This window comes from Fischerella muscicola PCC 7414 (assembly GCF_000317205.1).
GTDB lineage: Bacteria > Cyanobacteriota > Cyanobacteriia > Cyanobacteriales > Nostocaceae > Fischerella > Fischerella muscicola.
In genome coordinates this window covers 1-57,671 of the sequence record NZ_AJLK01000116.1, presented here as the reverse complement: position 1 = coordinate 57,671, position 57,671 = coordinate 1, and the positions used below count along the sequence as shown (strand labels likewise).

The window sequence follows — 57,671 nt, the reverse complement described above, 5'->3', positions numbered from 1 at the left end:
GCACAACAGCCAGAAACTAAAAATCAGCAACCGCGTACTGTGGCAGAGTTAGTGGAAGATATTCAAGCTCTCACCACTGAAATACAAGAGTTATACTGTTTAGATGAGATACCTTGGTGTATTGGATATAGTGGTGGTAAAGACTCGACCGCAATTTTGCAGCTGATTTGGAATGCGATCGCAGCACTCCCACCCGAAAAGCGGACTAAAACTATTTATGTTATTACAACAGATACTTTAGTAGAAAACCCTGTTGTTTCTGCTTGGGTACGCAACTCTTTAGAACAGATGAAGGTAGCAGCAAAAGAACAACAAATGCTGATTGAACCTCATCTGCTTTATCCAGCAGTCAAAGATACTTTTTGGGTAAACTTAATTGGAAAAGGCTATCCAGCACCGCGTAATAGATTTAGATGGTGTACTGAACGTTTGAAGATTCAACCGGCTGATAGTTTTATCCGTTCAGTAATACGTTCTAGTGGTGAAGTGATTCTTGTGCTGGGTACGCGCAAAACTGAAAGCGCGAAACGTGCTAGTACAATGGCTAAACATCGAGAGTGGCGGGTACGCGATCGCCTGAATACAAATCCTAATCGACCTAACTCGCTAATTTATCTACCTATCGAAGACTGGAGTACTGAAGAAGTTTGGATTTATTTGAATCAGTGGAAGAACCCTTGGGGATACAGCAATAAGGACTTATTCACTATGTATCGAGGTGCAACAGCAGATAGTGAATGCCCTCTTGTTGTCGATTCCTCTACACCCAGTTGTGGTGATTCTCGTTTTGGGTGTTGGGTATGCACAATGGTTAATAAAGATAAATCTATGGAGGCGATGATCCAAAATGACGAAGAAAAAGAATGGATGCAGCCTCTATTAGACATTCGTAATGAATTAGATGTTGATAATGACCACGATAAAAGAGACTTCCGACGCATTTGGGGTGAAGTCACACTCTTTGAACGCAATGTAGACGGAGAAACTTCAGTGGAACCAATACCTGGTCCCTATACCAAATATTGGCGAGAACATTGGCTAAGACGAGTATTAGAAGCGCAAACACAAATCCGGCGTACAGCACCAGAAAATATGTGCGACATCACTTTAATTACTCCAGAAGAACTGAGTGAGATTCGCCGGATTTGGCTAGAAGATAAACACGAATTTGATGATAGTTTACCCCGCATATATAAAGAAGTGACAGGAGAAGAATTTCAAGATCCGCGCCCTGGTGCTGATTATAGTCTCTTGGGTAGTGATGAATGGGCAACTTTAGAAGAAATCTGTGAAGGTGACGCCATGCACTTAGAATTAATGGCGAAGTTATTAGATACGGAACGTCAGTTTCGTAAAAAAGCCCGCCGCACAGGAATATACGATGCACTAGAGAAATGTTTTGAAACTAGTTCTCGCTCACTCGAGGAAGCAGTTAAAAATGCTTACTTGAAAAGAGATCTAAAAACAGCAGTGACTCAAGGCGATGTGGCGAAGGTGAAGCAGCTGACTTTGGGTGATGTTGTAGCTGAGGATACAAAAGATGCATCTTCTGCTGCTAAACCTAAGACTTGGGCAAGTATGAAGTTTCAAAATAAGGAAACAACGTCTTGAGAATTTAAGTACAGCTTTGTATAAATCAAAACGTACCAGGTAGCAAAGGAAAGCGCAAAGGGCAGGCAGCGCGCCCTTGGGGGTCTCCCCCCAACCCCACTACCGTGGGGACCCCAAAGCCCCCCGTTGTAGCGACTGCCGTCGCGCAGAGTTTATGCAATTTTGTACTAAGGCTGTTTCTCGTCATCAGTAGAGTTTCCCAAGTACAGTCTGATAAATTCTTGTGCTGCTGCTGGATTAATTTGTTTAAGCGCATCACGAATTTCTAGCACCGTTTCAGCAACAGGATCTCTAATCTCGTACACCCAACGGTGAACATTTGGTCGTCCTGTTCCCATTGTCACTGCTAACTGATTTTGGCTAATGCCATAGGTTTCTAATACCTGTTTGAGTGCTTTTCCTGCTTTTCCCATGCCTTTGATTGTGTCAAAGGCTCATGACTGAGTAAATGTTACCCATAGGTAACAAAGGGTGTAAGATAGTTTTGTTACCTATAGGTAACAAAACTTTTTAGCCACAAACAGGTAAATTCCTATGACTAAAAGCTTTTTAACAGATTCCTTTCACACTTCTACGCCTGCTGTTGACTCCAGCACTTCCCTAGAAAAAATTCCAAGTAGAGAATCTGTGAAGGTGGTAATATATGGTTCTAAAAAAGGAGTCAATAGCACGATTGTTAGTCTTTATAAGCTTGGTTTTGCCCAAATGAATGAGTGGAGTCCACTAGTACCTACTTCTAAGCCAGGTGAAGTGATGAGTATTTTAGTCGGAATATAATTACAAACTGAGCTTATAAAACAGGTAGCTAATATCTGTCTTAAAAATAGGGGGTGTGGGGGTGTAAGGGTGTAGGGGTGTAAGAGGAATTACTTAAGCAAAAATTACCGCCCAGATCCCCGACTTTTTGAAAAAGTCGGGGATCTAAATCCGGTGTGACTTTGTATGAGAATTAAATATAAAATATCGCTATGATTTTTCTTGAACTTGTTCTGCAAAATTTTGGCCCCTACAATGGGCGTCAAGTAATAAATCTTGACCCAAAATTTAACGATTGTACTCGTCCAATTCTTCTTTTAGGTGGGATGAATGGAGGTGGTAAAACTACGCTCATGGACGCTATTCGCCTGGCACTTTATGGACATCGTGCTGAATGTTCTACTCGTGGAAATTTAAGTTATACTGATTTTTTGACTCAGTGCGTTAATAGTAAGGCTTCACCTTATGAACAAACTCGTGTGGAATTAGTTTTTGAACATATTGAAAATGACAAACCAGTCAAATACAAGATAGTCAGAGCTTGGGAAAAAAATCCTAAAGAGGGCAAAGATTCTTTAGGCATTTTTGGGGATGATGATACATGGTCTATTGAGGCGTTAGTTAATACTTGGGATGATTATATTGAAAATATTTTGCCTTTAGGAATTTCTAATTTGTTTCTCTTTGATGGAGAACAAGTTAAAGAGTTGGCAGAGCAAGAAGTACCACCACCAATTGTAGTAGATGCAATTCGCGCCCTTTTAGGATTAGAACTGGCTGAACGTTTAGCAGTTGATATAGAAATTTTAGTCAATCGTAAACGTAAGGAAATAGCTGATAAAGAAGATTTGGCAAATTTAGAAGATATTGAAAATGAGCTAAAGCAAATACAAGAAGAGTTTGAAGTTAATAAATTAAGTTATGCAAATTTACAAGAAGAATTAAAATTATTTGAACAGCAATATCAAGAAGCTGAGAATAAATTTATTTCTGAAGGTGGGAAAATTGCGGCAGAAAGAAGCTTTTTAGATCAACAAAAGAAAGAAAAAACGGCAGAAACTGAGCAAATTCGTCAAGAAATGGGTCAATTGGCTGCTGATGTTTTACCATTAATGTTAATTCAACCGTTACTTACGCAGGTACAAACACAAGGAGAAAAAGAATTTCGCGCACGCCAAGCACAAATAGTACAAGATATTTTGTTAGAGCGAGATCAACGTTTATTGGATTTAATTGGGAAGTTAGACATTGCTAAAGAAAGTTTAGATAAAATCAAAGTATTTTTAGAAGAAGATGAATACAGGCGAAATTCATCTTCTCTCAAAGAACAACCTTGGTTATTAGCTGATGATGAAGCTTTGAGTCAATTGGGTAATGTGATTTATTACTTACACAATGCCGAAATTTCTGCTAAACAACTACTAGCTTCTCTGAAAAATAAAGAAGAAGAAATTCTCAGTATTGAAAGACAAATGCAGACAGCAGCATCACCTGAAGCATACGATCGCTTGCGTGATGCCATGCAAAAAGCCCAAAAGCAAGTGACTGAAGCTAAAGCTAATTGCGAAACAGCGCGTCGTCGTTTGGTTGAATTAGAAGCAGCTATTGAAAAGGCTAAAAAGAACTTAAAAGAATATACAGAACAAACTATTGATCGCAAGAATAGAGAGCATATTATTACGGCTTCTGCCAGAGTTCAAGAAACCCTAAAGCTATTCCGGGAACGCTTGACTTTGAGAAAATTGAATAAATTAGAAAATGAAGTGACTGAATGTTTTCGCTATCTGCTGCACAAATCAGATTTAGTGCATCGCATCGCCATTGATACCAATACTTTTAGCTTATCTTTGTATGATTTACAAGGTAAACCAGTTCCCAAGCATCGGCTTTCCGCAGGGGAAAAACAACTTTTGGCGATCGCTTTTCTGTGGGGACTAGCACGAGTCTCTGGTCGTCGTTTACCAGTAGCGATTGATACACCACTGGGAAGACTAGATTCTTCGCATCGCAGTAACTTAGTTGAACGTTACTTTCCCTCTGCTTCTCATCAAGTAATTTTACTTTCCACAGATACAGAAATTGGCGAGAAAGAAGTAGAAACACTGAGAAAAAACGAAGCGATCGCGCGTGAGTATCTTCTTAAATACGACTCATCTACGCGTCAGACGACTGTACAACCGGGTTATTTTTGGTAATGAAAGCGATCGGGGATTGGGGAGGTGTGGGGAGTGTGGGGAGTAGGGGAATAATTACTAACTACTAACCACTAACCACTAACCACTGTACAGACGTGCCATGGCACGTCTGGTACAACAACCAACAACCACTAACCACCAACAACCCTACCCTGACGGGAAGCCACTTCGTGTCTACGGGTTCGCCAGTCCCCCTACCCTTACCTTAAGCCACTTCGTGTCTACGTGACGGAGACCGCCTTTTTGGGGGGCTGGTCTCACCAACAACCAACAACCAACCCCTACACCACATCAACATAAATTTCTTTACCAAGCTGTCTGAATTCATCATCAAGGTAATATAACGAATTGCGGATGGCTTGGCGTAGTCTGCAAGCAGGTTCCAGACAATCACGTTGGTAGTCCATTAATGTTAGTTCTAAATGTGGGTAGAGAAGTTTGAGAAAACCTGATGCGGATTTGAGAATAGCATTTTGATCTCGTACTGTGACATTTTTATCAAAATGGGTGTGTTGCTGTGCATAGAACATAAAGCGATTGTCTCGGCGTAGAGATAATAATACCTCACCAAAAAAATCCATTTTTAAACCAATTTGAGTAGCAATCATTTCTCTTTTAAATTTGGGTATTTCCCAACCGGGAATGATGCCACAAAAACGATCTAGTAATGCTGTTTCATGAAAAAATTTGGGCAGATTCGCCACTAAATTATCTTCGTTGCGTGGTCGTAATTGCTCATCTAGTTCAATATTTGCTAACATTACTAACCCACAATCACTGGCAATATCAGCGAATCCAGAACGATTATAGCGACCATTAGCCAGATAATTTTTGAGTGTTCCTATGACTTCATCAGGATTATCAAACGTTAGACTTTGAACTTCATCTAAAACGACAACTTCATGACGCCCAAGTAAACCAATTTCTTTGGTTCTACCATTGACAAAAAGTTGAGCAGGGGTAATTTTACCACCACTAATTAGAGTAACTTTACTACTAATATTTTCAAATAAAAAACTTTTACCAGTACCTTTTGGTGCTAGTTCCATAATGTGGTAATTAGATTCAACCAAGGGCAGCAATCTTGCCAGTATCCAGGTTTTTACTTCCTCGTGATAACTGGGATGTTGGGGGTTAAAACCCATCGAACAAAATAGCAAATCTCGCCACTGTTGGGAATTGAATTTTGCTCGACATTCAGCGTATGTTTGTAAGTCAACTTGAGAACATTGAAAGGGTTCAAAGTCTATGACTTCGACTCGACCGTCGGGAAGCATAGAGAGGCTAATTTTTCCCCAAATTCCTTGACGCAGCAACATTTTATGACGTTCGACAATTTCTGTAGCAATGCTGCAATCAGTTAAATTCAGGGCTGGTATTTGTGCTAATGGTTCGAGAATTACTTTACCAGTATTATCTAATTTATTACGTACCTGCATCAAGGCAATAATTTTTCGCACTTCTCCCTGTGTCAAATCAAAAATGATTTCATTGCGGTCATCTTTGCGGGGAAATGCTTTTTTGATAAAGTTATTTATTTTTTCCAATTCTGTTAGCGTCATTGCTCCCACGCCAGGAACAATTTTATCTATAATCCACTCGGCAACAAAGCTAGGGATACCAGCATCACTTAGTCTACTTGATGGTAATCTAATTTTAGAGATACTCAAATTACCAAAAACGTTGCGAACTAAATCATTGTTATAGCTCACACTTTCATAAGAATTCATCTATATTAAATCCACTACTGAATAATTGGTTAATTTTAAGTTGCGAGTCAGAAGCTAGGGTTGTGCTTCCTGGTTCAAGATTGGCAAATCGAAAAGTTAATTCCCCGGAGAGAGATAAATAATTTCTCTCATGGCTTGGTGGTAATTCTGGTACTTCAGGAATTGTAATTGGGAAGTGAATTCGTTGATTGGCTGGAATTTGCTGTTCTAAGGATTTTCCAGAATTGAAAGCAGGTAATTCTGGTATATATAAACAAAGGTTTGTGAGTGGGACTGAGTTAGGGTTATCAATAGTAATTTCTAGTTCTCCAGGTTGTCTGGATTTGCCTTCACTACGACAAGAGATATATACTTTGGCACGTTGAATCGATTTTCGGAGTACGGATACGCCAACTACGACTTCTTCGGGGAAAAGCCCTCCGTGAGAACCGATGATTTGTTTGTTATTTGTGTAACTGAAAGCACCCAAGCTGGCAGCGCTGCGGACAATACTGATATCGTGGGGAAGATGGTAGCGATCGCACTCTAACACGACAAACCGGGGGTCATCAGTTTTACCAATAGCCATTCTCCCCTTGGGTTCAAGTTCAGGGGGACAATGGGAGATTTTGTCTTGTGTACCCATGACTTGGCCGTGATCGCTAGCAATGACAATTCTCAATTCTTCCGGCTTGGGGTATTGCTGCACACAGTAATTAATTTTTTTGGCAATGCCTTCCAAGGTGTGAGGGCGATCAAGGGTGTAAAGACTCTGCCAGTCTGTTTGGCTGTGATAAAGATTATCAAATGTATCCGTATCCCAACAGTACAGCTTGTGTGTCTTTTTTCGCAAAGCATTGTAAAGCTGATCTATTCTTCGATCTGTATAACGTTTGCCCATCCCCATTTTCGCAAAAGCTTTCCCAGCATCCGCAGCCCAAGCAGCGTCACTTGGTAAAAGTTGGGCGTACAAACTCCACTTGGCGTACTCTGTTTTTGTAGGTAAAATGCTAAACCGAGGTTGCGGGTCAGTTTCTAATGCCAGTTGATGATTTTGGGTGAGGTAAGACAAAAGTTCGAGATGATCTAACCACCCCAACCCATCCACTACCACCCATAACACCGGACTTTCGCGACACAAATTTTGCACTTTGGCGGCAACGCTGTAGTTGAGGTAAGAATTTTCAACTGAATCCACCGTCATTTGGGGATAGTGTTCCAACATCCAATTTACAAAACTATCTGCTAAGCGATCGCTGATTCTTTGATCTAAGGCAGGTTGGTTAACGATAATTTCCCAACGGCGGAAGGGGAGATACTTTTGTGTCACCCACTCCAGCGCTTCTGTTGGACTAGCATCAATAGGTAGAGATTGAGGTGGCGATAGGTTGCCTAATTCTAGCTGTTGCTGCTGGCCCAGATAAGGAGTAACTTTCGTTTCTCTGACTTTGTTGATCCAGTGTGGTCGATTTTGCAGGACTTTGTGGGCAATTTTCGCGATTCGTTCCATACCCACAACTTGAGTAGGTATGATATCTTCCAGGATTTTGCCTTCTGTGTTGTAGAGTAGTTCTTCCCAGTAAGCATCAAACTCTGTGCAGAGAAAATCAGGAATCGGCAGAGGATATTTGCCGAGATCGGGTATCACTGGTGTGGCGATACCTAACCAACGGCGTAGGAGTGATAATTTATCATCAGTTTGGTAATAGGTTGCCAACTCATGTTTTTGAAACTGCTGTTGCCAAACTAGTTCTAAAATTCTGTACTCCTGGGGTACTTGCATTGCCAACCAAGCAGCAAGATGGGAAATTGCAGGCTGAGCAAACCATATTTGTTCGTCACCTGTAATCTCTGCTAACAAATGGGCAACTGGATTTTGAGGATAGGAGTCTAATTTTGCTAATAAAATCAGTAGTTGGGCATCAGTCCATTCATCAGGTACAGGTATGGTGTCAAACAAAGCTGCAATACAACGGCGGGGGTGTAGCTTAATTTCCATGATTGCATCAGTTTTGTTCCATGCCCGCAACCATGCTTCTGCCCATTCACACAGGCGCTTTCCTCTTACCCAGTATCGAGAGTTAGTCACACCAAAAGATTTTATCCACTCTACTTCTGTGGTAATTGGGATGTAGTCGGGAGGAATATCGTATAGTTCAGTTGGGTCTAGGACGATATTCATCATTCCGCCTCATTTGCAAGATATTTCCCTAATCTTGCGTATACTTGTTGTTGTTGCGATCGCGCCAATTCTCTAAACAATACAAAAATCTGATTTGCGATATCTTTTTGCTGTTGGGCAATACATTGTCTCTCTATATTTTCTAGAGTCTGTATTTCTTCTGTTGTCAGTAAATCAATATACTGGTTTTTCTCGGCGCGAATTTCTGCCAACAGATTGTTTGCGGCTGTCAGCTTGGCTGTATCTTCGACTAATTGAGATAATTGAGTGCATTGAATTCTTAAATCTTGCAACCATTGCTGGGCGGCGGCTTGTGCTTGTGCCAGCAGCCGTGTTTTTTGTTCCTCTAGGTTTGTACACACAGAAGTGATGCGATCGCCTAATTTATCTGTTAGACTTTCTTGAGAATTTTGCCACTCTTGGATTCGTTCTATTTGGGCTTGGCAAGATGTCCATGTTTGTAAGTTTGCGGATTCAGCTATTTGTAATAGTTCAATTAGTAGTTTTAATTCCCAGAGAATTTTGTTATATTGTTCTTCCGCATCGGAGTTAGCATACCGTGCCGATTTTTTCAGTAAATTTTCGTGCTGTCTTTGCGCTTCTTTGGCTGTAGTTAAACGCTCTAAATTTTCCTCAACTTGTCGTAATTCTGTGGTGTAATCTTGGATTCTTTGTCGCAAATTCGCTTCTAAATCAGAGATTCTCTCTTGGAAGCGATCGGCATCATGCAGATGATTCCGATTATTTGCAATCATCTGTAAGGCATCGTGACATTTGGCAATATTATCAGTTTGCGTCAGGCGATTTTCTATCTCTTGTAATCTTTCTAGATCCTCAGTTACTAAATTAATCTTTGCTTTGATATTTTGGTAACTTTGGTAATCAGCAGTATCTTTAAAGACAACATCCAATTCCGCACACTCAGTCATAATTTGATTCGCATCTCTAAGATGATTAACTGTAGAAACGCGATTTTGAATATTTGCTAATCTCTGCCGATATTCAGTAACTTTATTTCTTACCGCTTGCACAATTTGGTCAATTTCTCCAGCAAATTTTTCTGGTTCATGCAATCTATTTCTGTAATTTTCTACATCATGAATTGCCTGTTCACATAAAGAAATCGTATGGAGTTTTGTTGCAGATTGATATTGCCGGATAATCTGCATAATTTCCATATCTTCAGCCTGCCTTTGTTGTGCCTCAGCTTGCTGCCTAATTTCTGTAAGCTTCGATTCTGTAGCCTGAATAGCGTTTTGCAAACTTGCAACTAAATGAGGAGGTAAACTTGTGACTGTGGTAATCTGATTCAGCAGCGCCTGAATTTGTAACTTATAGGCATCACAAGCTTCTATTGTTGACAAAGACTGAAAACCCTGAATTGTAGCTGTCACAAGTTCTTGAATTTTTTCGTTGACGATCTGTAGTGCTTGAGTTTGACGCTGTAATTGTTGTGAAGTTGGTTGAACTAAAGATGCTGGTGGATTTTGGAGTAATTGTGGGTAAAGTTGCAGCCAAGTTTCCAAGTTTGTATTCTCAGATAGTGCCTCCACATCTACCACAGGTTGAAACCATTTATTAATTGATTCCACACCCGCACTCACCTGTTTTTTATGCTTATTTAATTCACCCACTTCTACATCTGCTGCATTCAACTCCAGAAATGCTGCAACTTCCGCTAGATATTGCTGTGCCTGTTCGTAATCTATTGGCGATGCTGGCAAAGTAGGTATTTCTGCTTGTTGGCGACGAATTAGTTTACCCTTGCGTTGCACAATCCAATCGCTGACAAACGTTGTGGGGTTTTCTAAGATATTACTATTTGCCCAATCTTTTAAAGATTGAGTTTTCGGTGGCGAAGAAAGAGTTTTTTTCTTCGCAGTTGAAATTTCTGCTACTCCTCTGAGAGAAACTTCTTTGCGGTGATATGCTAACCATGCTGCCAATAAAATCGTAAAGTTATACTCACTGTAACCGTAGGGTGGTGCGGATAAAGCTTGCCAAATTTTCTCTAACTCAACAGTCTTTTCTGATTCTTCTCCTAAATCAGTAATCTGGGAAATTACCTCCCAAGCAGCACGAATTTTTTCATGCTGAGGTTCTTGCACAAAATATTTCTGGGGAGTTTTCTTGAGTAAACCCCACAAACTAACAAAAATTTGGTCTATGACTGTTTTGTAAGATTCATTCAATAAAGCTTGAGGAGTTAAACTATCGGCGAAAAGCTGTTTTGCAGTCCATCCCACAATTTGTTTACCTGTCGCATGGTTGCTTCGCATTTTGTCCATGCCATTCACAGGAGGAACACAGTGATAAAGTTCTTGCAACAAGGCACTAATCACCCGTTGTTTATTATCTTTTCCTAGAGGCGAAATTTTTTCTGATTCTACACAGTGATAAGTACAAGATTTTAACAAGCTACTTAGTTGTGTATTCAGCTGTTCTTCCCAGCGCTGAAGAAGTTGTTTGTAAGCGGCACCAAGTAAACGTTGTCCAGCCGGATCTGTTTCTTCCAAAGTTTTAATCATTAGTAAAATCCGCGCTAAATCTCCTGTTTCCTGATAGGGAATAGCAACAGCAATCTTATTTTTTATTGCAGACTTAGACAAGTAATTATCTACATTGTTGCGAAACTCTTGTAACTCATCTTGAGTTTCTGCTAGCACAAATGCCAATATTCCCTTTTCTTTGATGTCTTTCTGAATGCGGTTACTCTCTAACCCTTGAATTAATTCATCAATGCGGTAAATCTTATACTCAAATCGCCAATCTTCACTCACTAATTTGTTATCTTGAACAAACCTAGTAGCGATAATCTTATCATCGCCTAGATATTCAGAAATTCTCTCCCGACAATATCTCACAACATCTTGAATTGATGTCGGCTTACCTTTGATTTTTTCCTCTATATCTTCTTGAATACATGTCGGGCTGACACCTTCCCAAAAGCGATAAGTTTTAGTTTCTGGTCGATAATAGATAATATCTCGTGTCTTTTCTAGTTTATCTAAAGCTAACTGGAGTCTAGATTTGGGTAAACCTGTCAAAGTAGCAAGAATTTCTTGATGGTTTTCTCTTTCTGATTTAGTCAGTTTTTCGCCGCAAGCATGAAACAGGAATAAAGCTTTCAGAACTATGATTTCATCTTCAGAATCAGCATAACCAGTAACCGTAGCCAGAGCTTGTTTATAAAATGCGTATATGGGATAATTGGAAAAGTTTTCAATAAAGCTATCTACTAAAGCAATTGGATATATATAGTTAAGTTTACTAAATTTTTCTGCTGGCTCAGTTTGGATAAATTTTTTCACATAATTTTTGATAAATTGAATCGCTGTCCGGTCTTGAGTAAAGTCAAGATTACACAGTAAATATGCAGTCAAAGGATGAAGTGGAAAACAACCTTTGCCAAGATACTGATAGAACTTTTCTAAAGTCCAACCTTGTTCTCGATAGATTTTAATTCTGCGCTCAAAGGCATCCCTAGCTTCAGCAAGTAGGGTATTATGCCAACGTTGAAAAAATTCTTGTCCAGCTAATTCTTTTTCTTTCTGAATTAATAAATTATTGAGTACTAATTCTAAACTAGAAGCTGGATTATCATAGATTTTATCATGCAGTCGGGAAGAAATTTTATTATAGCTTGGTAAAGCATTAGCAGAGATACCTACAGCCTTGTTGGGATGAAACTGAGCAAAACTAAGTAGGGCAATTTTACCTTTATAGTTGCTGCAAATATTGGTAATATTTTGTAGAGCAGTTCCACCTGCACCAATTTGATCAGCCGACCAAGATTGTAGATAATAATTTAATTCATCAAATAAAATGAGAATCCCTTGAAAGTGGGCATTTTCACCTGTGCAGTAATTCCTAATTATATCTTGCAGAATAGCTTCAATATCTACATCAGCAGCAAAATCAGGGGTAAATCCTGTGATTTCACGCGCAAGATTTTTAACTGTCGTGATTACCGCCGGATTATTTTCTCTCAATAGCCGGATGAGGGAATTTAAATCTCCATCAGAGTTACCAAGATTTTGCAGATATTGTTCTGCCTCTTGTCTATCTGCTGCATCCAAACTTTCCAAATAACGCAAAGGTTCACTACAGATATTTTGCGCTAAAGAATTGTGGATATTTTCATTTTCCAAAATCTTGACGAGTTGTTGCAGAAATTGCTTTTTAATATTGCCGACACTGTCACCACTCAAGCAAATTACCAAATGTCTTTTTTGTCTTTGCTTATAAAGCTTTAATCCTTCAGTAATCCCCTGATGATTTTTACCCGCAGTTGCTAATTCTATTTGATGTAAGATTCCTTGTACTTCTGGACTGTCAAAGGGTTTGTTAAAAAAGTTAGCGATCGCAACTGCAAAATGTGATTTACCTTTGCCATAATCCTGGATCAATAAATGAATATTTACCTCATTCCGACTATGGTAACTGCGTCTAACTGCATCTAAAATACCAACTGTCGATAACTCCGGTTTATTAGGGTCGTAATTAAAAATAAATCCCTCACACAGACGCAAATTTATCTCAGGAATATCCATCATGCCAAAGTTGACAGAGGGAGCAACACTACCCTTTTCATTAATTTCGACGAGTTGGTGGAGAAGCATAATCAATAAAAAATTAACAATTACATATCACATGAATTCAACTTGCAAACTAGTATACAATTTAGCAAAAAACTACTTATTTTCGTAATTATCCATCTGTGTTCGATTTTCAGGAAATTTTTGTGGCTGCAAGTTTCTGACTCGTCCAATATTTTTTTGGGAAGGCGAACACCGATACACACCGATGCACACCGATGATTTATCTGTGTCCCATGAGTGTCCATCTGTGTTCGATTTTCCCAACATATATTGTGTCCACTTTCAATTCAATCAAACATTGATTTCATTCGCATCGCCGGCCAACTTTTAGGTACTAACTGCTGAGGTAATATCACCCATAAAATTCGTTCTAACTTGCGAGTTTTTTCTAAATTGTTCCAAAACAAGGTAAGATGCTTGGGAGAGTAGACTTGCAAATAAGTAATTAGGCAGTCTAAACCCTCAAGTAAAACCATCTGTTCCTTAATTCCAGAACACATAAACTTGATCGCTGTCAATTCTCGCTCTAAATCATGATGAAGAGTCAGAAAGCGATCGCTTTGATTAATCCGTTGTAGCAAATTTTCTCGGTAGTTGACTCGTAAGGCATTGTTATACAAGACAATACGTACCAAATCATTTTCATTAGGTGTATCCCAAAGTAGCAGATGCACCTGGTTATCTGGTCTAACACCTTGCAAACAAATATTAGGATTCGCTGTCATACGCCTTCTCCAACAATGCCAAGGGTTCATCCCAACGCCGTATAACTTGGAAAGGAGGCACTGTCCTGCGCTGTTCGATGATACCGTATGCTTCCAAAGCATTTAGCTGTTCTTGTAGCGTTGTCGCTTTTACACCCAATACAGCAGCAAGTCCCATTTTTTGGTTCAAAATAGACTCAGTTAGAACAGATCCTTCCTCCTGAAAATCCCGTTGCCAAAGTTGTGCCAGAAAATACCCCACTAAATACGGGTTAGGCAAACGCGCATATCCAGTAACATATTTTTTATTTTCCTGAGTGAGAAACTTGCAAGATGCTAAAGCTTGAGAATCTGTATATGTCCGAAAGATAAATTTAATTCTGTCAGCAATAACTTTGCTTTCCTCTTCAAAAACAGTAGTGCAGTTATCTAAAAATTCTTCACTAGTAAATTTGCTATTCTCAGGCAAAAAAGAATAAACAAAATAACACCATCCTCCCCAATCTTCTGGCGATTTTGGTGTTGGCTGAATTCCTTGACCACCAAAACTTAAATAAAAGTGCATTAACCACTCTGTAACACTTGATTCCAAATAAGGATCGTGTCGCCAAACAATTTCTCCTTCGGGACTAAGCCGATGATTTTGAATTAACCCAGCCCGAATTGCCCAACTTTTTATCCGTCCAACTTTAGCGTTACCTAAACTTGTTTTTTGCATCAAATTAGGCAGAGTATCATTTAAACCATTTTCTTCACTCGCCGCCTGTAAAATTCTGCTGATTTCCTCTTTTTTAAAAGCAAAGGAACCATTAAAATATAATTGCAATTTAGCCATAAAATTATAAATACTGAAAATAAAATTCAACTAGTAAGTAGAAAGCTGTAAGTAATTAAAGGTTTGCCAAAAGGGCTAAAGCCCTTACTACAAACTTATTTCAAATCTCTAACTTTAATATATTGTACTTACCCATCGGTATGAAAACAAACCTTACTCCCGGACTAGTACTCTACCACACAAGTTTTGACAGCTTGCAAGACGTTAGATCCCCGACTTTTTTAAAAAGTCGGGGATCTGACCCCTCACAACTTCTCATAACTTTTGCGATAGACCACTAGTGGTCTATGTCATTAATTTTGATGGTTACATAACTTAATGAATTACCCTTTTCTCCTCTTCTGTTGGCGCACTTGGCGTCTACCCTGCCTTAAGCCGCTGCGCGTCTATGGTGGTTCGTTTTATACCCTCAAATGACATGAACCACTAGCCGACAATATACAATCTTGTAGACGAATATAATTCGCTACAACACAAGCAAAGTCGCCCTGTGTAGACTAATCAAAATATTATGGAAACCCCTATCGAACGCATCAAATTATCTCAAACAGCCAAAGACCAACTTACCAAACTCAAACGCCTGACAAAAATCGACCAATGGAACATCCTATGTCGCTGGGCGTTTTGTCGTTCCCTCGCCGAACCAACTGCACCTTCTCCAGTACCAATTCCCCAAGATAGTAACCTCGAAATGAGTTGGCGCGTCTTTGGTGGCGAAATATCCGATATTTTGCTGCTGGCACTCAAACAACGCTGCTACAACGACGGTTTAGGTACTGACAAAGAAACTTTGGTTACACAGTTCCGCCTGCATTTGCATCGTGGCATTGGATATTTAGCTGGTGATCCAAATATCAAGAAAATTGAAGATTTGATTGAATTAGCGACGAAGAATTGAAATTATAAATTTAGTTCTTTGTTAATGGTTGTTTGTTGGTTGGAAAACCCAAACAACCAGCAACCAACAACTAACAACACAAAGGTTGTTTGTTGGTTGGAAAACCCAAACAACCAGCAACCAACAACTAACAACACAAAAGTTGTTTGTTGGTTGGAAAACCCAAACAACCAGCAACCAACAACTAACAACACAAAAGTTGTTTGTTGGTTGGAAAACCCAAACAACCAACAACTAACAACAATCAACAAATTCAATTGCTCTTATGTCCGAGAGCTACGTAGAAATTGAACGTCACAGAGCGGCAATTTTCCGTATTGACTTGTCTCGCCCTGTGCGATTGGCAATAGAGTGGTCAATCCTCAACAAAGATACCACGTTTTTTGACTATGGCTGTGGCTACGGTGGTGATGTTGATCGCGTGGCAAATCTAGGCTACACCAGTGCAGGCTGGGATCCTTACTATTTTCCTGATCGCGATCGCATTCCTGCTGATATTGTCAATTTAGGCTATATCCTCAATGTGATTGAAGACACCGAGGAACGTCGGCAAGCCCTCTTAGAAGCTTGGTCACTTGCCCGGAAAGTATTAATTGTTGCAGCCCAAGTCTTAATTAATGCTCCTAGTCGCAATCTTATACCCTACGGTGACGGCGTTGTCACTCGCCACAACACATTCCAGAAATATTACCAGCAAGAAGAGTTAAAAAAATACATTGATGAAACACTGAATGTTGATGCTGTGCCTGTAGCACTGGGCATTTACTTTGTGTTTCAAGATGAAGCTGAAAAAGAAGCATACAAAGCCCTACGCTTCTTTTCTAAAACCTCCACACCCAGAGTCCGCATCCCCACCAAGCGGTTTGAAGACTACCAAGATATGCTTCAGCCCTTGATGGATTTTTATACCAAACGCGGGAGACTGCCAGTCAAAGGTGAATTGGAAAACGAACAGGAATTACTCAAAGAATTTGGTAACTTCCGCCGGGCTTTTGCTGTAGTTTTACAAGCTACCGACGAGGAAGAATGGGATGCGATCGCTTACCGTCGTTCTCTTGACATTCAAGTTTACCTGGCTTTGACTCATTTTGAAAGTCGTCCCTCATGGCACAAGCTAGCCCCAGAAATGCGTCACGACATCAAAGCCTTTTTTGGTTCCTACGAAGAAGCTTGCGAAGTTGCTGACGCCAAGCTGTTTAGCTTAGGAAAACCAGGGGTAGTAAAAGCTGCTTGTGAAAAAAGTAAAATTGGTAAACGTACTCGTGGCGCTTTATACGTTCATGTCTCTGCTTTGTGTGAAATGGATGCTTTGCTGCGAATTTATGAAGGTTGTGCTAGTCGTACAATCGGACGTGTTGATGATGCAACGCTGATCAAATTTGATACTGAGAAATCCCAAATTTCTTATTTGCTTTACCCAGAATTTGATACTGACCCTCATCCAGCATTAAAAGCAAGTGTTGTGATTGATTTAAAAACTTTATACATCACTCACAGAGACTATGCCAACAGAGCCAATCCACCTATACTCCACCGCAAAGAAACATTTGTGACTCCTAATTATTATCTATATGAAGAATTCTCTCAACTAACTAAAAAAGAAGTTGAATTAGGATTGCTCAAAGACAAAAGCAATATTGGTACTCGCGATGGTTGGGCAAAATGTTTAGCTGAACATGGGGTAGAAATTAGAGGACATCGGGTTTATCAATTGGGGATAGGGGAAGTGTGAGGAGTGTGGGGAGTGTGTAGACGAGGCAGTGCGGTGGACGGGTTTCCCGGCATAAAGCAGCTGCCGTGCGCTCAAGCGGCTTCGGTGCAGGGTGGAGGTGGGGAGATAGGGAGATGGGGTGGTGGGGAGAATAACCAATGTCCAATGCCCACCAACCAACAACTAACCACTAAACGATGTACAGATGCGATGTTCCTCGCGTCTGTACTACTAACTATTACCTATTCAAAATCCAACATTTAACAATGGTACAAGCCAAATTGGCACGAAATTACACACGAGTTATGGCAATATATTTTAATGCCTGATCAGGATAAACACAGACACACGCAAGTCATAGCTAAGAATAAAGAAATACAAAACTTCATCTTTAAATTCTCATTCTTAAAAGTAAATTAAATTCACGCCTAATGTGAATTAAAACTATGGTAAGAATCCTGTTTTTAAAATCGAACACAGATGGACACAGATACACACCGATAATCTATCTGTGTTCATCGGTGTACCCTGCCTTAAGCCTATGAGCGCACGGCAGCTGCTTTATGCCGGGAAACCCGTCCACCGCACTGCCTCGTCTACATCTGTGTTCGCTAATCAAAATCAACTTGGCAATTGCCAAAAAACCTTATGTTGCTTCTTCAATTCACACTTAGATGTAATTTTGATTCCTGATTAAGTTATACAAGGAACTTAAAATACTGTGCGACAAATCCAATCTGTACTCAAGGTATTTGAAAGCCGCAAAATGGCGGCTTTGTTATTGCTAGGTTTTGCCTCAGGTTTGCCCTTATTATTAATCGGAAATAACCTCAAAGCCTGGATGACTCAAGAACAGGTTGATTTGGCGGCGATCGGCTGGTTTAGCCTCGCTAGTCTTCCCTACTCATTAAAGTTTCTTTGGTCTCCGTTTTTAGACCGGTTTACACCTCCATTTTTGGGACGGCGGCGGGGTTGGTTGATTGTGACGCAGATCGCTTTAATAGTAGCGATCGCCTTTATGGCTTTTCAACAACCTAAACAAGCCTTACAGCTTTTAGCCATCAACGCTATAGTCATTGCTTTTTTGAGTGCGACTCAAGATATTGCTGCTGATGCCTACCGCACTGATGTTTTGACAGAATTAGAGATGGGGGCTGGGGCGGCAGTTTTTATTTTAGGTTATCGGATTGCGCTATTAGTTGCTGGTTCTTTAGGATTAATACTGGCTGACCGAATGCCCTGGTCTGCGGTGTATTTGTTTATGTCAGGAATAATGGTGATTGGGATTTTTGGTGTCTTAATTGCGCCAGAACCACGACAAATTAGCCCGCCAGCTTCTTTGGCTGAAGCTGTCGTTTTACCATTTGGGGAATTCTTTCAGCGCCAAGGAGTAATCCAAGGCTTATTGATTTTGGTGTTTATCACCTTATATAAACTTGGTGATGCCTTACTGAGTAATATGGCGACACCCTTTTTACTCACCATCGGCTTCACTAAAACCGATATTGGAGCAATACAGGTAGGAATGGGATTAATTGCTACTATTGTTGGCGCCCTTGTCGGCGGTGCAGTTTTAAGCAGAATAGGTATCAATCGTTCACTATGGGTATTTGGTGCGTTGCAGGCTTTAAGTAACATTGCTTACTTTATACTGGCTCAACCGCAATTTTCTCAAAATTACCAATTATTAGTATTGACTATTAACATCGAAAACTTTTGTGGTGGACTGGGAACCGCTGCCTTTGTTGCCTTTTTAATGAGTCTTTGCAACCAGCGATTTTCCGCTACTCAGTATGCATTGCTCTCCAGCTTAATGGCTGTCAGCCGCGATATTTTGGCTGCCCCAGCTGGCTCGATCGCCAAAAGCACAGGTTGGCCTACATTTTTCTTAATTACTATAATTGCCGCCGTGCCAGGGTTACTTTTGTTGCCTGTTTTCGCTCCTTGGAACCCTCAACCCATAGCAATGCCTAGACCAGGACTAGATGATGAGGAAGAAGATGTATGGGGCCAAAACTAATCATTATTATTGCTACAACAATCCTGTTATTTACAGGACTCCTACTTGGCTATGTGCTTTCCCAGTTAGTTTTAGGATTTCTTGGACTTAATCTCCTGACTTTTTTGGGGACATTCAGTTTAATTGTAATTTTTGGTACGCTTTATTACGTTTTATTTTGGGAATTGCGTAGGCAGTCTAACCAAATCAAAGGCAATAGACCACAGCCTGCAACCCAACCTGCAACTGAGTCAACAACCCAACCCACACTCAAACCAACGACTCCACGTGGTGCTGACAGCCGTCTGCAAAACAAGCTAATTTCAATGTTAGATGGCGACATAGCCGCAGCAGAACGCCTTGTCGCACAAGCAAGACAGAATTATCCCGGATTTCCAGAAAGTTGGTACTGGGAAAGAGCGATCGCTGACTTAGAACGCGATCGTAGATGAAATCAGTGAACAGTTATCAGTGAACAGTTATCAGGAACATCGCTAGAATAAATCATGTTAACTTCATAAATCTTCAGTCAAACTTCATATCTAATAAAATGGCTATATTTCGTCAATACATTGCCCCCCTACTCGTAGTATTGCTATTTTTAATTGCGCTAGTTGCTGTCAGCGCCCGTATATTTTTGCCTGCGGACATGGCAGCACCCGCACCCGTTGAGGAGAATGGGGAACTCGGGGCCCCCACTCCCTTAGGGGAGTGGGGATTAGGGGCAATGGGGAGATGGGGTGATGGGGAGACGTTTGCCAACAGAGAGAATAATTTCTTCGTGTCTTTCTCTACTCCTCCAATTTCTCCTACCTCAATATAAAATCTAAAATCCAAAATCCAAAATCCAAAATCCAAAATCGAATGACTTGTGGAACTGCTACCAGGTTACTGTATTCGGCATGGCTCCAGTCTAGATCGGTCATTGCTTGTTAAGTTTATGCAATTGACTTACCAAGAAATGTTTCCTGATGGAGATTTTTCCCATCTCGCACAAACAGTAGAACAATACTTCTCTAGCCAAACTCCTTTGTGGTGGGTAGAAGAACATGGGGAACTCGGGGTCCCCACTCCCTGTCGGTCGTGGGGATTAGGGGCAATGGGGAGAACCGGAGATGGGGAGAAAAATGATGGGGGGCTAGGGGTCCCCACTTTGTGGGGTTGGGGGGCAATGGGGAGAACCGGAGATGGGGAGAAAGATTTCATCCCACCACCCCACCACCCCACCACCCCACCACATCATCCAATAGCCTGTCTCTGGATAGGAAACGCTATTGACCAAGTTACAGGCGATCGCCATGCTCACATCTTTCTACTGTATGTTGTACCAGAACATCGGCGACGGGGTATTGCTACAGCTTTGATGCGATATGCAGAAGATTGGGCGAAAAACAGAGGCGATCAGCAAATGGGGTTGCAGGTGTTTCAATCTAACCAAGCTGCATTAAATCTTTACAGTCACTTAGGTTACAAAACTCAGTCTTTGTGGTTGAAAAAACTTTTATAACTCTAATTTGTTTGAACTTTCAATTTTAAATTTTGAATAAATTTGTAACTGGTAGTAGGGAATGGTACTTTTGATGTATGTATGACGAAGATGACCTCAGCCTACTTGATGCTGAAGTAGAGCTAGAAAGCCCTCTAGATAAAATGGAGCCGCTGACCGCAGAGTCAGAAGTGCCAAAACCCGATCCAGAGGAAATGCTACCACTACTAGAGCATCCCCAGCCGCAGCAAAGAATGCTGGCAGCACGTGCTTTCTGTGACATCGAAGATGCACGTGCAACTCCCCATTTAATTCGCTTGCTTACTGATACTTGTCCTCTGGTACGGGTCAGCGCTGCCTATGGACTCGGACGTAACCCTGGCCCCGACGCTGTAGAACCATTGATTAACCAATTAGGGCGAGATTGGAATGGATATGTACGCAAAGGCGTGGTTTGGGCCTTGGGTAACTGCCGCGATCGCCGTTGTTTAGCACCCCTAGCAAATGCCCTAAGAACTGATATTTCCGCAGTTAGATTATGGGCTGCTAGTTCTTTGGCCCAGATGGCACAAATTGGTTATGAAGCTGTGGTTGGGGCAATACCACCATTAATAGAAGCTTTAGTACAAGACCCTGTAGCACCAGTACGGAGTAATAGTGCTTGGGCGATCGGACAGTTATGTCGCGAACTGCCTTCTAATATTGTCTATGCCACTGCCATTGATGCCCTAATTCAAGCTTTCGCTGAAGATAAAGATTTGGGAGTCCGGGAAGATTCCAAAGCAGCGCTTTTGGGAGTTGGCGATCCACGAGGTTTACAGTTAATTGAAACCCTCGAACAAGAGGGATGGTTTTAAAAAGGGGCTTGCGCCCTACGATTTTTGGTCAATTAGAGTCCCTATTTCCTCAATTTATCCTGGATAGCTTGTCCCTTTCTTTATCCCGAACTCAGGTTTAGTAGTTAGTGGGATCACAAACAACCACCAATCAACAACCCTTCGGGTTCGCCAGTCCCCCATTGTGACGGAGACCGCCTTTTTGGGGGGCTGGTCTCACCAACAACCAACAACCACCAATCAACAATCAACATCCAACAACCAACTACTTCAAAATTGTTTCTAGAGCTGGTTGTAAATCAGGATATTGAAATTCAAATCCACTTTCAAGGGTGCGTTTAGGAAGAACTTGTTGCCCTTCTAAAACTACTACAGCTCCGTCTCCCAAAAGAGCTTCTATGGCAAAGTCAGGAACAGGCAACCAGGAAGGACGATGCATGACTTTGCCCATAGTCGTAGATAGTTCTGACATGCGGACGGGATGAGGTGCAGTAGCATTATATACACCTGACATTTCTGGTTTAGTTAAAGCTTGGATAATCAAGTTAACTAAATCATCTATATGAATCCAAGAAAACCATTGTTTGCCGCTACCAATAGGTCCACCAGCAAAGAGCTTGAATGGTGTAATCATTTTACCCAAGGCTCCACCCAAACCCAAAACAATACCGAATCGTAGAATTACTAATCTAACACCAGCTTCTGTCACTTTTGTTGCTTCTGCTTCCCAAGCTTGACAAACTTGGGCAAGAAAATCATTACCAGATGGACTTGTTTCGTCGAAAGTAGCAGTTTCACTAGTGCCGTAGTAACCAATAGCAGAGGTGTTAACTAGAACACTAGGTTTAGGATTAGCCTTAGCTATTGCCTCCACTATTTTTTGAGTAGTCAGTTTACGGCTATTGAGAATTTCTTGTTTTCGTTCTGGTGTCCACCGTCCCTCACCTATGGGTTCGCCAGTCAAATTAACAACACCATCGCATGTAGCGATCGCCTCTTGCCAAGTACCAGATACTGTCGGCGTATAAGCAACAATTTCTATATTAGAGAAAGCTTTGTTGGGGAAAACCTTTTGAGCATGGGTGATGTTACGAGTTAATACCAGTACCCTATGTCCAGCTTTGTGGAGCTGTTCTACCAAGCGACTACCGACAAATCCTGTTGCACCACTTACTGCTACTTTCATAATTTAACCTCTATCAAACCCTATATTAAAGTTTTTTATCGCACCTGAGAACAGAAGTTGGGGGCTGTGGTCTGTCCGATTAATTTTGCTAGGCTACCAGATCCCCGACTTTTTTAAAAAGTCGGGGATCTGGTAGCCTAGCAACCCCTTAGAACTCATGACCCAGACCACTAGTATCAAGCGCTTCCTTAATGAATCTATAATTACTTGCGTTTAAGATGGTTCGATATTATAGGATGGACTGAGTGTTACAAGCCTTGGGTCTATTATGGCTCGCTATACCTGTTCGTTTATTCTTTCTATTCCCATTAACCATCTCCAGCCGCTACTTGTAGAACTGCTACAAGACTGCAACTTGGATGTGCAGTATTCTACATTGGATTACATCATGGCGCGTGAGATTGTCGGTACTGTTTCCTACTCAAAAATGGTGACAGTAGAAATATTGATTGATAAAAGCACAGCCACCGAAACAGAAACTCGAATGAGCATTGTGATTAAAAACCAGGAACTGCCACTCCAGCTAGATAATCACTGTCGGCAGGTGTTTGAATATATCAAGCAGGCAATTGAAGAAAGCCGTCATTGGCATCTGATTGAAAGCCTAGCAGGATAGATACAAATGCTTACAGCAAGGGCGTCTGCTACAGCTAGCTTCGTGCCAATCTAGCTTAGAGCAAAACGCCAGAGAAAATATTGCCAACAAACTTTTTAGTCTTCTAAATCGTCTGTCATACCGGGGTTGATAAGCGTGATGTCATATTCACTAACATCAGCCTGGCCAGGGGGCATTGTATCACGTTTTAACAGGTAATAAATGGCACGTACCTGCGGACCAAAAACAACTTCATCTTCATTTTTAAGATCATGGGCTGGGAGTTTGCGCCCATTAATCATCAGACCATTAGAACTGGGCTTGCCTTTAGCATCGCCATCAACAATTCGATAATAATGACTGTTGCTGTTATCATCTCTGGGCAACCTTACTAAGGTAGCGTGACGACGCGAGACAAATTGTGAGACTAAACGGATATCACATTCTCGGTCTCGACCGATGGAATAAATAGGACGCTCTAGAATAAACTCCTTACGTCCTTGATCGTCTTCCACGATCAGTATATGGCTTTCATGGTTTTCTGCTGCCATTGACAAATCGTTACTAAAATCGGTTGAAGTCTTATCAATTAAGAATTGTTTAGAATTGTTTTCTGCCATTTTCTAAACCAAAGCCTTTAGTACTGCATAGTTATAACTAAGAGTAAAACAGTAGAGTATAGTTTTACTCTTAGTATCTACAGTGGCATCTACTGGCGCTCTGGGAAAAGAGTCAATGACTTTGTGAGATTTTTTAAACAGTGGCTTATCGATTTAGTTTAACCTGAGACAGGCAGAACGGATATTCACTCTTTTGAAATATTAGGAGCAAATATTCTACTAGTTCACCAAATTGATTTTGATAGGTTGGCTAGATTCGCAACTTTTTAAAAAAGTCGGGGATCTGACGCCTCGCGAAGAGTCAAAACTTATGTGGTCGAGTACTACTAGTGTAGTATTGCAAAAATAACTACACAGTGAAAATAAGCTAGAAAGCTTGATTTCCAAGCTTCATAGCTTTCTGCCTTCTTGTATTAACTATGAGAAAACCGCCGTAGTAGTAGGGAATTGGTAACAACACTAACCGAGCTAAAAGCCATTAGAGCCGCAGCGCCAGCAGGACTTAGAACAAAATGTAGACTGGGCAATAATATACCAGCGGCTAAAGGAATTCCTAGCGTATTATAGGCAAAAGCCCAAAATAAATTTTGGCGAATTTTGTTGAAAGTGGCACGGCTGAGTTGAATTGATGCGACTACATCGCTTAAACAGTTTCGCATCAAAACAATATCAGCTGTTTCAATCGCCACATCTGTACCAGTGTGTAAGGCAATACCAATATCTGCTTGAGACAAAGCCGGAGCATCGTTGATGCCATCTCCTATCATTGCGACTACGGATTTTGGATTGGTAATTCTGTCCATTTCTCCGTTTTGAAGAGATTGTATGACTTCTGCTTTCTTGGCTGGAGGTACACCCGCCATCACATCGGCAGTATCTAATCCTAGTTGGTTAGCAATAGCGAAAGCTGCTGTTGGTGTATCACCACTGAGGAGCATAACTCGCAGTCCCATCTGACGCAACTTGTCTACAGCGGTTTTCGCGTCTGGTCTGAGGGTATCTTGAATAGCAATGAGTCCAGCAACTATTCCTGCAATTGCTACTCCCACAACAGTTTTACCATCCTCTGCTAACTTCTGTGCCTGCTTGTGTAAATTTTCATCAATGACGATTCCGTGCCAACTCAACCAATCCCAATTTCCCAAAAGCACTAAATTGCCTTCAACTACAGCAGAAACACCAAGCCCCGGTTCTGTGTGAAAGTCAGTAGCTGATGGAATCGTTAACTGTTGCTGCTGTGCTTGGTTCCGAATTGCTGTAGCCAGAGGATGACAAGTACCGCTTTCTACGGCGGCGGCGAGTTGTAATAAGTATTGGGGATTAGGGATTGGGGATTGAGGATTAGTTGTTTTTCCCTTCCCTTGTCCTCCCTGTCCTTGTTGTCCCTCCAGTACCAAACAATCCGTTACGGTCGGATTACCACTAGTCAGCGTGCCTGTTTTATCAAAAACGATGGTATCCAACTGATGGACTTTTTCTAAAACATCACCGCCTTTGATTAATAGACCCCGTTCAGCAGCGATTGCAGTTCCTACGAGAATCGCTGTAGGTGTGGCTAGTCCTAAAGCACAGGGACAAGCTACCACCATGACTGCAATGGCTAACTTCAAGCTCACCAACAATGGAGAGTGATGAGTAGGTACGGGTACACTATCAGAATGATGGGCCATGTTCATGCCAGCCCAGATGGTAACATCGTGCCAAACATGAGTGCCGATAAAGTACCAAAACAAAAATGTCAATACAGCCGCCGCTAGTACACCGTAGGTAAAGTATCCTGCGACTGTATCTGCTAATTTCTGTACGGGTGCTTTTCTAATTTGTGCTGCTTCCACTAAAGCAACAATTTGTGCCAAAGTGGTATCGTTGCCTGTGCGAGTCGCTTCAATTGCGATCGCTCCCGATTGATTGAGTGTTCCCGCTGTGACCGTATCTCCTGTTTGCTTCAGCACTGGTACAGCTTCTCCAGTCAGCATTGACTCATCAATGGTTGTTTGACCATCGATCACTACGCCATCAACTGGAACTTTGTCTCCGGGCAGAACTTGTAACCATTCGCCTACACGTACTTGTTCGGCAGGAATTTCGATCACCTCGGTAAGAGAAGGTTGTGGAGATGCGCCACCTCTCGTCTCTACACTCCGTTTCGGGATCAATCTTGCTAACTGGGGCTGGAGATCGAGCAAGTTTTTAAACGCAGCGGTAACTCGACCTCTGGCTTGTTTTTCTAAAGTTCGTCCCAATAAGATAAAGCCCAACATCATCACAGGCTCATCAAAGAAGCACTCCCAGCCAAGCTGGGGAAACAGCAGAGCAATCAAACTAGCTGTGTAGGCAATCAGCGTTCCCAAGCCGACAAGAGTATTCATATTGGGCCCGCCCCGTCGCCAACTTACCCAGCCATCTATCAAAATTGAGCGGCCAGGAATTAATAGCGCTACCGTTGCTAATCCGCAGTGAAACCAGATGTTATGCAAAACAGGCAGTACAAACCCACCACTATTGCCAAAATGTCCGATTCCTGACAACACCAGTAGCAATGCAGCAATAATCAACTGCCTACGTGCAGACTGAATCTCTTGGCGCTGTCGTTCTGCTGGGTCAGATTTGCCTTGGTTTTCATCCGCCACTTTCCCACTTGCTTGCCTGGGTTGAGACGGGAATCCAACCGCCGTCAATTGCTGTGCCAGTGCATCTGCGTCTACCGCACTAGTTTCTAACTCTATGATCGCAATCTCTGTTGCCAGATTTACACTGGCGCTCTTTACTCCAGGATATTGAAACAGTTGGCGCTCTACAGCCTTTACACAGCCACCACATTTCATGCCCCCGACATCCAAGATGATTTTCTCGGTTGTCGGAGTTGGTTCTGGGGAAAGGTTAGTTTTTGGGACAAGTTGCATGGAATAGTATTTAAATTTGTTACGAACCTAGAAGTACGCCTCAGCGTACCCCTATTTCGAGAGTAGGCGAAATTCGCAACAATGACAGAACGTCATGGATATGAAGTTTTGTTAAGCTTATCCCCTGCAAGATAGCACGGAGGATTTCACGGTAATAGGTAATTGACCCATTACCAAAGGCGGCGGGTGGCGATTCCTCTCGCCCCGTCAATGAACGTTCCGAACCGCCGTCTTTATTGTGAAAAGGTATCAGTCGACTCTCTACGATTCCAGCGCAGATATGTCAAATAGATGATGACAACTAACTGGGTTGGCATCAAAGCTACCTGACTTCTTAAAAAAGGATTAATCTCTAAATGAGATATGGTAGTAAAATATACCAACCCTAATAAAGCTAAAAACACTAAAGATATATACTTACGCTTAAAAATTAACATATTGGTACAAGGGAGAAAGCAGAGGGAGTGTGAGAGGTGTGTAGACGAGGCAGTGCGGTGGTGAGGCAGCGCGCAGAAGGGGGTTCATCTCATGAGCATAAGCGCGAAACCGTAGACGCGCTCATAGGCTTCAAGGTAGAGTAGGGCTTAAGGTAAGGTGGGGTGTGAGGGGTGGGGGAGTAGTAAATAACTAATCAACTACTAACTACTAACCATCAACAAACAACCAACAACCAACTAAAACCAGCCTTGTTTGTTAACAAAGTAGGTATCCACAAATTGGTCGTAGGATTTGTTGAGGTAGATCATTCCTTCTATCAAACCTACAAGCTGCATAATAAATAGGGTTAAACCGTAGGTAAAATAACCTCCTACTAAAGAAATCATGAGCATGATAAATCCTTCTGTGGTATAACCCAGAACAAACTTATGAATACCAAGACCTCCTAGCATAATGCCACTGTACCCAGCTAATAGTTGTTTGGTGGCATGACTGGGGTTGAGATTTGCCATATAAGTACTACTCCTTTATTAGTAATGTATAAAATTGAAATTCTATATTTTTAGCAAAAAGTAAATCTACTGACTATCTTATTTACACTCTCTTTTGGCAAAATCAACAAATTTTTACTTTTGAGCCAGTATAAATACTGAAAAAGGTAAATATGTTGAACTTACGTTACTAGTGAGGTCAAGTAACGCTATTTTTTGAAGATATAGTGTTCAGAAATTGTCTGAAACTAGATATCTCCAGAAAACTATTTTGAATAACAATAAAAACCGCTACATATTATAGTTTTGAATTCTAAGCCAGAAACCTCTGTGTGACAGGATTAACGGCAAACACATTGTGTCATACATACTTTATACACATCAGACAGTATCATTTCCGGATTTTTTATTGTCACGGTAAATAATTAATGATACTGACTTAGAGTAAATTAGACACCGTATTTCAGCGGCTTTTTACACGTGGTTTTCTAAGTTTAGCCAAGCAAATAGCTACAAACTAAATTGTGTAAATTTCTCGTAATCATTAAATTGAAAACGGAAATGTAAAAGTTAATATTCCCAGACAAAAACTGTCAATATGCAATACTTAGCCATTAATGGCTAATTTGTTATTTATTTAACTAAATTGCTTGATTTTGTTATTAGCTATTTATTTTCTCTCAAGCTAGCATTTTTTTATGCTTAATATCAACATACTGTTGGTAGATTTTTGTGACGAAGGGGATTAGGGATCAGGGATTGGGCATTGGTGTTTCTTTTCTCCTGTTTCCCCTTGTCTTCTACTTTTGAGATCCCTATTCCCCGATCCCCGATCCCTTTAATTACTGCCACTACCAAGGATAAATAAGCTAAGTAGAGTGCCACTGTTCCAAAGGCTATGGAGGAGCATGGGAGCCAGGAGATTACGCGATCGCGTGTAAACTACTCCTAAGACAATTCCCAAGGCAAATAGTGGTAAAACTTCCGATAAACTCAAATGAGCGATCGCGAACAAAAAGCTACTGGCGATAATTGCCCACCACACCGACATATAACGAGTCAGAGAAGGTAACAGAAAACCGCGAAATAGGAATTCTTCAAACAAAGGAGCAGCGATCGCGGCAGTCAAGAAAAATATACCCAAAGCTAGAGAATCTTGACTTTCCAATGCTAACTGCAACAGAGGATTACTACCACCTTGTCCCTGCCATATTTGTTGATTGATCAAAGACACCACAACTACCACAGGCAAAGCTGCACAGTAACCACCAAATCCCCACAAAAACCACTTACCTTGTAGATTAAAGCGAAACCAGCCAGACTCTAGCGGTAAAAAACGTTTAATAGATAAATACAGTACCGATATCGCACCTGATGCCACTAATATGTAACTTAAGAATACATAGAATGCTTGCAGCCGTAGATTTTGGGCAGCACGGGGGATAGGAAGTAGGGATAACACTATGGGGATCAATACTTGTCCCATAAAGAAAAAGCCGACGACAAATACTTGCAAAATCGTTTCGCCATCCCAAGGTACTGACCAACCCGTATCAGCATTTTGTCCCAATAAACTAGCTTTACCCTTGACAACACGTTGAGCAACTAGAAAAATCAGCAGTCCTACACCAACAAAAGCCCCCAGCGCTGGAATGGTACCAATAATCGCTAATTTCACAAAAGCTTGTTCCGCAGCTTCTTGTTCTGCTATTTTGAGGTTTGCTAAAGCTTCTTGACGTTGCTGGAGTTGATAGAGTTGAGTCAAAGCAGTATAACGAAACCAGCCATCTAAATTATCTTGAATCAATTGTTGAGCATTGGGAAGCAAACGAGGCGGACTACTCCACATTCCAGTCAACGCCGTGGCAGTTTCGCGCAACTCAGGTTTAATTTGGGTATTTTGCTGCAATTGCTGCCAAGTTTTCAAGGCTGTATCTGTTTGTTTTTGCTGTGCTTGTAAAATTCCCAAGCGCAAATCTATCTCAGCAATTGATTTTTGCAGTTGATCAACAGTTTTTTGTAATTGTTTTTGCTGTACTGAACGAGAAGTATTAGTTGCAGGAGGAATTTCTGGTTGGGATTTAGGAGTTGTGGGAGTTGTAACAGGTTCAGAATTTAAGTCTGCCAGCTGCTTTTGAGCTTTTTCCAAATTAATTTCAGCCGATTTTCGTGCTTCTTGATACTGCTTAGTGGCGGTTTCTAAGGGTTTTTCACCGATGATTGCTTCTTTGGCTGCTTGAAAATCATTATCCTTGCCATCTGAGATTTGCCACTGGGAAGCTTCTAGGACAATATTTGTCTGATAAAGTTCGAGGCGACTTTGGAACTGTGGTTCTTTCCAACTGTTGAGTAAGGACGAACCTGCAACAAAAATCGCTAATAATGTTAACAAAAATAAACCCAACCGCTTAGGTGTCATTTATTCTCCTCTTGACTCATACTGAGTTGCACTTAATTCGTACTAACCGGGGAGGTAGGGGGGAGGGGAACAGCCATCACCACCCCATCAGTCTCCACGAATAAATACTACTTTTTTTATCAGCCATTTGGAGTGCTGCACCTAAGGGGAATTTGCGATCGCTCGTCAGCACCCAATGTAACTAAAGTTTTGCTTTCCCTATCTAACTCACGGATAGCTGTTTCTATCCTATTTTCTCTCTCACCCAAGCGCGAAAAGACTTCAGCAAAGCAATTTCTCCCATTGTTTTACTTTGCTCAATAAATCTATCAATATCATTTACCGAAATTATAGGAAAGGCAACGCTAAATTTGCGCTCTGTATATTGTCCCTCTACCAACTGATAAAATTTCAGAATTTCTCCATCATATCGCCACAGTTCTGGGACACCTAGCGCTGAATAAATCCTAAATTTATTAACTGAACTATTTGTAATATCAATTTCAATTGCTAAGTCAGGTGGAGGATCTGTTTCTAAATTTATTGTTTCCCTACCTCTAACTTTTGACTCAGTTTGTATATAAAAACAATTATCAGGTTCTATTCCTCGATTTGTGATACGTTTTTTTAAAGTTGTAGAACCAGCACTTTTAATTTCAATTCCTAATTCTTCAGCTAAGACTAAGATAAAACGGTCAAACTGAATTTTAGGATTTTCATGTTCATAAAGTGGGGTCATTATTTCTAAAGTCCCGTCCTCATAAGCAAAACGGGAACCTCTATCTTCTCCTGTTTCTTTCAGTAAGGTTTCAAAGGTTTCCCAGCTAATGTTATGCAGGAGTGTTCTTTGTTCAGCGAGTGTTGATGTGGTGACAGACATATTACCCAAATACCAAGCGATGATAAATCGCAGCTAATAAACAAAGTCCGCGTAGGCGGACTTAATTATAGCTTGAGGAGGTGTATTGCTCCCCGTCATTCATCACCAAACAACCCGCTAAAAAAGTCAATTGTTTCTTTCAAGGCTTTGATGAAGACATCAATTTCCTCACGGGTATTGTAGAAAGAGAGACTGGCGCGGGCGGTGGCCGGAATTTTGAGATAGCGGTGTAATGGTTGGGTACAGTGGTGTCCAGAACGGATGGCAACACCTTCTGTATCTAATAATGTTGATAAGTCATTGGCATGAACTTCGGCGGCGGTGAATGCAGCTAAAGCAGCTCTACCTTCACCTTGAGCATTTGGTTTGGGGCCGTATATTCTAATTTGGGGTATTTTTTCTAATTGCTGGAATAGGTAAGCAGTCAATTCTGCTTCGTAGGCGTGGATTTTGTCCATGCCAATTTTAGTAAGATAATCTACTGCTGCACCAAGAGCGATCGCTTCCCCAATCGCAGGTGTACCAGCTTCAAATTTATGTGGTAAATCTGCGTAGGTAGAATAGTCTAAAAACACCTCAGCAATCATCTCACCACCACCAAAAAAGGGCGGCATGGCTTGCAGTAATTCTAGCTTGCCGTACAAAAAGCCAATACCAGTAGGGGCGCACATTTTATGCCCCGAAGCCACTAACCAGTCGCAGCTAATTTGCTGCACATCAACAGGCATGTGGGGTACACTTTGGCAGGCATCAATTAATACTTTTGATCCATATTTATGTGCGAGGGTGCAAATTTCTGCCACTGGGTTAATGCAACCCAAAGTGTTAGAAACATGTACCACCGACACCAATTTTGTTTTATCCGAAAGCAGCTTTTGGAAATGTTCTAAATCCAATGTTTCTTCCGGTGTCAATTCCACAAACTTCAGTACTGCACCTGTTTTAGCTGCAACAAACTGCCAAGGAACAATATTGCTGTGGTGTTCCATCACCGACAGAATAATTTCGTCTCCTGGCTGTAAATTGTTCATTCCCCAACTGTAAGCAACCAAGTTGATCGCCTCAGTTGCATTGCGGGTAAAAACAATTTCCTGACGTGATGCAGCATTGACGAAGGCAGCAACTTTATCTCTCGCTGCTTCGTAAGCTTCTGTAGCTTTAGCACTGAGGGTATGTACACCACGATGGACATTAGCATTGTACTGCTCGTAGTAGTCCCGGAGAGTATCGAGTACGAACAGAGGTTTTTGGGATGTCGCAGCGTTGTCAAAGTACACTAAAGGTTTGCCGTTGACTTCCTGGTGTAAAATCGGGAAGTCAAGACGGACTTTATCAGCAAGGGTTCTTTCTTGGGTAAAAGTCATTTTAGTCATTAGTCATTAGTCATTGGTCATTAGTCATTAGTCGTTGGTGATTGACTGATAACTGTTGACGGTTTGCGTGAGTTTTTCACACAGGGAAGGAACTGGTACTTGGTTGATAATTTCCGCAGCGAAGGCATGAACTAATAAATTGCGCGCACTTTCTTCATCAATACCCCGACTTTGCAGGTAGAAGATTTCATCGTCTTCCAACTGACTAACAGTCGCACCGTGAGCGCATTTAACATTATCTGCGGTAATTTCTAGTTGGGGTTTGGTATCAACTCTGGCTTTAGATGATAGCAGCAAATTGCGATTCAATTGTGCCGCATCCGTTAACTGCGCTAGTTTAGGAACAAAAACTTTGCCATTGAACACCGCATGAGCGCGATCGCCTACGATAGTTTTGTGCAATTGCCGACTTGTACCATAAGGATAATTGAGAGCGATCGCACTGTGAGTATCCGCCAACTGATTACCACCGATCACCGTCAACCCATTCAAAGTGGTTTCCGTTTGCTCACCAGTTTGTAAAATCTCTAAATTGTGGCGCGCAACCCTACCACCCAAACTAATCGCATTACAAGTATACCGACTAAAACGCCCTTGCGTCACAGCAGTTTTACCAACATGAAAACCCTCTCTACTATCCCACTCAACCCGGGTGTGATTTACCTGAGCATTATCCTCGATCCAAATCTCCGTCACCGCGTTAGTAAAGTATACTCCCTCTGCGTTCTCTGCGCCTCTGCGGTTCCTATACTCTTCCACCAAACTCACCTGCGAACCACTTTCCGCCACCACCAAACAACGCGGCTGAGAAATAATCGGCTCCTCACCAGCAGCAATAAACACCAAATGAATTGGTGTTTCTACCACTACATTCTTCGGAACCCAAACCACCGCCACATCATTAATACCAGCAGTATTCAGGGCAGTAAACACATCCAACGCTCCCTCAGCTTGTGCCAAATATTTCTGTACACCAAGCTGACTTGCAGCATCCAAATTGCTAACTACTACCCCATTTGGCAACCCAGCGATCGCCGATAACTCTGGTACATAGGTACCATTCACAAACACCAAACGAGAGTTAGCAGCTTCCGGCAAAATATCCAGTTGTAGAGACGCGCCATGGCGCGTCTCTACATTAAATTTTACCTGCCGTAAAGCAGACAAATCAGTAAACCGCCATTCTTCATCCCGGGTAGTAGGCAAAACAGAATGACGCACCCAATTTGCCGCGCGATCACGCACCTCTTGCAACCAACCCTCTGACTTTGATACAGTCACCCGATTTAATAACTCAGTTAAATAAGCATCCCTATCTAACAGAGTTGCAGTCAAACTAGCTGCACTTGAGTTAGGAAGTGGACTGGGAGAAACTTGGATAGTCATTACACACCCACCTCAGCCGCAAATTCATCTAACAACCAGTCATAACCACGAGATTCTAACTCTAACGCCAACTCCTTACCACCAGACTTAATAATCCGTCCTTGTGCCATCACATGCACATAGTCCGGCACAATATAATTCAGCAGTCGCTGATAGTGAGTAATCATAATTGTGGCATTCTCAGGACTCGCCAATTGATTTACACCATTTGCCACAATTTTGAGGGCGTCAATATCCAAACCTGAATCTGTTTCATCCAGAATCGCCAGCTTTGGTTCCAGTAACGCCATTTGCAAAATCTCATTGCGCTTCTTCTCGCCACCAGAGAAACCTTCATTCACACTCCGGTTAAGAAAAGCCGAGTCCATTTTCACGACTTCCAGCTTTTCCTCTATCAAGTCGTCAAAATCAAAAGCATCGATTTCTTCCAAACCCTGCGCCTTCCGCTTGGAATTATACGCCACGCGCAAGAAATCTAAATTGCTGACACCTGGAATCTCCAAAGGATACTGAAAAGCCAAAAATATCCCACTCCTGGCACGTTCTTCCGGTTCCATTTCCAGCAAATTCTGTCCCTGGAAAATCACCTCACCGCCAGTCACTTCATACGCGGGATGTCCAGCCAAAACCTTAGAAAAGGTACTTTTACCAGAACCATTCGGCCCCATAATCGCATGAATCTCGCCGGAACGCACTTCCAGATTCACACCCTTGAGAATTGGTGTTCCATCAACTTCAGCCGTCAAGTCTCTTACCGACAGCACAACTTCGCTATTTTCAATAATCATGTTCTCTCTCTTTTATATTCTCTGCGCCCTCTGCGTCTCTGTGGTTTTTTTATTTCGACCACCGATGCACACCGATAAACACAGATGATTTATGATTTATCTGTGTGTATCTGTGTGTATCTGTGTTCGATTTACCCAACACTACCTTCCAACTTCAAACTCAATAGCTTATCAGCTTCCACAGCAAATTCCATCGGCAGGTTATTAAACACATCTTTACAGAAGCCGCTAATCATCATCTTTAACGCATCTTCCGTAGAAATACCTCGCTGTGCAAAGTAAAATAGTTGGTCTTCCCCAATCTTGGAAGTAGAAGCTTCATGCTCTACTTTGCCTGTATTATTTTGTACCTGAATGTAAGGGAAAGTATTGGCGTGGGCATTATCCCCAATCAACATAGAGTCGCACTGGGAGTAGTTTCTAGCTCCTTGTGCCTTCGGGTTAATTTTCACCAAGCCTCGGTAACTGTTACTAGAATTACCAGCAGAGATACCCTTAGAAATAATTGTGCTGCGGGTATTTTTCCCAATGTGAATCATTTTTGTACCGGTATCGGCTTGCTGCATATTATTAGTCAGGGCTACCGAGTAAAACTCACCCACGGAGTTATCACCCACCAATACGCAGCTGGGGTACTTCCAAGTAATGGCAGAACCAGTTTCTACTTGTGTCCAAGAAATCTTGGAATTTACACCCTGACATAAACCGCGCTTGGTGACGAAGTTGTAAATCCCGCCTCTGCCTTTTTCATCGCCGGCGTACCAGTTTTGGACGGTGGAGTATTTAATTTCGGCATTGTCAAGGGCAACAAGTTCGACAACCGCAGCATGTAGCTGGTTGCTGTCGTACATTGGTGCTGTACAGCCTTCGAGGTAGGAAACATAGCTGTCTTCTTCAGCAACAATTAATGTCCGCTCAAATTGTCCGGTGTCACCATTGTTAATCCGGAAGTAGGTGGACAGTTCCATCGGACATTTGACGCCTTTGGGAATGTAGACGAAGGAACCATCGCTAAATACTGCTGAATTGAGGGCGGCAAAATAGTTATCGGCAATGGGAACAACGCTACCCAGGTACTTCTTGACTAATTCTGGGTGTTCCTGCAATGCTTCGGAAATAGAGCAGAAGATTACCCCTTCTTTCGCCAGTTTTTCTTTGAAGGTGGTGGCGACGGAAACGCTATCAAATATAGCGTCTACGGCGACGTTCGCCAGTCGCTTTTGTTCTGACAGAGGAATGCCCAACTTTTCAAAGGTTTCTAGAAGGGTAGGATCTAGTTCTTCCAAGCTTTTCTTTTTTGCTTGTTGCTTGGGGGCTGAGTAGTAAATTATATTTTGATAGTCGATTGGTGGATACTTAACGCTAGGCCAAGTTGGTTCTGTCATTTTTTGCCACTGGCGATAAGCTCTGAGGCGAAACTCCAGCATGAATTCTGGCTCGTTTTTCTTGGCAGAGATCATGCGGATGATATCCTCGTTTAGGCCCCGAGGAATTGTGTCTGCCTCAATGTTGGTAACGAAGCCGTACTTGTAGGGTTGATTTACTAGGGTTTTAACAGTGGCACTCATCAGTGATTTTCTCTTGTGTTCGCAACTCTATACTCTTTAAGGATGGGAGAGGGATTTTTCACCAATTCCCAACTCGTGTTACCGAATGGTCACACGACTGTTACAATAGGGATAACTACTAAAACAACAGCTATGTTGTTTAACACATCTTCATTTTACGCTAGATTAACAACAATATTGTTGTCAAAGTGAAATTTAATCATGATTTTTTGGGACGACGATGGTGACTACCCAGCAGTCCTCAACCAAGCAAGATATCCTAGAATATCTAGTTAAACACGCTCAAGCTACGGCAGTTGAACTGGCCGCAGCTTTAGATATTAGTCCGCAAGCGATTCGTCGCCATCTCAAGGATTTAGAGGTGGAGGATTTAATTGTGTATTCGTCGGTGCAAGCGGGGATGGGGCGGCCGCAGCACGTTTATAAGTTAAGTAGTAAAGGACGCGATCGCTTACGAAGAGAAGCGGCTGATAGTTATGGAGAGTTTGCCGTTTCTTTATTAGATACGGTAGCCCAAACGGTTGGACACGACCAAGTCAGCAGTATTTTAAGAAAACAGTGGGAACGTAAAGCACAAGAATATCGCGATCGCTTGGGTAATGGCTCTTTACACCAAAGAGTAGAAACTCTGGTAGAACTCAGGAAAGCAGAGGGTTACATGGCGGAATACCACCCTATAGACTCCAATGAGTCAGAAAGTGGCGATCGCTTTATTTTAATGGAGCATAACTGTGCTATTTCTAACCTTGCAGAGTCTTTCCCCAGTATTTGTGGGCATGAGTTAGAAATGTTTGCAGCTGTTTTACCAGATTGTACAGTAGAACGTACTCACTGGATTATTAATGGTGAGCATCGTTGTGGTTACTTAGTGCAAGCGAGAAAAGTCAGATCATAAGAAATATATATAGCTTTTCATATTTAGTGTATGTCAAGGATAATGGGCAATTGGTAATTTGTTTAACGGAAAACCAATCATTTTGTTAACTCTTAGTTAATAGTCATTGGCTACTACAAGAGTACCAATTACCAACTACCAAATACCTATTTATGAATTCACTACCCCAACAACCATCAGAACAATTTTTAACTTTAGAAGAGTCAGCAAAAGTAGATGCTGCTTTGCTGTCTTCTTCGGAAAAATTTTTATCTCGATTGACTATTTCATCATTAAAACTCTTGAAGCATATCGCCCAAGAGTACAGTGTTTCTGTGGAAGATTTAACAACAGAGCAAGTAATTGCCTGGTTTGAAAAAGATGGCAAAATTAGGCGAGAACAAGGTGTAGAAGCTTCGTACTTGAAATGGTAAATGGTTGATAGTTGTTTGTTGTTTGTTGTCTGTGTAACAACTAACAACTATTAACTACCAACCATCAACTACTAACTACTAACTTTATCTGTAATTTGCTTGAGTACGAGGACTACGAGCGCCGACTGCCGCTCCAATCATAGCAGCAATTAAACCGAGTAAAGAGCCGAATACAAACCACCATAACCCTGAGCGTAAATTTGAAGCAATTTCACGAGCTTGTTGGGCAGTAACATTAGTTTGTGGTACATTTACACCACCTTGCTGTTGCAACTGATTAATTACTTCTCCTGCATTGGAAGCTGCTACACCAAAAGCACTGGATACACCGCTTGCTAGTAACCAAGAACTAACTGCTAAAGTTGTTGCCCAGAGAATTGCACCGTTGAGAAGGGCTGTGTTACGGTTCATAGGGCCACAGGCACGGGCTGTCACCCAACCACCAGTGAAAAGGGATATTAATAAGGCTATGGTTGACCAAATACCAACATTACCAGCAATATTGGGTGTAATTGTTCTTGGTCTGCCAGAAGCTTCAATACTACCTGCTCCCAGGGCAGCAATTATAGCGCTTAAAATTAATTGAGTTGCTATAGCTACTAATAGACCAGAAATAATAGGTCCCCAACGAACGCGATCGTGGTAATCAACTACTGGAGCAACTGCAACAGGTTCATTAATAACTTCACCAGTAGGACGATTTACATAGGACATAAACTCATTTCTCCTGAATAAAAATTTAAGGTTTCTTCTGCTATTTTGATAGTTATCTTCAAATTAAATTGCTATCTCTTGTTTTTAATATCTATCAACAGAAGGAGTTAATATGTCTACCTTGGGTATTAAGTTTATTTCACAGGTATACTATGTGAGATTTTGTGTGATTTTTTCTTGATATAAATAACAACATGAGCAAGTTACAGATCCTAAAATCTGTAAAAATAATTTTTTAAATATTAATAAATATATACATTTTTCCAACACGTAGCTGTTAAGAACTATGCATAGTAACGGGCAAGGAACTGTTTGCCGTTTACATGCATATTTTCCACTTTCTACTTAACGCATTTTCACAGCTGTACCTGTAGCTGTGATTAATAGTAATACTCCTGACTGGTCAACATTGATTGTACCTGTATCAATTTCAATGCCAATTACTGCATCTGCACCTAAACGTAACGCTCGTTGTTCTAACTCTGCTAGTGCTTTGCGTTGACCTTCTTCAAATAAGCGCTCGTAGCTACCAGTACGTCCGCCAATTATATCCCGTAAACCAGCAAAAAAGTCTCGCAGAAAATTACTACCATAGACAACTTCTGCTGTCACAATACCCAAATATGATTGGATTACAGCTCCTTGAATCACATCAGTAGTAGTTAAAATCATAAGTCTACCCCACAAAGATCAATATGTAATTTTATGTAAGTGGTTAGGCAAAATTAAAGTTAGGGATTAAGGCAAGGGAAATCTTAACAGGAAAGAGCTGAAAATCTCTTCCCACTCCCCGATCCCTGATCCCAATCCCTATTTTCCAGAAAATCCTATTATCTTCTGTGTAGGTTTGGCTCGTCATAGGTCAATAGTTAGAATTTTGAGTTGAAATTTGGGATTTTGTATTATTTATAACCAGTAATTATAGTAATACTTTGATTACCTATCTATTACTGGTAATTTTTGTAATTATCAAAGCAGATGCTGGAAATGAGCTATAAACCAGAAGATAAAAAACGAGAGAGCTTTTAAATATTTGGTAAAAAAGATGCATATGGAGTTTGCAAAATAGAATATTTTTGTTTTAATGGACAAGCAATCAGAGAAAATCTGTTCAATTGGCACAAACTTTCAGGTTGTTGGCTGTGTACAAAGGAACTTCATTCTTATTTAGTGTTCTGTTAATGGGAAGCATTGTGACAACAATGGCTTCAGTGACTCAGGCTCAGGTATTAGTAGTACAGCGTCAAAGTACCCAAGAAGTAAAAGAACTGTTGGAACAAGGACGTAGCTTAGTAGAAACAGGTGATTATGGTGGTGCGATCGCTGTTTATCAACAAGCAGCAAATCTAGAGCCAAAAAATGCTTCGATCTATTCTGGCATTGGTTATTTATATGCTTTACAAGGAAACTTTTCCGCAGCATTAACTGCTTACCGTCGGGCTGTTGCTCTTAACCCCAATAACAGTGATTATCAATATGCTTTGGGTTATATCAGTGGTAATTTAGGTAATAACAGTGGAGCTAAAGAAGCTTATCGCAAAGCAATCCAGTTAAACCGTGGTAACGTTAATGCCTATATAGGTTTAGCAACTATTCTGACACGATTGGGAGAATACACTAGCGCTCAATGGGCATATGAGGAAGCTGTGAAACTTGCTCCCAAAAATCCCCAAGTTTATGAGTTACGGGGGACAATGTTAAAAAGACAAGGTAAATCCAAAGAAGCGATCGCTGTTTTTAAAAAAGCCCGTGATTTATATGAACAACAAGGTAAGTTTGACAGTGTGACTAGAATGGAAGCAACCTTACGTGAATTAGGGGTATGAAATTAATCTAACTGGCGTCCAGTTAGTTCTACGAAAATATCTTCTAAGTTAGAGGGACGTACCATTATTCCCGTCTTATCTTGTAGCGTGTCTAAATAATTGTTTGCTTCACCCAAGGTGGGGAAAAAGAGATATTCCCAACGATCTCCTACTTGTTTGATTACCAAGCCTTCACCATGAGTGGAGCGCAATTGTTGTAAAGTTCCTAAAGAAATTAACTTACCATTATCCATGATGCCGATGCGATCGCATAGATATTCCACTTCTTCCATATAATGCGTCGTTAGCAGCATGGTCATACCCTGCTTATTTAAATCTTTGATAATTTCCCAAAGACGCCGCCTGGTTTGCGGATCTAGTCCCACCGTTGGTTCATCTAAAAATAGAACTTGGGGTTGATGTAACAAAGCCCTAGCAATTTGCAATCGCCGCTTCATCCCTCCAGACAGGGTTTTAACTAAATCATTACGTTTTGGAGTCAGTTCTACGTAATCCAGCCATTGGTTAATCAGGCGTTGGCGCTGTGGGTTAGGAATGTGATGTAGCCTACCATGTAATTCCATGTTTTCCCATACAGTTAAATCGCCATCTACACTGATTTGCTGTAACACTACACCTATACATTGCTTTACTTGTAAGGGTTGGCGTATGACATCATAGCCACACACCTGAATGTTTCCTTGTGTAGGTTTGGTGAGTGTGGTCAACATCCGAATTGTGGTGGATTTACCCGCACCATTGGGGCCAAGTAAGCCAAACATTTCTCCAGCTGCAATGTCAAAAGAAAGATAATCGACTACGGGGACTTTGTTATAAATTTTGTAGACGTTTTCGAGAGAAACGGCAACGGTCATGAGTAACTTGGGGTGTTGCTGAGAGCGCGTAAAGTTTTATTAACACTATTTATAATAGTAGGGTGAAAAATGCACGTTCTACACTATCTAGGGTTTTGTTTTTGACTGCTGTAGGGTTGACAAGGACGACATGAAGAAATTAAGCGATCGCCTTTTTTAAATCTAAATTAGGATTTCAGCGAAGCAGATAGCCTTGAAATAAATTTCAGGCTTAAAGCTTAAACCCGTTGAAACGGGTTAAATATTTTATTGAGCCTTGAAATAAATTTCAGGCTAAGAGCTTAAACCTGTGGAAATGGGTTCAATATTTGATTCAGCCTTGAAATAAATTTCAGGTTCAAAGCTTAAACCCGTTGAAACAGGTTAAATATTTGATTCAGTAAGCTAGAAGCTTACTTTAGCTTTTAGCCCCAACTTTAGTTGCGGGCAGATTAGATGTTTTTGACCAAAATTCCGTAAAATTCCCGTACTCAGGTAGTTTTAACAGGTTTTAGCTTGAAGAGATAAATTCGTATTCAAGCTAACAATGGCATTTTGGCGCACTTATTATCATCTCGTTTGGGCAACGGAGTCACGTAGTCCTTTAATTACTCCTGAACGGGAATCTCAAGTTTACGGTTATATCATTGGCAAGGCAGATGCCATTGATTGCATAATTCATGCTATTGGTGGTGTGGAGGATCACATTCACTTGATAGCTTCTATTCCTCCCAAAATATCGATAGCTGGTTTTGTAAAGCAAATTAAAGGTAGCAGTGCTTATCATCTCAATCACACTCCGTCTACTTCAGGTATTGGTTTTAGTTGGCAACATGGATATGGGGTTTTGACGTTGGGGAGTAAGCAATTGGAGACAGCAAAGGCTTATGTACTCAATCAGAAGACTCATCATTTAAATAGAACAACTATTCATGCTTTGGAATTTTGTGATGAGCATTGATAAAATCAGCCTTGAAATAAATTTCAGGCTTAAAGCTTAAACCCGTTGAAACGGGTTAAATATTTGATTTAGTAAGCTTTTAGCTTACTTTAGCTTTTAGCCCCAACTTTAGTTGCGGGCTTCCTTAACTACTTCGTCCTGTAATGGGCATCTCTCCCATCCCAGTGTGCTAAGGAAGGCGTAGGTATACTTCTAGTCTGATAAGTATTTTTAACAGCCAGCCAATTACTAGCAATGGGCATCCGCCATCCAGTACCAAAAGCGCGATCTGTAATTTTTAATCCTGGGGGTGCTTGTCGCCGCTTGAATTCTGCCCTAGCTACCATTTTCATGACTTTATCGACAACGGTTACATCGTGTCCAGCGCTGACAATTTGGGCGGGTGATTGGTGATCTTGAATTAGGCGTTGCAAGATGTCGTCGAGAATATCGTAGGGGGGTAGAGAATCTTGGTCAACTTGACCTGGTTTAAGTTCGGCGCTGGGTGCTTTGGTAAGAACGTTGTGGGGAATAATTTCGCCGTTGCGGTTTAACCAGCGACACAGTGCATAAACGCGGGTTTTGGGAACATCAGCTATAACTGCTAAACCGCCATTCATATCACCGTAGAGAGTGCAGTAGCCGACAGCCATTTCTGATTTGTTGCCTGTTGAGAGAAGAAGATGACCAAATTTATTGGATATAGCCATCAATAAGTTACCCCGAATTCGGGATTGAATATTTTCTTCTGCTAGTCCAAATTCAGTCTCAGCAAACAAATCTGCAAAGGTTTTGTCATATGCTTGCATTAAATCACCGATGGGTAAGGTATGAGTTTTGATACCAAGATTTGCTGCCAACGCCAAGGCATCAGTGATGGAATGTTCGGAACTGTGAGGAGAAGGCATGAGAACACCGAGGACATTTTCTTTACCAAGGGCTGCTGTAGCGATCGCAGCCACAACAGAAGAATCAATCCCGCCACTCAAACCCAAAACTACTTGACTAAAACCACATTTACAGACATAATCTCGCACGCCTAAAACCAACGCTTGCCAGATTTCTTCTTCCTCGCACTCATAGTTAGGGGCAATAAAACCTAAGTTGAAATCCCGTGCTTCTTCGTCAAATTCAATGATTAATAAATCAGTGACAAACCCATGCGCCCGACAAATAACTTCACCCTGACGATTTAAAGCAAAACTTCTGCCATCAAAAATTAAATCATCGTTGCCACCCACTTGATTAGCATAAATGATCGGTTGGCGAAAACGTACTGCACTGTGACTTAGCATTGCTTCGCGAAACCGTTGCTTGCTGAGGGTGTAAGGTGAAGCGGACAAATTCACTATCAAATCCACACCCAAAATTGCTAAGTCAGCAATTGGGTTGACAGTGTAACTACGTTTGCCCCAAAATTCTTCATCGTTCCACAAATCTTCGCAAACAGTGACACCAATATTAATGTCATCCAAAGTGAAATAATTAGCTTGTAAACCTGGTTCAAAATAGCGGTGTTCGTCAAAGACATCATAGGTAGGTAAAAGCCGTTTGTGAAAAATTTGTTTTACCTTACCCGCTTCTAACCAAGCGATGCTATTAAATAAAGTTTTGCCGCCAGTGGTTTTGGCTTGAAAATTTTCTTCTACAGTTCCGACTAATACTGCTAAATCAGGTGGCAAGTCTCTAGCTAATTGCTGCAAGGTAATACCCATTGCTTCAATAAAACTAGGATTTAATAATAAATCCCGGGGAGGATAGCCACACAAAGAAAGTTCTGGTGTCAGCAATAAACGGGCACCCTGGGCTACTGCTTGTTGTGCAGCTTCAAGGATTTTTTGGGCATTTTTTGGTAAATCACCAATGGTAGGATTAAGTTGAGCGATCGCGATTTTCATAATAGTCAATAGTTATTTGTCATTGGTTATTACTCAGAAGGCAAGAATTAAACCTTCTGCCTCTTGCCTTCTGCCTCCTGCCTTCTGCAATTAAATAAACACTAAAGGCTTATCTTTAAAAGGGGCAAATGCTTCTGCATCAAATCGATATAAACTTGCTGGACGCCCTGCACCCCGTGATACTTTAATACCCGTATCGCATAAAAAACCTAACTTGAGTAGACGTGCCCGAAAGTTAGAATAATCAGAAAAATTTTCTCCTAAAACGGTAGTGTACAGCTGATATAAATCATTCAAAGTAAAAGTTTCTGGCAGAACTTCAAAAGCTACCGGGCTATACTCTAATTTATTTTTTAAACGTCTGTGTCCGTATGCCAAAATTTCATTATGGTCAAAGGCTAATTGTGGGACTCGTTTAACTGGATACCAAGCGATTCCAGCAACTTTGTCAGCAATTAATTGGGCTTCTTCAAATCGCACCAAGGCAAAGTAACTGACGCTGAGATAACGCACCCCATAACTATCACTTGCTTCTCTTGGATCGCGATTGGGACCACCAAAAGTATACAATTGCTCTAAATAAAGATTTTTGACCTTGATTTTCTCAGCCAGAATGCGGTAAGCGGCGTCTTCTAACGATTCACCTCGACGTACTAAAGTACCTGGGAGACCCCAATAATTTAAAAAGGGTTCTTGTTGTCGCATTACTAATAGTACTAGCAGCCGGTTTTGGGCAGTATCCACTGAAAAAATTACATTGTCAACACCGACTTTGAAATCAGCCAAAGGTTGTTGGTTTAGCGTATCTGCAAGCTTTTTTTGGATGCGTCCTGGCATTTGTACAAATGCTGTTGATGAATGTAGTCAATTACAGGGGGCGTGAGAGCTTCGGGGTCTCCACTGTTACGATAAGCTGTAGAGGATACATCTGGAGCATGTAACTGGGCGATCGCTATTTTTGCTCCCAGATTTTCCACTGTCTGTAAACTAGATTGATCTATTACATATCCCGATCGTGGTACGACTAAAAGTTGGACTTGATGTAATAAATCTTCTATGCGATACCAGTGTGGTAGTTGAGGGAGTAAATCTGAACCTATGACTAAAGTAAACTCTGTTTCTGTTCCCCAACGTTGCTTGGCTTTATCCAGAGTTTCTAGGGTTCTTAAACTACTGAGTTCTTGTTCCAAACTGATATTATGCTGTGGCGCATGTATATCATCTATGAGTAGATGTAACATTGCTACCCGATGCTGCAAAGGTGTTTGATGGGATTTAAAGGGATTATCTGCTGCCCAAATGACTACACGATCATAATGTTGTGACAACCATTTGATAATCGCTTGATGTCCAGCAGTTGGTGGATCGGCACTAGTTCCAAATAAGGCAATTTTCATTTTTTGGTAATTGGTAATTGGTTACTAACTACTAACTAATGCTGGTTTTTTCTTGGTTTCCTCAGTTAATTTATGTAATTTATCAGAGATTTCCATTGCCACTGGTATAGGATTTTCTATATATCGAGTTTGTTGGGGTAAACTCGCTACAGAAGCGGTGGTACGCTGACGAATGGTTGCTAATGTTTCTGGTGGTTGCATCCGTTTACCTTGTTGCATAAATAGTTGCAATAAAGGTAATCCTTCCAGATTATTTTCATCTGCTAATCCTAAACAATCTGTTTTCAACTTACCTTCTATGAATGAACGGAAAACTTGTTTGCGTCCCGGATAAGTCATCTTGCCACTCGATTCTTTCATTACCGGAATGCCATCAATTTCTACTAATTTATAAACTCCATTTACAGGTTTTCCTGTTACTAGTCGGGTTCCGACGCCATAACTATCAATCTCAGCACCTGCATTTTTTAGGGAAAAAATTTCTTGCTCATCTAAGTCCCCACTAGCAACTATTGATACACCTGGTAGAAGCGATCGCGCTTTTTTTGATAATGTCACCAAATCACCAGAGTCTAGCCTCACCCCTGTCAATTTGATGTTTTCAGAGTTGACTTTAAGAGCTAATCGTTCGGCAGCAGCAATGGTATCGTAAGTATCAATTAATAAGGTTGCACCTGGAAAATACTCTTGAAATGCAGCAAAAGCTTGATCTTCGCTACCTTCAGTTGCCGTTAGTGCCATCACTAAAGCGTGGGCCATTGTACCACTGGGTTTCTCACCCAGTTGTAGCGCTGCTAATACGTTTGATGTGGCATCAAACCCAGCCGCTAACGCTGCCCGCGCCGCCCATAGCGCCCCTTGGGGACTGAATGCCCTTCTAGTACCAAATTCCAGCAGATTTGCTTGTTCACCTGCCACATCGCGCATTCTGGCTGCGCGTGTTGCAATCAATGTCTGGTAATTGAGGGTATTAAGTAAATAAGTTTCTACCAGTTGCGCTTGCCACAATGGTGCTTCTACCCGCAACAGTGGTTGATTAGCAAATACTGCTGTGCCTTCTGGTACAGCCCACACATCCCCGCGAAAACCTCCTGATTCTAACAGTGACCAAAACTGTTTTGGTGCATGAGCAAAAATTCCTGTAGATTGCAAAGCTTCTATATGGGCAGGAGTAAAGCGAAATTTTTCTAAATATTCCAGCGCTTGGGCTAGCCCCATTGCAATCAAATAGCCAAAACCTTCTGGTAATTTTCTGACAAATAACTCAAAGCTGGCTCTTCGTTGTTCTATACCTTCACCAGTGTAACAAGCTGCCATTGTCAACTGGTAAAGGTCTGTCAATAGGCTGTAATCTTCTGCACGCGGAATTAACTCCTGGTTCAATATTCCTGGGTGACACGTCATGCGATCGCCTCCCTTTGAGGATGCTTATTCATTTTATGGTAATTTTCACTATAAATATTGTCAATGTCTAGAAATGTAACGTCCCGAAAAGACTATATATAGAACTTTTACAAGAATAATCATATATTTTTTGTTAAAAATTAAATTATTTTAATGGTTATAATCAATAATAAGCTAGCCATTCATGAACATTGGTACACAACCAAACATGAAAATTTAACTCCTCCTACACCCTTACACCTATTTTCAAGACAGATACTATAAAGATAGAATTTCATCAACAATTTTATTTACAGTCAGACTCAAACTAAACAGTATTACTATTCCCTAAGCTGAAGCTCTGCAAACATTTATCAAGTAACATTGCCATAAATATCAATATGTTGAAGATGAAACTAAATCAAAAATTATAGACTTAGAGTATAGATATTCCTATAAAACTAATAAAAAAGAGGGAGTCTAATTATGAGGGCTATCTCGAATCTCATCGCTAGTGTCACTCGCTATATTACTGAAGCTGCGGTACGGATATTTGGCCCTAATGACGATGCTTATCCCAATATTGGCGTCCAACCCTACACAGGAGATGTTTATTCTGAATAAGCAAAAATTAATCAGTGATCGATAAAAGATATAAGATGAGTCATTCAATTCAAAATCGGTGGATATGATTTTTATTCACCGATTTTTTATGTATTAGTCCTAAAGATAAATAACCCGCTTGCAAACAAATCTATACAAGCGGGATAAATTTTTATCAACTTACGAAAATTTTGTTAAAAAGCAACAACATCCCGATTCTTCAGTTTTATCTTAACAGTGTCAGAAACCTCAGGCTGTTCTGATGGATGTTTTAGCATCCCCCTGGTGACTGTAAAGCAGGGGAAACGGCAAAAACCCTGCACCACAAACTGACTTAGGGGAAAGGAAAAGATATTGACAAAAGTCTTTAAACCTTTCCAATTGCATCTCCACACACCGCAAAAAAATAGTAAATTAATCGGTTGTGTTAACTAGTTGTTCTTATTTTAATCTACGCGATCGCTCGCTACCCTGACGCCGTTCTCCTTTGGGAAGCGATAAACAGGACAAACAGCACAACTCCTGCGTCGATCATGCAACATATATACCAGAGAAAGTTTAATAGGGAATAGTTGAGAGAATAATAATTCGTTTCTCTTTCACCGTTTACTTTCCCTCGCTTGCCAAAGTTACTTTGACAACAACTCTATTTTTTATATATGCTGCATATTTTTATTGTGAAATAAAACCTCGTAATTGTAGTATAAAGTACAAATTTTTTTTAAAAACTTGTTATTTTGCAACCTAATTAAGAAAGGCGCTAGGTGTTTCTTAGCGCCTTTAAATCTGTGCAAGAGATGATTGTTTAACTAATATGCAATAAATAGATATCTCTACTCAAGTGTTGTAGAGGTTCACACCGTTACTCCTTCTAACTCTTCATCTGTTAACTCATACAATTCCCGTAACTTTTGTAACTTGTCCTCGCTAGCTTGCCAAAAACCCCGCCCGTGTGCTTCCAACATCCTACCCACGATATTTCTAAAAGCTTCCGGATTGGCTTTTCGCAATTTCTCTGCCATTTCTGGGTCTAAAGCATACGTATCTGCTGCCTGATCGTATACCCAATCATCAATAAAATCCGTAGTACCGCCCCAACCAATTAACGCTGTCATCCGTTGGGAAACTTCAAACGCACCACCAGAACCCTGATTGACCATTGCTTCTGCCCATTTGGGGTTAAGCAACTTGGTACGATACTCCATCCGCAACAAATCATCTAACTTGCGGGGTGTGGTATCTTTCGAGAAACTTTCTACAAAACTAGCTGTAACTTTCTTACCACCGACTTTTTCCGCCGCCTTTTTCAAACCGCCCGTATTGGCGTAATATTCCTGAATGTCAGTTAAACCATATTCTACCGAATCAATTTCTTGCACAATGCGATCGCTCGTTTTTAACAACTGTGTCAGCACTTGGGGCCTTGCTTGTCCCCGATCTTGCCTGCCATAACTAAACACATTGCGACTTTGCCAAGTATTTGCCAACTCGTCGCCAGATTCCCAGTTACCATCCGTCACACGCTCATTCACCATTGAACCAAAATCACCCGCCGGGTTAGAAAATAACCTTGCCCAAGCATTCTCCACACCGTGCGCCTGCAAAGCCAAAGCATGTTTTCTAATAAAATTCTGGTCTTCCGGTTCATCCACCTGGGCTGCCCGTTGAAATAAATCATCCAACAACTCAATCACATTCACAAAACTATCGCGGAAAATCCCCGACAAATTCCCCAACACATCAATTCGGGGATGTCCCACCTCTGCCAAAGGCTTCAACTCATAACGCACAATCCGCCCTGTACCCTCTTTCACAGGTTCCGCCCCCACCAACTCCAACAAAATCCCCAGAGATTCACCCTTAGTTTTAATCGCATCCAATCCCCACAACATCACCGCCACAGTCTCCGGATATTTCCCGTGTTCTTGCAAATGCTGGGCAATAATCTTTTGACCAATTTCCCTTCCTCTCTCATACGCTGCCGGCGAAGGCATCCTATAAGGATCTAAAGCATGAATATTCCTGCCCGTAGGCAACACACCAGGACCATCCCGTAACAAATCACCACCAGGCGCAGGCGGAATATACTCCCCATTCAAACCCCGCAACAAATTCGTCAACTCATCAGTACTTCTTTCTAATAAATCTCTAATCTGTAACTCTTCCTCTTGGCGTCCTTGGCGTCTTGGCGGTTCATTCCCAAAATACGCCTCCAAATAAGCCGCCATCTCCTCCTCACCCGGCGCTTCTCCCAACGTATGCAACCCAGAAGAAAACAACCTACTCTCCAAAACTTGTAAATACTCGTACAACTTCACCAGATAATCATTAAAAGCATGGGCACTAAACATCCGCACATTCTCTGGCGTAAAAGGAATTCCTAGACGTTTCGCATCCTCAAACGGACAATCTGCATCTAAACCAGTATCAACAACCTTTTTACAAATCGCTTCCTTAAGAGCATAATTCTTCTGTGGATCTTCGCGATACTCCGCAATCAAATCCCGCAATACCACCAATTCCTTATATAAACCTGCACGACCATAAGGTGGTACATTGTGAGAAATTAATACCCCATAACCGCGACGCTTCGCCAAAATCGATTCTGAAGGATTATTTGCTGCATATATATATAAATTAGGCAAATCTCCCAACAAAATATCTGACCAAGAATATCCCGTATTGCCCAAAGGCGAACCCGGCAACCATTCCACCGTGCCGTGCATACCAAAGTGAACCACAGCATCAGCTTGGAACTCATTTTGCAGCCATTTGTAGAAAGCAGCATACTGAGGATGAGGCGTTAAATCTCGTTCAAACATTAACCGCATCGGATCGCCTTGTATCCCCAAGGGTGGTTGGACACCAATCCAGACATTTCCTAATTGCACACCGCCAATATGAAATTCATCGCCATAGGTTTTAATTCCAGTACCCGTAAGAGATTTCCATTGCTTTTCAATTCGGGAAGTGCGGAGATATCCCAACCATTTTGCTAGGGTTTGAGCGTTAACAGAGGTGGGGACATGGGGACGGGATAGGGTGATAAAAGAATTCTCCGCATCATCAAAAGCTTCATCTGCTTCTTTCACCTGCCAAATCAATTCTTCTCCATCTGCTGGCAAATCTCCGACGCTGTAACCTTGGTCTTTAAGCGCTTGCAGAAATTTCAGCAGACTGCGAGGTACATTCAATAAGGCAGCAGTTCCCACTGCACCATAACCAGGTGGGAATCCATAAAGAATAATGGCTATTTTTCTTGCAGATGCAGGTTTTTGCCGCAGTTTAATCCAGCTTTTAACTCTGCCAATTAAGCGTTGTACTCTTTCGGGAACCAGATAGATGTTTTCTCCCACCAAACCACCAAGGGGAACAGTGTCGATCGCTCCATCTAGTTCTGGGAGAGCGTATAAAACTACACTTTGCAGTCCACCTATCCCTTGACGTGTCCAGGAATAAATATCTTGAATTAATAGAGGTGCAGCAACGATATACGGAACATTCTTAGCGTTAAGGATACGTTTTGCTACTTCGACTTGCCGTCCAGCTTCCATTGAACCAGCAGGGCCACCCACCAAAGGAAAACCGATTGTCGAGACGATCGCATCCACTTTAACTGCTTCTGAAGACAAAGATGAAGTTTCGATATTACCTTGTTGACGTTGCTGAGTTTCGTAATCACTTGTCATCCAGTCACGGACAGCGACGTGTCCTTCTACACCGTTGATAAATATGGGTAAGGGGATTAATCCACCTTCCTCAAAACGGCGAATTAGTTGATTTATGTAGGGTTGTTTGGTGATGACATGTTTGCGATAGAGGAGAATTCCGACTATAGGAAGATGCGGTGATGGGGGGCTAGGGGTCCCCACTTTGTGGGGTTGGGGGGCAATGGGGGGATGGGGAGATTGGCAGAAAGATTTCTCCCCATCTCCCAATCTCCCCACTGCCCCATCGGGAAGTTCCCCTTGTCTTTTGCAATACCACTCCAAATACTCACGGGGAGATGCAAAATATCCCTGATAATCCGGGTGGAGTAATCCCATGTTCGGGGTTTCGATGGGTGGGGGAATCTCACCAACTTTTAACCCCAAGTATTTTTCTGCTAGTGTCCAAAATAAGGCAGCAACGTTTTCCGGTCCACCTGCGTTCCAGTAACCATAGATAATTAGCCAGTTGCGTAAGTCTTGGACTTTCTGTACTGGTACAAACTTTAACAGTTTTGGCCCGATTTTCAAAAAGCTGATGTAACCAGCGAGTCTATCTTCTTCTCGTCCTTGGCTAAATTTGTCGAGAATGAATTTTACTGGTTTGGGCATACCTTTGGGTTTGTCACCAATGGCAAACGCACCCAACTTGGTAAAACTCATCAATTCCAATGCAGACTCAAAAACAAGGCGGATGGGAATATTCGCAATGCGATCGCGTAACCATAACACCTGATCGTAATCAAACAGCAAGCTACCAAAAAATACGTCAGCACCAGCAAGTGCTGCTTCTACTTCTTGGCGCTTACTGGTAATGTCGCGATCGCTAAAAACTCTGATATCCAACTCTGGACAACTAGCGATCGCCATATCAGCCGCTTTGCGATACAAGTCGGCGTTGAAAGATTCAAACCCTGCTACCAAGACGATGCGTTTCATGTCCTTGAGCTACGAAATGTTTCTTCATCTCGATTTTAATCTTGCTGCTCAATATAAAGTAAATAACTGACTTCAGCTTTATTGCTCTTTTTTTTGGCAATACCACTCCAAATACTCACGTTTAGATGCAAAAAATCCTTTTGTTGTCAAGCATCCGAAAAATTATTGATAAGTCGCTCTTATCACGGCTATCAGCCTTTCAATGTCAAGTCCTGTTGATCTTTTGTAACAAAATAGTTATATTTATTTACATTACTAAATAAATAAAAAACAAGCTATGTACACCACAGTTAATGAAGAAGGTATTTTGAATAACTACGCAACTGAACCCCAGATGTACTACGCTGAGTACCCTGCAATTTGGCAACAACGTCGATACGTTTTCCAAGGCGTAGTTGCAACTATATTAGTTACCGCTTTAGTGTTGCTTGCTTTTGCGGTGAGCTAAAATTTTCTGATTTCGGTATCGGTATCTCCCATCAACATCGCAATTTCTCCTAATTCCCTCGGTTGATAGCCGAGGTTTTTTTGAGTATGTGCAGGGAAAAGGGAACAGAAAACCAGGGGACAAGGAGGACAAGGGAGAAAACAGAAAATAAATTACCAATTACCAATTACCAATTACCAATTACCAATTACCAATTACCAATTACCAGCCTACGCAAAATTATAAATATTCAAACGGATCAGAAAATTTTTATCTTTATCTTCCTGGTTTCATGCCTAACCTAGAGAAATATGAAACGTGCTAACTCTCACTTGCTGTATGAAACATCTATTTTTAAACCAGCGTGTTCAAGAACATAATACTGCTATGATTCAGGTGCTGCAAAATCTTGCAATGCAGTTAGAGGAGGAGCAATGCTGGCGACAAGGCAAGTTAATTGAGAATACAGTGAATATTTTGTTGCAGGCAGAGAATTATAAACAGCGAGTTATTGCTGTGATTGAGACAGAAATCAAGAATGCTCTTGATTCAGACTAAGGCAGTCATTAAATAGTGAAGTAAGTAATTAAAGTAACCTCTTAATTCTTCTGCGGCTTGACTTGATACTTGGTGTGAAAATTCCCAATCATTGATGTATTTGGTTTTAATGAGTTGAAATGCTTTCACATATGTCTGAACTGGTGGCTGTTGATGAGTAATGACTTTTTTATACAAAAGACGTGGTTCAATCTCGTTTTCCATGCAGCAGCCAAGTAGTTTGATATATTTGCAGATATTTCGGCAAAACTCTTCTGCTTGCGGATGCTGTGGACTCAATAATTTACTTGTTACTGCTTGCGCCAATTCTAATCGCCGAGATAGTAGCCATCTTCCCGCTTCAATACAGGCTGCTCTTTGTGCTTCTATATGGGGAATAGATGCATTCAAATTTTCAATATGTGCCAAAGACTGACGGAGTTTGTCTTGTTTTTTTTGAATTTCAGCAGTATTGATACTGGGTTGAGAATACTGCTTTTTATGCTCTAATTCATAGATTACATCTTCAACAGCTGGTTTAATGATTTGGTTAATGATATGCGCCTGTTCTTTCAGCACTTCTAGTACTTGATCACGCAGTTCGTATTTAATTATGTTTTCTAGCCGAGAATTTGTACTTTCTTGCAAACAATCTATCTGTTGCTGCAAGTCATGCATCACTAAGTCTTGAGACTCTTCCTTATCTAGCATTCCCTGATATACCCGGCGTTCTAATAGTTGTAATCTTCGTTCTAAGGGGTGAACAGATGCGCTATTTAACCAAGGATTAAAAATGAACTCTGCCAATTCGTGCAAAGTTTTTCCAACTTTGTGCAAAACTCCAATGTTTTTCGTATTTTCCCTCATGGGGTTATCCTTAATAGAAGAAGAGTGCTATAGAGTAAAATTACTCAAAATTTGTATACTAGAAAACATTTGTATCAACTTCGAGTAACCGGATGGTAAAGGGTAAGAGAAAAAGTAGAAACTCCAACTGTTTACCCCTAACTTTTACCTTTTAATATTCTCTCGGCTAATCATGCAAAACTGGTGTGATAGATTACTAATCTTTTGAAGTATTGTTAATGACCATATTTGGTTTTCCAGAAATTCTACCGATACTATTATTAAAGCGCAATTACACCTCATGATATTTTGCAAAGCTATGCAGTTACTTGTGCCAAGCGTCACATTATAATAAGCATTTTATCAATTTTATTACTTTTGATAGATGCGTTCTGTTGAAAAATATTATCTTCATTTGCTTTGAAATATATACATAAATTGCTGTATATCAAAAGCAGTATAAATTCCTCAACATTCCTTAACAATGGGAGAGAAAACCGTACATAAGAGGAGCTATATTTCTACCTGAAAAATCTGTGTGGAGATCGATAAGATCAAATTGCGGCTCGAGCTAATGTTATGTAGTTGTAAGCAAGAGTAAATAACTATGATAAACCAGGTAAAAACAGCCGCTTTGCTTGCTTTATTAAGCGGTCTTTTAATCACAATTAGTTATTGGGTAATTGGTGGTAGTACAGGTGTAATTGTAGGTATTGTTATAGCAGCAGTTACCAACTTATTTTCCTGGTATCAATCAGATAAAATTGCGTTAGCAGCTTATCGCGCTCAACCTGTATCACCACAAGCAGCACCAGGGCTGTATGCGATGGTAGAAAGATTATCCCAACGGGCTAATCTGCCAATGCCTAGTATATATATTGTTCCTTCCCAAAATCCTAACGCCTTTGCTACAGGGCGCGATCCACAACACTCAGCCGTTGCTGTCACTGAAGGTATTTTGCAGATACTACCAGAAGACGAACTAGAAGGTGTGATTGCTCACGAACTCACTCACATTGCTAACCGTGACACTCTCACCCAAGCCGTTGCTGCAACGATCGCAGGTGCAATTTCTTTCTTAGCTCAAATGCTAAGTTACGGGCTTTGGTTTTCACCCTACTCACGGGATGATCGCAACGGGCCTAATCCTTTGGGTTTACTATTAACAGTAATTCTTGCCCCAATTGCCGCAACAGTTATCCAGTTGGCTATCTCCCGCACCCGAGAATTTGCAGCAGATGCTGGTTCTGCCAGAATTACAGGCAATCCCCGCGCTTTAGCCCGGGCGCTGCAACGTTTAGATGCAACGGCGCGACAAATACCTCTCAATGCTAACCCTGCTTTTGAACCCCTATTGATTACAAATGCCTTCTCAGGGCAGTTTATGAGTAGTTTGTTCTCTAGTCACCCACCCACAGAAGCACGAGTGGAAGCATTACTGAGATTAGAACAAGAACAAAATTCACCACAAAGAGTCTTTTAGATCACTCAAGGGTGAGTGGGTAGAGACGCGATGTTCCTCGCGTCTGTACTCCCCATCTCCCCATCTCCCAATCTATACATAAAGGAGAAACGCAAATGACTTATAATCCTAACAATGAAGAAAACTTGGTTGTTGTGCAAGTCAGTTCTCAAACCAATGAAATAGTAGAAAGTGAAATGGCTGGTGAGACTGACGAAGTTAAGTCTGAAACCAAAGCGTTAATAGAAGCAATCAAAAGACGCGCCCAAGCGGAGGCAGAATCAGCAGGAACTCTCACTCGCGAAACTTATCTGAATGCGGTACGTCAGGCGCGTCAAGCTATTGAGGGTGATAAACTGATTGAGCGCGATCGCATTGAACATTCTTGGCTGGTATTGCAGCAAGAAGCTGAGAAAAACTGGCATTTATTGCTCAAACAAGTAGAACAATTCGGCTCTCGCTGTCAAGATGCTGCCAAAGCTGCTTGGGATGCTTTTAATGCCCCGCGTTCCTAATATTAGTACTGGTTTGTACTAATTTGTAGTGTTTTGAAACGCAAAGGATCGCAAAGGAGAACGCAAAGGGACGCAGAGTTTGGTTACATGCAATTTTGTAGCTAGTCTGTTTGATCGCCCTATATCTAGTAAGTATTTGTTACCCTTGAGGGGCGGGTTGGAAAACCTGCCCCTAGTTTTGTCAAATAATTTCATCTTTTTTTTACCGGAATCACAACAATCGCAAATGATGCTAGATAATTAGAAGGTTTGACTTTTACTTAATTTTGTCTAGCTTGGTAACTAAGAACTAACAACTATGCGAACTTACTATTGCGGCGAACTCCGAACAAAACATATTGGAGAGATTGTCACCTTGTACGGGTGGGTAGACCGTCGCCGCGATCATGGGGGTGTGATATTTTTAGATTTACGCGATCGCTCTGGGATTGTGCAAATCGTCAGCGATCCACAACGTACCCCAGATTCCTATGAACAAGCGAATGCCTTACGCAATGAGTACGTCATTAAAGTCACAGGTAGGGTATCGCAACGTCCAGAGGAATCTCTCAATAGCCGCATACCTACAGGTGAAATTGAAATTTACGCAGATAACATAGAGTTGCTTAACGCTGTGCGTAAGCAATTACCCTTTCAGGTTTCTAGCAGCGAGACAGATCCAGTACGAGAAGACTTACGGTTGAAGTATCGTTACTTAGATTTGCGACGCCCCCAAATGACGCGTAATTTACAATTGCGCTATCAAGTAGTGAAAGCGATGCGTCGCTATTTGGAAGATGTAGAAGGTTTTGTAGAAGTTGAAACCCCTATACTTACACGTTCCACCCCAGAAGGTGCGCGGGATTATTTAGTTCCCAGTCGTGTCAACCCTGGTGAGTGGTTTGCTTTACCCCAATCTCCGCAATTATTTAAACAGTTGTTGATGGTATCCGGCTTTGACAGATACTATCAAATTGCCCGTTGCTTCCGCGATGAAGATTTGCGTGCCGATAGACAGCCAGAATTTACGCAGTTGGACATGGAAATGAGTTTCATGTCCCAAGAAGAAATTATCGAACTCAATGAAAATTTAGTTTGTCATGTCTTTAAAACAATTAAAGGCATTGAGTTACAACGTCCCTTCCCGCGTCTTACCTACGCTGAGGCAATGGAACGCTACGGTAGTGATAAGCCTGACACCCGTTATGGATTGGAATTAGTAAATGTCTCTGATGTGATCAAAGACTGTGGTTTCAAAGTTTTTCGGGATGCTGTCACTAGTGGTGGGATCGTCAAGATTCTGCCCATTGCCAATGGTAACGAAGCGATTTCTAATGTGCGGATTAAACCAGGTGGCGATTTATTCAAAGAAGCTAGTGAAGCTGGTGCCAAAGGTTTGGCTTACATCCGTGTCAGAGATAACGGCGAAATCGACACAATTGGCGCGATTAAAGATAACCTCACAGAGGAACAAAAACAGGAAATTTTGCGTCGCACAGGTGCAAAACCCGGTCATCTATTATTATTTGGTGCTGGGGACGCTGCTACTGTTAATAAAACTCTAGATAGATTACGGCAAGTCATTGCCAGAGAATTCGGACTCATCGATCCAGATAAAATCAATTTACTCTGGATTACAGAATTTCCGATGTTTGAGTGGAATGCAGAGGAAAAGCGCCTGGAAGCACTCCATCACCCGTTCACTGCACCCCATCCTGATGACTTGGACGACTTGAAAACAGCACGCGCCCAAGCTTATGATTTAGTATTCAACGGCTTTGAAGTTGGCGGCGGTAGCTTGCGGATTTACCAACGGGAAATTCAACAACAAGTTTTTGATGCGATCGGACTTTCTAGTGAGGAAGCACAAAATAAGTTTGGTTTTCTCTTAGAAGCATTTGAGTACGGTACGCCACCTCATGGTGGTATTGCTTACGGTTTAGATCGATTGGTGATGTTGTTAGCAGCAGAAGAATCAATTCGAGATGTCATGGCGTTTCCGAAGACACAGCAAGCACGTTGCTTAATGACAGATGCGCCTTCGGGTGTAGACGCCAAGCAACTCAAGGAGTTACACGTAACTTCGACTTATAAGCCGAAAGCGTGACATACAGCACTTTGTACTTAAATAGAGTAGACCCCACCCTAACCAAGTCTGAAATAGCTGATAAATCCTGGTTTTACCCCACTCTAACCCTCCCCGTTTAC

General features: G+C 41.4%; 50 protein-coding genes (1 of these 50 running past the window's edge). 24 read left to right on the top strand and 26 right to left on the bottom strand.

What is annotated here, in order from left to right:
• Positions 1-1,611 carry the 3' portion of a DNA phosphorothioation system sulfurtransferase DndC gene (gene dndC / locus UYI_RS0118050; RefSeq protein ID WP_016868052.1) on the top strand. It extends 9 nt beyond the left edge of the window, so only the last 1,611 of its 1,620 coding nucleotides appear in the window; the start codon falls outside the window, past its left edge; the stop codon is at positions 1,609-1,611.
• 167 nt (positions 1,612-1,778) lie between these two features.
• Here the strand turns inward: dndC and UYI_RS0118045 are convergent, their stop codons facing one another.
• Complete coding sequence (locus UYI_RS0118045; RefSeq protein ID WP_016868051.1) at positions 1,779-2,024, bottom strand: helix-turn-helix domain-containing protein; 246 nt, start codon at positions 2,022-2,024, stop codon at positions 1,779-1,781.
• A 121-nt stretch (positions 2,025-2,145) separates the two neighbouring features.
• Here UYI_RS0118045 and UYI_RS0118040 point away from each other — a divergent pair, with 121 nt between their 5' ends.
• The 3 genes from UYI_RS0118040 to UYI_RS39760 all read left to right on the top strand — a co-directional run bounded on the left by UYI_RS0118040 (position 2,146) and on the right by UYI_RS39760 (position 4,791).
• Positions 2,146-2,388: a hypothetical protein gene (locus UYI_RS0118040; protein WP_016868050.1), complete on the top strand. Its 243-nt coding sequence runs from the start codon at positions 2,146-2,148 to the stop codon at positions 2,386-2,388.
• Between the two features lie 191 nt (positions 2,389-2,579).
• Complete coding sequence (dndD, locus tag UYI_RS0118035) at positions 2,580-4,562, top strand: DNA sulfur modification protein DndD (RefSeq protein WP_016868049.1); 1,983 nt, start codon at positions 2,580-2,582, stop codon at positions 4,560-4,562.
• 100 nt (positions 4,563-4,662) lie between these two features.
• Entirely contained in the window at positions 4,663-4,791 is a 129-nt protein-coding gene (locus tag UYI_RS39760; protein WP_268742252.1) for a hypothetical protein, read from the top strand.
• Between the two features lie 52 nt (positions 4,792-4,843).
• Here the strand turns inward: UYI_RS39760 and brxL are convergent, their stop codons facing one another.
• The 6 genes from brxL to UYI_RS0118010 all read right to left on the bottom strand — a co-directional run bounded on the left by brxL (position 4,844) and on the right by UYI_RS0118010 (position 14,593).
• Positions 4,844-6,292 (bottom strand): BREX system Lon protease-like protein BrxL, encoded by a 1,449-nt coding sequence (gene brxL, locus UYI_RS0118030; RefSeq protein WP_016868048.1) that lies wholly within the window; start codon positions 6,290-6,292, stop codon positions 4,844-4,846.
• Positions 6,279-8,456: a hypothetical protein gene (locus tag UYI_RS0118025; RefSeq protein WP_016868047.1), complete on the bottom strand. Its 2,178-nt coding sequence runs from the start codon at positions 8,454-8,456 to the stop codon at positions 6,279-6,281. Before UYI_RS0118025 ends, brxL begins: the two co-directional genes overlap by 14 nt.
• A complete protein-coding gene (locus UYI_RS0118020) occupies positions 8,453-13,075 on the bottom strand; it encodes a coiled-coil domain-containing protein (protein WP_016868044.1) in 4,623 nt (1,540 codons plus the stop codon). The genes UYI_RS0118025 and UYI_RS0118020 overlap by 4 nt, the downstream gene beginning before the upstream one ends.
• A gap of 72 nt (positions 13,076-13,147) precedes the next feature.
• Complete coding sequence (locus UYI_RS36925) at positions 13,148-13,321, bottom strand: hypothetical protein (protein WP_157226363.1); 174 nt, start codon at positions 13,319-13,321, stop codon at positions 13,148-13,150.
• Between the two features lie 20 nt (positions 13,322-13,341).
• Positions 13,342-13,779: a hypothetical protein gene (locus UYI_RS0118015; RefSeq protein ID WP_016868043.1), complete on the bottom strand. Its 438-nt coding sequence runs from the start codon at positions 13,777-13,779 to the stop codon at positions 13,342-13,344.
• Positions 13,763-14,593: a DUF4007 family protein gene (locus tag UYI_RS0118010; protein ID WP_016868042.1), complete on the bottom strand. Its 831-nt coding sequence runs from the start codon at positions 14,591-14,593 to the stop codon at positions 13,763-13,765. The genes UYI_RS0118015 and UYI_RS0118010 overlap by 17 nt, the downstream gene beginning before the upstream one ends.
• A 511-nt stretch (positions 14,594-15,104) precedes the next feature.
• On the opposite strand from UYI_RS0118010, the gene dndE reads away from it, so the two are divergent.
• From dndE to UYI_RS0117965, 9 genes are all read left to right on the top strand, one after another.
• A complete protein-coding gene (dndE, locus tag UYI_RS0118005) occupies positions 15,105-15,491 on the top strand; it encodes a DNA sulfur modification protein DndE (RefSeq protein ID WP_016868041.1) in 387 nt (128 codons plus the stop codon).
• A gap of 28 nt (positions 15,492-15,519) precedes the next feature.
• Positions 15,520-15,729, top strand: coding sequence for a hypothetical protein (locus UYI_RS35855; protein ID WP_157226362.1), 210 nt, complete (start codon positions 15,520-15,522; stop codon positions 15,727-15,729).
• 27 nt (positions 15,730-15,756) lie between these two features.
• Entirely contained in the window at positions 15,757-17,223 is a 1,467-nt protein-coding gene (locus tag UYI_RS0117995) for a DNA phosphorothioation-associated putative methyltransferase (RefSeq protein WP_016868039.1), read from the top strand.
• Positions 17,224-17,235: 12 nt separating this feature from the next.
• Positions 17,236-17,466: a hypothetical protein gene (locus UYI_RS0117990; protein ID WP_157226361.1), complete on the top strand. Its 231-nt coding sequence runs from the start codon at positions 17,236-17,238 to the stop codon at positions 17,464-17,466.
• Positions 17,467-17,923: 457 nt separating this feature from the next.
• Positions 17,924-19,222 carry an AmpG family muropeptide MFS transporter gene (locus tag UYI_RS0117985; RefSeq protein ID WP_016868037.1) on the top strand — a complete coding sequence of 433 codons (1,299 nt, stop codon included), beginning with the start codon at positions 17,924-17,926 and terminating at the stop codon, positions 19,220-19,222.
• Positions 19,207-19,653 (top strand): hypothetical protein, encoded by a 447-nt coding sequence (locus tag UYI_RS0117980; protein WP_016868036.1) that lies wholly within the window; start codon positions 19,207-19,209, stop codon positions 19,651-19,653. The genes UYI_RS0117985 and UYI_RS0117980 overlap by 16 nt, the downstream gene beginning before the upstream one ends.
• A gap of 98 nt (positions 19,654-19,751) precedes the next feature.
• Positions 19,752-20,024: a hypothetical protein gene (locus UYI_RS0117975; protein WP_016868035.1), complete on the top strand. Its 273-nt coding sequence runs from the start codon at positions 19,752-19,754 to the stop codon at positions 20,022-20,024.
• Positions 20,025-20,072: 48 nt separating this feature from the next.
• On the top strand, positions 20,073-20,708 hold the full coding sequence (locus UYI_RS0117970) for a GNAT family N-acetyltransferase (protein ID WP_026086026.1): 636 nt from the start codon (positions 20,073-20,075) through the stop codon (positions 20,706-20,708).
• A gap of 77 nt (positions 20,709-20,785) precedes the next feature.
• A complete protein-coding gene (locus UYI_RS0117965; protein ID WP_016868033.1) occupies positions 20,786-21,544 on the top strand; it encodes a HEAT repeat domain-containing protein in 759 nt (252 codons plus the stop codon).
• A gap of 244 nt (positions 21,545-21,788) precedes the next feature.
• Here UYI_RS0117965 and thyD read toward each other — a convergent pair whose 3' ends face one another.
• The gene (thyD, locus tag UYI_RS0117955; protein WP_016868031.1) at positions 21,789-22,709 is read right to left on the bottom strand and encodes a thylakoid membrane protein ThyD; all 921 of its coding nucleotides are present in this window, start codon (positions 22,707-22,709) and stop codon (positions 21,789-21,791) included.
• 268 nt (positions 22,710-22,977) lie between these two features.
• Between thyD and UYI_RS0117950 the strand changes: the two genes are divergently transcribed.
• The gene (locus UYI_RS0117950) at positions 22,978-23,325 is read left to right on the top strand and encodes a hypothetical protein (RefSeq protein WP_016868030.1); all 348 of its coding nucleotides are present in this window, start codon (positions 22,978-22,980) and stop codon (positions 23,323-23,325) included.
• Between the two features lie 95 nt (positions 23,326-23,420).
• Here UYI_RS0117950 and UYI_RS0117945 read toward each other — a convergent pair whose 3' ends face one another.
• From UYI_RS0117945 to sufB, 9 genes are all read right to left on the bottom strand, one after another.
• Complete coding sequence (locus tag UYI_RS0117945; protein ID WP_016868028.1) at positions 23,421-23,924, bottom strand: FHA domain-containing protein; 504 nt, start codon at positions 23,922-23,924, stop codon at positions 23,421-23,423.
• Between the two features lie 413 nt (positions 23,925-24,337).
• A complete protein-coding gene (locus UYI_RS0117940) occupies positions 24,338-26,827 on the bottom strand; it encodes a heavy metal translocating P-type ATPase (protein WP_016868027.1) in 2,490 nt (829 codons plus the stop codon).
• 674 nt (positions 26,828-27,501) lie between these two features.
• Positions 27,502-27,777, bottom strand: coding sequence for a TM2 domain-containing protein (locus UYI_RS0117935; protein WP_016868026.1), 276 nt, complete (start codon positions 27,775-27,777; stop codon positions 27,502-27,504).
• Positions 27,778-28,594: 817 nt separating this feature from the next.
• Positions 28,595-30,175, bottom strand: a complete 1,581-nt coding sequence (locus UYI_RS0117930) for a CPBP family intramembrane glutamic endopeptidase (protein WP_016868025.1) — start codon at positions 30,173-30,175, stop codon at positions 28,595-28,597.
• Positions 30,176-30,398: 223 nt separating this feature from the next.
• Complete coding sequence (locus tag UYI_RS0117925) at positions 30,399-31,034, bottom strand: Uma2 family endonuclease (protein WP_016868024.1); 636 nt, start codon at positions 31,032-31,034, stop codon at positions 30,399-30,401.
• Between the two features lie 95 nt (positions 31,035-31,129).
• Positions 31,130-32,398, bottom strand: coding sequence for a cysteine desulfurase (locus UYI_RS0117920; RefSeq protein ID WP_016868023.1), 1,269 nt, complete (start codon positions 32,396-32,398; stop codon positions 31,130-31,132).
• A 36-nt stretch (positions 32,399-32,434) separates the two neighbouring features.
• Positions 32,435-33,793 carry a Fe-S cluster assembly protein SufD gene (sufD, locus tag UYI_RS0117915; RefSeq protein ID WP_016868022.1) on the bottom strand — a complete coding sequence of 453 codons (1,359 nt, stop codon included), beginning with the start codon at positions 33,791-33,793 and terminating at the stop codon, positions 32,435-32,437.
• Entirely contained in the window at positions 33,793-34,581 is a 789-nt protein-coding gene (gene sufC / locus UYI_RS0117910; RefSeq protein ID WP_016868021.1) for a Fe-S cluster assembly ATPase SufC, read from the bottom strand. Before sufC ends, sufD begins: the two co-directional genes overlap by 1 nt.
• Positions 34,582-34,712: 131 nt before the next feature.
• The gene (gene sufB / locus UYI_RS0117905) at positions 34,713-36,149 is read right to left on the bottom strand and encodes a Fe-S cluster assembly protein SufB (protein WP_016868020.1); all 1,437 of its coding nucleotides are present in this window, start codon (positions 36,147-36,149) and stop codon (positions 34,713-34,715) included.
• Positions 36,150-36,369: 220 nt separating this feature from the next.
• Here sufB and sufR point away from each other — a divergent pair, with 220 nt between their 5' ends.
• Together sufR and UYI_RS0117895 are read left to right on the top strand one after the other, a co-directional pair.
• Entirely contained in the window at positions 36,370-37,044 is a 675-nt protein-coding gene (sufR, locus tag UYI_RS0117900) for an iron-sulfur cluster biosynthesis transcriptional regulator SufR (RefSeq protein ID WP_016868019.1), read from the top strand.
• A gap of 152 nt (positions 37,045-37,196) precedes the next feature.
• The gene (locus UYI_RS0117895; protein WP_016868018.1) at positions 37,197-37,457 is read left to right on the top strand and encodes a hypothetical protein; all 261 of its coding nucleotides are present in this window, start codon (positions 37,197-37,199) and stop codon (positions 37,455-37,457) included.
• 84 nt (positions 37,458-37,541) lie between these two features.
• On the opposite strand, the gene UYI_RS0117890 is transcribed toward UYI_RS0117895, so the two are convergent.
• Together UYI_RS0117890 and UYI_RS0117885 are read right to left on the bottom strand one after the other, a co-directional pair.
• A complete protein-coding gene (locus UYI_RS0117890) occupies positions 37,542-38,171 on the bottom strand; it encodes a hypothetical protein (protein ID WP_016868017.1) in 630 nt (209 codons plus the stop codon).
• A gap of 345 nt (positions 38,172-38,516) precedes the next feature.
• Positions 38,517-38,843 (bottom strand): YbjQ family protein, encoded by a 327-nt coding sequence (locus UYI_RS0117885; protein WP_016868016.1) that lies wholly within the window; start codon positions 38,841-38,843, stop codon positions 38,517-38,519.
• A gap of 530 nt (positions 38,844-39,373) precedes the next feature.
• Between UYI_RS0117885 and UYI_RS0117880 the strand changes: the two genes are divergently transcribed.
• Positions 39,374-39,997 carry a tetratricopeptide repeat protein gene (locus UYI_RS0117880; protein ID WP_026086025.1) on the top strand — a complete coding sequence of 208 codons (624 nt, stop codon included), beginning with the start codon at positions 39,374-39,376 and terminating at the stop codon, positions 39,995-39,997.
• Positions 39,998-39,999: 2 nt separating this feature from the next.
• Here UYI_RS0117880 and UYI_RS0117875 read toward each other — a convergent pair whose 3' ends face one another.
• On the bottom strand, positions 40,000-40,851 hold the full coding sequence (locus UYI_RS0117875) for an ABC transporter ATP-binding protein (protein WP_016868014.1): 852 nt from the start codon (positions 40,849-40,851) through the stop codon (positions 40,000-40,002).
• 526 nt (positions 40,852-41,377) lie between these two features.
• Here UYI_RS0117875 and tnpA point away from each other — a divergent pair.
• Positions 41,378-41,791 carry an IS200/IS605 family transposase gene (gene tnpA / locus UYI_RS0117870; RefSeq protein ID WP_016868013.1) on the top strand — a complete coding sequence of 138 codons (414 nt, stop codon included), beginning with the start codon at positions 41,378-41,380 and terminating at the stop codon, positions 41,789-41,791.
• A 128-nt stretch (positions 41,792-41,919) separates the two neighbouring features.
• On the opposite strand, the gene UYI_RS0117865 is transcribed toward tnpA, so the two are convergent.
• From UYI_RS0117865 to UYI_RS0117850, 4 genes are all read right to left on the bottom strand, one after another.
• Entirely contained in the window at positions 41,920-43,668 is a 1,749-nt protein-coding gene (locus tag UYI_RS0117865; RefSeq protein ID WP_016868012.1) for an NAD+ synthase, read from the bottom strand.
• A gap of 90 nt (positions 43,669-43,758) precedes the next feature.
• Complete coding sequence (locus tag UYI_RS0117860; RefSeq protein WP_016868011.1) at positions 43,759-44,505, bottom strand: NUDIX hydrolase; 747 nt, start codon at positions 44,503-44,505, stop codon at positions 43,759-43,761.
• Positions 44,466-45,065, bottom strand: coding sequence for a nicotinate-nucleotide adenylyltransferase (locus tag UYI_RS0117855; RefSeq protein ID WP_016868010.1), 600 nt, complete (start codon positions 45,063-45,065; stop codon positions 44,466-44,468). Before UYI_RS0117855 ends, UYI_RS0117860 begins: the two co-directional genes overlap by 40 nt.
• Before the next feature lie 24 nt (positions 45,066-45,089).
• The gene (locus tag UYI_RS0117850; protein WP_016868009.1) at positions 45,090-46,469 is read right to left on the bottom strand and encodes a nicotinate phosphoribosyltransferase; all 1,380 of its coding nucleotides are present in this window, start codon (positions 46,467-46,469) and stop codon (positions 45,090-45,092) included.
• 465 nt (positions 46,470-46,934) lie between these two features.
• On the opposite strand from UYI_RS0117850, the gene UYI_RS38065 reads away from it, so the two are divergent.
• Positions 46,935-47,072, top strand: a complete 138-nt coding sequence (locus UYI_RS38065; protein ID WP_009458242.1) for a hypothetical protein — start codon at positions 46,935-46,937, stop codon at positions 47,070-47,072.
• 833 nt (positions 47,073-47,905) lie between these two features.
• Here UYI_RS38065 and bchH read toward each other — a convergent pair.
• The gene (bchH, locus tag UYI_RS0117840) at positions 47,906-51,697 is read right to left on the bottom strand and encodes a magnesium chelatase subunit H (protein WP_016868008.1); all 3,792 of its coding nucleotides are present in this window, start codon (positions 51,695-51,697) and stop codon (positions 47,906-47,908) included.
• A gap of 277 nt (positions 51,698-51,974) precedes the next feature.
• Between bchH and psb34 the strand changes: the two genes are divergently transcribed.
• Positions 51,975-52,145: a photosystem II assembly protein Psb34 gene (gene psb34 / locus UYI_RS36920; protein WP_016868007.1), complete on the top strand. Its 171-nt coding sequence runs from the start codon at positions 51,975-51,977 to the stop codon at positions 52,143-52,145.
• 318 nt (positions 52,146-52,463) lie between these two features.
• Positions 52,464-52,682, top strand: a complete 219-nt coding sequence (locus UYI_RS0117830; protein ID WP_016868006.1) for a hypothetical protein — start codon at positions 52,464-52,466, stop codon at positions 52,680-52,682.
• Here the strand turns inward: UYI_RS0117830 and UYI_RS0117825 are convergent.
• Entirely contained in the window at positions 52,674-53,528 is an 855-nt protein-coding gene (locus tag UYI_RS0117825; RefSeq protein ID WP_016868005.1) for a hypothetical protein, read from the bottom strand. The genes UYI_RS0117830 and UYI_RS0117825 overlap by 9 nt on opposite strands.
• A 586-nt stretch (positions 53,529-54,114) precedes the next feature.
• Between UYI_RS0117825 and UYI_RS0117820 the strand changes: the two genes are divergently transcribed.
• From UYI_RS0117820 to aspS, 3 genes are all read left to right on the top strand, one after another.
• Positions 54,115-54,990 (top strand): zinc metalloprotease HtpX, encoded by an 876-nt coding sequence (locus UYI_RS0117820; RefSeq protein WP_016868004.1) that lies wholly within the window; start codon positions 54,115-54,117, stop codon positions 54,988-54,990.
• Positions 54,991-55,085: 95 nt separating this feature from the next.
• Complete coding sequence (locus UYI_RS0117815; RefSeq protein ID WP_016868003.1) at positions 55,086-55,484, top strand: hypothetical protein; 399 nt, start codon at positions 55,086-55,088, stop codon at positions 55,482-55,484.
• Between the two features lie 298 nt (positions 55,485-55,782).
• Entirely contained in the window at positions 55,783-57,570 is a 1,788-nt protein-coding gene (gene aspS, locus UYI_RS0117810; protein WP_016868002.1) for an aspartate--tRNA ligase, read from the top strand.
• The last annotated feature ends 101 nt before the right edge of the window (positions 57,571-57,671 follow it).

Bases quoted from the DNA above. Each gene is read 5' to 3' on its own strand.
- UYI_RS0118045 (WP_016868051.1), bottom strand. From the start codon at position 2,024: ATGGGAAAAGCAGGAAAAGCACTCAAACAGGTATTAGAAACCTATGGC.
- UYI_RS0118040 (WP_016868050.1), top strand. From the start codon at position 2,146: ATGACTAAAAGCTTTTTAACAGATTCCTTTCACACTTCTACGCCTGCT.
- dndD (WP_016868049.1), top strand. From the start codon at position 2,580: ATGATTTTTCTTGAACTTGTTCTGCAAAATTTTGGCCCCTACAATGGG.
- UYI_RS39760 (WP_268742252.1), top strand. From the start codon at position 4,663: ATGGCACGTCTGGTACAACAACCAACAACCACTAACCACCAACAACCC.
- brxL (WP_016868048.1), bottom strand. From the start codon at position 6,292: ATGAATTCTTATGAAAGTGTGAGCTATAACAATGATTTAGTTCGCAAC.
- UYI_RS0118025 (WP_016868047.1), bottom strand. From the start codon at position 8,456: ATGATGAATATCGTCCTAGACCCAACTGAACTATACGATATTCCTCCC.
- UYI_RS0118020 (WP_016868044.1), bottom strand. From the start codon at position 13,075: ATGCTTCTCCACCAACTCGTCGAAATTAATGAAAAGGGTAGTGTTGCT.
- UYI_RS36925 (WP_157226363.1), bottom strand. From the start codon at position 13,321: ATGTTGGGAAAATCGAACACAGATGGACACTCATGGGACACAGATAAA.
- UYI_RS0118015 (WP_016868043.1), bottom strand. From the start codon at position 13,779: ATGACAGCGAATCCTAATATTTGTTTGCAAGGTGTTAGACCAGATAAC.
- UYI_RS0118010 (WP_016868042.1), bottom strand. From the start codon at position 14,593: ATGGCTAAATTGCAATTATATTTTAATGGTTCCTTTGCTTTTAAAAAA.
- dndE (WP_016868041.1), top strand. From the start codon at position 15,105: ATGGAAACCCCTATCGAACGCATCAAATTATCTCAAACAGCCAAAGAC.
- UYI_RS0117995 (WP_016868039.1), top strand. From the start codon at position 15,757: ATGTCCGAGAGCTACGTAGAAATTGAACGTCACAGAGCGGCAATTTTC.
- UYI_RS0117980 (WP_016868036.1), top strand. From the start codon at position 19,207: ATGGGGCCAAAACTAATCATTATTATTGCTACAACAATCCTGTTATTT.
- UYI_RS0117975 (WP_016868035.1), top strand. From the start codon at position 19,752: ATGGCTATATTTCGTCAATACATTGCCCCCCTACTCGTAGTATTGCTA.
- UYI_RS0117965 (WP_016868033.1), top strand. From the start codon at position 20,786: ATGTATGACGAAGATGACCTCAGCCTACTTGATGCTGAAGTAGAGCTA.
- thyD (WP_016868031.1), bottom strand. From the start codon at position 22,709: ATGAAAGTAGCAGTAAGTGGTGCAACAGGATTTGTCGGTAGTCGCTTG.
- UYI_RS0117950 (WP_016868030.1), top strand. From the start codon at position 22,978: ATGGCTCGCTATACCTGTTCGTTTATTCTTTCTATTCCCATTAACCAT.
- UYI_RS0117945 (WP_016868028.1), bottom strand. From the start codon at position 23,924: ATGGCAGAAAACAATTCTAAACAATTCTTAATTGATAAGACTTCAACC.
- UYI_RS0117940 (WP_016868027.1), bottom strand. From the start codon at position 26,827: ATGCAACTTGTCCCAAAAACTAACCTTTCCCCAGAACCAACTCCGACA.
- UYI_RS0117935 (WP_016868026.1), bottom strand. From the start codon at position 27,777: ATGGCAAATCTCAACCCCAGTCATGCCACCAAACAACTATTAGCTGGG.
- UYI_RS0117930 (WP_016868025.1), bottom strand. From the start codon at position 30,175: ATGACACCTAAGCGGTTGGGTTTATTTTTGTTAACATTATTAGCGATT.
- UYI_RS0117925 (WP_016868024.1), bottom strand. From the start codon at position 31,034: ATGTCTGTCACCACATCAACACTCGCTGAACAAAGAACACTCCTGCAT.
- UYI_RS0117920 (WP_016868023.1), bottom strand. From the start codon at position 32,398: ATGACTTTTACCCAAGAAAGAACCCTTGCTGATAAAGTCCGTCTTGAC.
- sufD (WP_016868022.1), bottom strand. From the start codon at position 33,793: ATGACTATCCAAGTTTCTCCCAGTCCACTTCCTAACTCAAGTGCAGCT.
- sufC (WP_016868021.1), bottom strand. From the start codon at position 34,581: ATGATTATTGAAAATAGCGAAGTTGTGCTGTCGGTAAGAGACTTGACG.
- sufB (WP_016868020.1), bottom strand. From the start codon at position 36,149: ATGAGTGCCACTGTTAAAACCCTAGTAAATCAACCCTACAAGTACGGC.
- sufR (WP_016868019.1), top strand. From the start codon at position 36,370: ATGGTGACTACCCAGCAGTCCTCAACCAAGCAAGATATCCTAGAATAT.
- UYI_RS0117895 (WP_016868018.1), top strand. From the start codon at position 37,197: ATGAATTCACTACCCCAACAACCATCAGAACAATTTTTAACTTTAGAA.
- UYI_RS0117890 (WP_016868017.1), bottom strand. From the start codon at position 38,171: ATGTCCTATGTAAATCGTCCTACTGGTGAAGTTATTAATGAACCTGTT.
- UYI_RS0117885 (WP_016868016.1), bottom strand. From the start codon at position 38,843: ATGATTTTAACTACTACTGATGTGATTCAAGGAGCTGTAATCCAATCA.
- UYI_RS0117880 (WP_026086025.1), top strand. From the start codon at position 39,374: ATGGCTTCAGTGACTCAGGCTCAGGTATTAGTAGTACAGCGTCAAAGT.
- UYI_RS0117875 (WP_016868014.1), bottom strand. From the start codon at position 40,851: ATGACCGTTGCCGTTTCTCTCGAAAACGTCTACAAAATTTATAACAAA.
- tnpA (WP_016868013.1), top strand. From the start codon at position 41,378: ATGGCATTTTGGCGCACTTATTATCATCTCGTTTGGGCAACGGAGTCA.
- UYI_RS0117865 (WP_016868012.1), bottom strand. From the start codon at position 43,668: ATGAAAATCGCGATCGCTCAACTTAATCCTACCATTGGTGATTTACCA.
- UYI_RS0117860 (WP_016868011.1), bottom strand. From the start codon at position 44,505: ATGCCAGGACGCATCCAAAAAAAGCTTGCAGATACGCTAAACCAACAA.
- UYI_RS0117855 (WP_016868010.1), bottom strand. From the start codon at position 45,065: ATGAAAATTGCCTTATTTGGAACTAGTGCCGATCCACCAACTGCTGGA.
- UYI_RS0117850 (WP_016868009.1), bottom strand. From the start codon at position 46,469: ATGACGTGTCACCCAGGAATATTGAACCAGGAGTTAATTCCGCGTGCA.
- UYI_RS38065 (WP_009458242.1), top strand. From the start codon at position 46,935: ATGAGGGCTATCTCGAATCTCATCGCTAGTGTCACTCGCTATATTACT.
- bchH (WP_016868008.1), bottom strand. From the start codon at position 51,697: ATGAAACGCATCGTCTTGGTAGCAGGGTTTGAATCTTTCAACGCCGAC.
- psb34 (WP_016868007.1), top strand. From the start codon at position 51,975: ATGTACACCACAGTTAATGAAGAAGGTATTTTGAATAACTACGCAACT.
- UYI_RS0117830 (WP_016868006.1), top strand. From the start codon at position 52,464: ATGAAACATCTATTTTTAAACCAGCGTGTTCAAGAACATAATACTGCT.
- UYI_RS0117825 (WP_016868005.1), bottom strand. From the start codon at position 53,528: ATGAGGGAAAATACGAAAAACATTGGAGTTTTGCACAAAGTTGGAAAA.
- UYI_RS0117820 (WP_016868004.1), top strand. From the start codon at position 54,115: ATGATAAACCAGGTAAAAACAGCCGCTTTGCTTGCTTTATTAAGCGGT.
- UYI_RS0117815 (WP_016868003.1), top strand. From the start codon at position 55,086: ATGACTTATAATCCTAACAATGAAGAAAACTTGGTTGTTGTGCAAGTC.
- aspS (WP_016868002.1), top strand. From the start codon at position 55,783: ATGCGAACTTACTATTGCGGCGAACTCCGAACAAAACATATTGGAGAG.